The sequence below is a fragment of the Paenibacillus sp. sgz302191 genome (assembly GCF_057749925.1).
Map to the genome: position 1 here is coordinate 1 of NZ_JBYLHY010000014.1, position 57,671 is coordinate 57,671.

Sequence of the window (57,671 nt, forward strand, 5' to 3'; positions counted from 1 at the left end):
GATTCGGAAATCCCCAAGTGAAAGAAGAACTACAAAAGATGTTTGAGCAGCGATATCCCTCTTAAGCTCTGGCTGCATGGTAAAAAGTTCCGACTCCCGCGCCTTCGCTTGGGCTACACCCGCCGCCGGCCATCTGTTCTGAATATTCGCAAAATAACAGTTCATCCATTATTTCGACGAGCTACCCTACTGACTTACACAAACTTCTTGACGCTACCCCCAGAAGCGGGAAAACCTGCATTTGTGCAGGTTTTTTCGGTGAAAGCGGCTCGTTTTTGGGAAAAGCCTGCATTTGTGCAGGAATTTTCGCCCATAGCGGGGCTGGCTCTGCATTTGAGTGAAAAAAACTGCAGATTTGCAGGAATTATGCGATGAAAGAGCTTCCGGGCGCAAAAAGATGCACTTTTGCAGGCTTTCCGAGCGCTGGCGGCAGCTGCTGGCCTTGCGCGACCGCGTGCGGCATGGCTCCGACCGCAGCTACTGCACTTGCGCGCCCGCAAGCGGCATGGCTCCGACCGCTGCTGCTGCACTTGCGCGACCGCAAGCGGCGTGGCTCCGACCGCAGCAGCTGCTGCACTTGCGCGACCGCAAGCGGCGTGGCTCCGCCGTCGCCGCAGCAACGCGCCGGCTGGCGCGGGCCCCCGCAGCCGCCGGGCGCCGGCTCCCGCGCCCCGCCCCGCTCCACCGCACGCGGCCGGATCAAGCTTCCGCGCTTCGTTTGGGCTCCGCCGGCTCGTCTTGCTTCGGCTCGGCGACCAGATCTCTTGCCGAATTTTTAAATTCGTGCAGGGTGCGTCCGACAGCCCGCCCAAGCTCGGGCAATTTGGATGGACCGAACAATACCAATATGACGACCAGAATCAACATGAGTCCGGGAAACCCGATATTTTGCAGCATACGACATCACTCCGATCTTTGAATTAGATTTGGCCTTAATCTTGATTGTGCTTTTTCGGATATACCGCCACCGCTTCGATTTCGATCAGCCAGTCGGAATTGACCAGACCGGCTACGCCGACCGTGGACCGCGCCGGTTTGACGGGGTTGGTGTCATTGCCGAAAAATTGCGCGTATGCGTCAAACCATCCCTGGTAATCGAATTTATTGTCTTTGCCCGGGTCCGCCGTAACGTACACGCGCAAATAAATGACGTCGGCAAGCGTCAGCCCTTTATCTTTCAACTGTTTCTCGATCGCCTTCAAAATGCCGGTCCCCTGCGTCTTCGTGTCTCCGTAACGTTCGTACACCGTTTTGCCGTCTTTGTTCAGCAAAGGCGGGACGGTTCCGCTCGTGAACAAATAGGAGGAGCCTGCCGGCACGGACACGCCTCCGGATATGGAAGAAGCGGGGTTGCCGTAAAACTCGACTTCGTTGATCGGTTCCTCCGGGTATTTACTTGTCGTTTCCGTCCCGTCCGCATAGGCGGTAACCGTAATCAGGCCGGACAATACGGCGGCTGACAGCAGCAGCTTCATTTTGTTCGCTCTCATCGTTCATCTCTCCTCTCGGTCTACTCTTGCATGACGCGCTGGTGAATCTCCGTTACGACTTTGCGGGCCGATTCGATCGCGCCCGCCTGCCAGGCGGTGATGTAGCTCATATGCTCCCCGGCCAAATAAATCCGGCCGTCCGGCTTGCAGAGCGTCGGATAGTACGCTTTGCGGTCATCGGCCGTATAAGCCGCCCATCCCCCGAGATTGTACTTAATCCCTTTCCAGTTCACGGAAAAAGAAGCTTCAAATTCTTTGTAGTACTGGGGATGAATTTTCGCGCCCTGTGCGAGCGCATATTTTTCCCGCTCCGCAATCGGCATTTTGCCGAGCTTATCCGCATTTGCGCCGAACGTGTAGTAGCCCAGAAGGATGCCTTTTTTCGCGAAATAGTCGGTTGGCGGATAATAAATATTCGCAATATCCATATTGGTCAGCGAGCTTCCGCCGAACAGATGCTCGTCTTCCTCCCAGAACCGGCGCTTGAACTGGAGACCGATTTTGCCTGCGGACGCGTAATTGATTTTGGAGATCGCCGTCGACATCTCTGCCGAAAAATCGGCCGGTATATCTTTCAGAACAGACAGCGGAATCGTGCAAATGCAGTAATCGCCGGATATTTCCTGCGTGGACCCTGTGTTCAAATCTTTATACACAACCGTTACGCCGTCGGCGGATTGCTTGATTTGCACAACTTCGGAATGGAACTTGATGCGGTTTCCGAGCCGCTTTTCAAAAGCTTTCGTAATCTGATCCATGCCGCCGACCGGGTGAAACATCATCATCTGCTGATCGTAGCTGTACTCGTTGCTGAAAAACGGACCGAAGCCGGAATTAATGATCGCCTTTAAGCTGAACGGATCTCTCAGGACGCCGGCATCGAATTTACCGCCGGGTTCTTCGACGTATCCGCCCCTTTCCGAGCCTTTATAAAATAAATCCTCGTTCAAATCGCCCTCTTTTTTGAGATAGGCGACCAATTTTTGCTTCTCTTCCGAAGTCAGCGGCAGGTCGAGCGCATTCTGATTCACCGCCTTGGCGAGCATTTCGGAGACGTAGCCTCTTACGTCCGCTTTGGCGGCCCGCTTCGGAATTTTCCGGCCGGACAGCTCCCCTGCGTTTTCATTGTAGTAATAGCCGCTTTCGTTGACATTGTTGAAAGGCTCGATCGCCACCCCGAATTTGCGGCAGTATTCCAAAGTTACGTGGAATTGGGGAATCCGCATCGGCCCCGCGTTAAAATACATGCCATCGTCAAACCGCGCCACCTGCTTGACTCCCCCGACCTCCGCAACCGCGGTTCCTCTGCGCACGGACCAGACCCGTCCGCCCGAACGCGCCCTTGCCTCCAGCAGCGTGCAGTCGTAGCCGGCTTCCCCGAGCTCGTATGCGGCCGTCATGCCTCCGATTCCGGCGCCGAGAATAATAATTTTTTTCCCGTTGCGGTTGGTCGAATTCAAATCGCCGCTTGAAGGAGGCGTATAATCAGCCGCTTTCATCGTCTCCGGCGTAAGCAAACCTAACGTGCCCATAACACTGAAAAGTGCGGCTGATCCCCCAATTTTGCCGACAGTCGTCAAAAATTGCCTACGGGTTATTTGCTCTTCTCTGAACGATGTAGTCTCCATATCCCCATCTCCTTGTTAAAGTTTGATAATCCGCCCTTTTAACGTATCAACGGGACAATCATTCGTCCAGATTATATGTAAGATTGCATTACATAAATATTACTTATACCGCAATAAAAATAGGTTATTTGAAGATTTTTCAAGAAAATGTTAAATTCAATAACAAGAATGTCATAATTACGTTAAATATTCTAACATTACAGGAGGTATATTGATGTCAATTATGAGCAAAAAAGTGATCCAAATCGGAATCGTCAGTGAATTAACAGGATTGACCGAGAGGCAAATTCGCTATTACGAGGACCGGCAGCTTATTTTTCCGGAACGCACCAAAGGAAGAATCCGCAAGTATTCGTTCGAGGATATTCAGAAAATAATGGATATACATGCCAAATTGATGAACGGTTTTCATACGATGGAACTCAAACGGATCATTGCCAATTCTTAACATCGCAGCATCATATCGAATCGGCCGGAGGCGCTAACTGATGAATACATGGAACCGAATGACATTGACCGAACATTTGACGGAGCTGCGCACCCGGATCATCCGCGTCCTGATCGCGCTCGTCGTCTCGATGGCCGCCGGCTTTTTGATCGCCCAAAAAGTCGTCCTCTGGCTCAAAAATACGCCGCCCGCATCGGAAATGACCTGGAACGTATTCTCCCCGATGGACGGCATTCGCATCTATATGATGATCGCTTTCGCCATTTCCCTGGCGTTGACGCTGCCGTTTATTTTGTATCAGATATGGGCTTTCGTGAAACAAGGTTTGACGGCGGGAGAGCGGTCCGCGGCGCTTCGCTGCATCCCCTACACGATTTTGTGTTTTGCGGCGGGACTGGCCTTTTCATATTTCATCGTATTTCCGATGTGCATTTCCTTTACCACCGGCCTCATTGAACGCTTGGAGTTGACACAAACCTACGGGATCGCCCAATATTTCGGGTTTATGATTAACATCGTGCTCCCTTTATCCGTTGCTTTCGAGCTCCCGGTCATCGTGATGTTCCTGACCAAGCTTCGCATTCTGAACCCGAAGCGGCTGCACGCTTTCCGCAGATACGCCTATCTCGTTCTGGTCGTTACGGCAAGCCTTATTTCCCCACCGGACATCGTCTCCCATCTGATGGTTGCCGTGCCGCTGTTCGTTTTATACGAAATCAGCGTGCTGCTGTCCCGTTGGGTCCATAACGCTCAAGCAAGCGCGGACAAGCTCCCGGCCATTGACGGAGCATAAAACCGGCCCTGTATTTGACACTGAAACGGTCCGAAAGAAGGTGCGGCAGTGCGGATTGAACAACTGCTTTATATTGTAGAAATTCATCACACCGGCTCCATCTCGTTAGCGGCCGAGCGGCTGCATGTTTCGCAGCCCAACATCAGCCAAGCCATCGTCAGTCTGGAAGAAGAGCTGGGAGTTAAAATTTTCAAACGTTCCCGATTCGGAGCGATTCCGACGGAAGACGGCAAAGCGATCATCGGCAAAGCGCAGGAAATTTTGGGCAAGGTGGAGGAGCTTAAAGAGGCGGCATGTTTTCATTCCTCCGAGCTTTCAGGGTTTCTGTCCATCGCCTCCGTGCCGAGCTTGTGCTTGAGCGTGCTCCCTTCCACACTGGCCATTTTCAAAAGCAAATATCCCGCAGTCGAGCTTGAAATGATCGAGCTGGATTATCCGCAAATCAAGCAGGAAGTGCAGAACGGGAAGGTGGACATAGGTCTCGTCGCCGTTTTCAAGCCATATGAAGAACCTAACAAACAGTTGATCTGCGAAAATTTGCTGGAAAGCAGAGTGATGGCTTGCGTAGGCAAAAACTCCCCCCTGGCTGGGCGCGCGAGCATTACTTTCGCTGAACTGATCCACCATCCCGTGCTGGTCAATTCGAGCTTCCTTATTCAAACATTGCAAAAATACGGAACCCCGAATATTTTGTTTAAATTGGGCAATTCGGAAGCCGCCAAGCGCATTATCTCCGAAGGCATCGCCGTCGGATTTTACACGGAAAACGGCCTGAAGTTCGATCCGTATGTCCGCACCGGAAACATCGTTCCTCTGCCGATTACAGGCGACGACGTCGATGTGTCGTTTCGCCTGATGCGTTTGAAAACCCGCCATCTCGCGCTGCCCGGCAAACAGTTCGTCAAGGAGCTTAAATCCGTCATCGCCGCTCTGTAACGGCTCAGGCTGCTGAACCCCCTGCCGCCCTCCCCGCGTCAGGCGATAGTCCCCATCTGCCTGGCTGCACGAACAAAACCTGCAAAAGTACATGAATTTACGCCCTTGATACGCGGCTCCGAAGAATTCCTGCAATTGTGCAGGCTTTTTACCGAATTCATGGGCTCAGGTTCACTTTCAGCAAATATCCCTGCACTTTTGCATGTATTTCACCAAAATAAACGAATTTCTCGAGAAAAACCTGCATATTCGCAGGTTTTCTCTTTGTTGTGCTACCTCACGCTCAGTTGTGCAGTTCCACAACCTGCAGCGCTCTGTAGCGTTATGATTTGAAAAATTGCTTTACGGAGCCTTTGCCGTCTCCTGCTTCAATCTCGGCATACGCCCCGCTAATGAACGTTATTTGTGGCGGGACATGACCGCAATCCATATCATAACAATTTTGGCATGAAAACCGGCAATGAAAAAGAAAAAATTGGCATTCAACCCCCGGTCGGCTTGAATACCAATTTTTAGCGTCAATCTCGTTCTTCAATTTCCGGTCATTTTACGACCAAAACCGGTGCAGCCGCATGCATGACGACGTTATGGCTGACGCTGCCGAGCACGAACTCGCCGATCCCGCTCAGCCCTCTGCTGCCGATGATGATGAGGTCGGCGCCGGTTTCAACGGCATAGTCGAGAATCGTTTTGGCAATCGGACCCTGCCGCACTTCGATGTGCGTATTTGCAAAATCGGCGATTTTGTCCTTAATTTTATTAATCACTTGTTCGGAATAATCCAGGTAATTGTTTTCAATCGTAATGGACGGTATAACGACGGAAGTTCCAAGCACGTAGGTCGGAAGATTAAAAACATGGATAATTTCCAGTTTGGAAAAATGGTTCAGCTTGGCCATCTTCAAAGCGGTATCCAGCGCTTTTTCCGAAGCTTCGGAACCGTCGAAGGCGACAACAATTTTAGCGTACAGCATGCGCACTCACCTCACTGATTTATTAACCTCATTGTAGCTGTTTCAGGCTGCAATGACTGTGAGAAATGTCACTCTGTCCGTTTCAGCGTATTTTCCTGCCCTCGACTGCCAGCATATACATCGTGAGCGACCGGGCCTCCGCTGCCGCCCATTCGCGGTATTCCCGTTCGGCGTCGGCATATTCACGCCCGGTAATAAATCCGTCCCTCTCCATTTGTGGTCCGCGGCTTGAAGCCGTATCCGCCCAAATGCCAATGCGCCGCTCAAAATCGGAATCGGTCCGCACCGCGACCTCATGCTGAGGGGTGACCGCGATCTCTTCCAAACCGGCTTGCCGAAACAGATCGGGAAGCCGCTCGGCAATCGCGTTGTCGAATCCGGCATCGGAGCGCCATTTCAAATAGGCCGAATAAAAGGCAAGCATGCTGGCCGGCGGCTCGGGCTGCCACGCAATCTTTTCGTGATTGTAGTCGGTGATTACGATGCGTCCGCCGATTGCCGCCGCCGCTTTCATCATTTCGAGCGCTTTCAGCGGATCGTTCAGCCAGACGAAAACACGCGCACAGGTCACGATGTCGAATTGTTCTTGATAAGCAAGCCGATACATGTCGCCGGTTTCAAAGGTTAACCCAGGCACATCGCCATGCGTCTCGCGGGCTTTTTCGATCAGCTTCGGATTGCTGTCAATCCCCACTACGCGGCCGCCAGGCCCCACAGCTTCCGCGATTCCGCGTGTAATCGCTCCCGTTCCGCAGCCGATGTCCAGAACGCTCATGCCTTCGGCGAGCAGCTCGGCAAGCCTTCCATGGGAAGATGCCAGCGTTCGGGCATCCAGTATTCCGGTTAATTTTCCGGACAATTCGGCTCGCTTGCTTGCAATATTCGTTTCCATCGTCAGATCCCTCCGTCTTTTCCCTCGATTTTGCTCCTTTCTGCCATTTTATCGGAGGCATACTTATAGGTCTAATACATAATTCAAATAGATTTTATAGTTATTACCTATACCTCGCATCGTTCTTTGAAGTAATCGGTCGTTTTTTGAATGAACGCCTGAGCCGATTTTCCCAAAAAGCGGTCGGAGCGGCGCAAAATATCGAAGTCCCGATAAGGGGCCTCGTCGTGAAACGGGATGCACCGCAGCGTCGGATCGTTCATCGCTTCCATAAGCGGAAGCGGCTGCACCGTGCCCCCGATATTCGCTTTGACCAGACTCATAATCGATGTGGCCGAGCCGGTCTCCATAATAGTGTCCAAAACAAACCCGTGCTTCCGGCAGCAGTCGTCCACCAGCTCCCGCCCTGTGTAGCCTTGGGGGTACATAACCGTCCGGATGCCGCGCAAATCCTCGATCGAGACCGAGTCCCGGTTCGCCCATTCGTGATTTTCGGATACGACCAACACATATTCTTCCCTGCACAAAGGAACGCGGATAAGCCGGTCATTCGGCGGAGAAGCCAGCCAGATGCCCAGGTCGACTTCGTTGTCCAGCACCAGATTGAACACGTCGATGGACGAAACGACCTTCAGCTTCACGCCCGGAAACTCGGCATGAAAGTCGACCAGCAGCTTCGTCATCCGGTAGTCCAGATCGGACGGCAGGACGCCGACCGTCAACAAGCCCTGGTGTCCGCGGCGCAGCTCCGCAATGGCGTCTTTCGCATTTTGCATACTGCGGACCATCTGCGTGCCGTGCTCCAGCAGCAGGGCTCCGGCCTGGGTTAGCCTGATTTTTTTGCCGATCCGGTCGAATAAAGGCACGTCCAGCTCCTCCTCCAGCGCCCGGATTTGCTGGCTGAGCGTCGGCTGCGATATGCCGATCCGGTCGGCGGCCCGGGTCACATGCAGCTCTTCGCAGACGATCAAAAAATGTTCCAACTGGCGTATTTCCACGCGGTCCCCTCCTTTAATCATTGTTTTTTTCAATCATTATAATAAAAACAATTGTATTGATCAATTATTTTGCCGCTTATATACTTACATTTGCATCGATAGCAAACGATATCACTTTTGGAGGCGAAACAACATGCGAACCGTGTATCTCATCTTGGCGCTTTTCCTTGCTTCACTGAATTTACGTCCCCCGATCACTTCCGTTTCTCCGCTTGTAGACACGATTCGGGGCGAATTGGGCATGAACGGGGTCATTGCCGGTTTACTCACTTCCCTTCCGGTGCTGTGCATGGGTATTTTTGCTCCGTCAGCCGTCAAATTAAGCAAAAAATGGGGGCTCGAGGGGACTGTCGCCCTCGCTCTGCTGCTGATCGGCATCGCCACCGCGCTTCGTGCATGGGCGGCATCGAGCCTGTTCTTATTGCTCACCTCCTTGCTCGCAGGGGTGGGCATCGCGATCGTAGGCCCGCTGCTGTCCGGCTTTATTAAACGGCATTTCGCCCATCGCGCTTCCGGCATGGTCGGCATTTATTCCTTTGCCATGGTGCTTGGCGCAGCTTTAAGCGTCGGGCTTGCGGTTCCTTTGCAGAACTCGATGAACGGCTCATGGCGAGGCCCGCTTGCCGTGTGGGGCTTGCTCGCCGTCATCGCCCTGCCCTTCTGGTGGGGACTTGCCCGCAAGGGGGGCCATGCAAGCCCTGCCGGGCAGCTGTCGGCAGCAGCCAGCGAACGCTTGCCCCTGACCAATGCGCGGGCCTGGGTTCTGACCTTGTTTTTCGGATTGATGGCGGCTGCGTTCTATTCCTTGACCGCCTGGCTTGCGCCGTCCATCCGCAGCATGGGCTACAGCGCCGAAACGGCCGGCGGCATCCAAACGCTGTTCACCCTGATCTCCCTGCCGTCCACCCTGCTCATTCCGATGGCCGTCCATCGTTATCACAATCGGCTGCTGTGGCTGGTCGGATGCTCGCTGCTCGAACTGATCGGCATAGTGCTGCTGAATTTGCAGCTCAGCCCGTGGCTTGCCGCCGTCCCGCTTGGCATCGGCGCCGGCGGTCTGTTCCCGCTCGCGCTGATGCTGCCGATCGACGAAACACAGAGCGCGCCGGAAGCGAGCGCCTGGTCGGCCTTAACGCAATCCGGCGGCTACATATTGGGCGCGCTCGGCCCGCTGCTGTTCGGCAGCATTCACGATGCGGCAGGCAGCTATGTCCAGGCCTATTACGGTCTGGCGGTCGTTATCGCGCTGCAAATCGCCGTTGAATTCGTAATCGGGAACAAAAAAAGGCGGCCGCAGCCGGCGGACTGACCCTGCCGGGCATGGCTGAATCCCGCAACCTCCCATTGCTTGACAAGCCGCAGCGCTTTTCATATATTAAGAAAAATGAATGGAGGTTCACGGGTATGCAAGTGCTGAAAGACGAAGTCCGCCGCTCGATTTTGCGGGTTGCCGGAGAAACGTTTCTGGAGTCGGGGTTTGCCAAAACTTCCATGAAAGATATTGCGCGGGAGGCCGGCGTCGCCGTCGGGAACCTGTACCGCTACTTCCCTCATAAGGAAGCTTTGTTCGATGCCGTAGTCACGCCCGCCTATGACGGGCTGCTGAAGCTCGTCCGCGAAAACGAGCCTGAGCCGCTCACGGGTCTTGCCATGCTGGAGCAGATCGGGCATATTTTTTCCGGGCTTGTGCTTGAGCATCGGGAAGGTCTGCTGATTTTGCTGTACGGCAGTACGGGAACGCGGCACGAGGGTGCCAAAGAGGAGTTTTTTCGCACCTTGACCGAACATGTGCAGGCGCATCTGGCCGGCCTCAGCCGGGAAAAAGCGTCTCCGGCGCTGAGCCCGGACGTCGCCAGACCGCTCGCCGTCGCTTTTCTCGAAGGCTACTTTGAAATTATCCGGCTTCATACCGGCCGGGATGCGATCGGCGAAATTACCCGGCAGTACGTCGAGGTCTGGTTCACCGGATTACAGCGGTTGTTGTGAGCGAGGCGGCGAGGCGAGACCTGAATACGACATGTGTTGAGACGGTGAAAGGGATAGATGATTATAATAACAACAACTATACGTCATCATCATCAAGAAATAGTTCATTTAAAATTTTATCTTTATTGTTCAGAAAATGCTTCATTATTGTAAAATGATCTGTAGCCTCAAGTACGGTTTTTTCGATACCTTTAGACGTTAAATTATATACTATTGAATCTGGATATGCCATTAATATTGGGGAGTGCGTTGATATTATAAATTGGGCGTTTGCTTTAACTAACGAATGAATTCGTGATAGCATAGCCATTTGACGATAGGGAGACAGTGCTGCCTCAGGTTCGTCGAGAATGTACAGCCCATTACCACCGAAGCGATGTAAGAATGTAGCAAAGAAAGATTCGCCATGAGACATCTGATGCAGCGATTTACCTCCATATGAATCAATAATACGGCGTCCCGGTGATGGTTCACGATCCAGTTCATCCACACTCGTTGCAAAGTTATAATAACTTTCTGCTCTAAAAAAGAAACCGTCGCGAGGTTTTTTTACACCACGAATTACTTTAATGTAGTTATATAAATCAGAGTGCGTTGACTGCGTGGAAAATGTAAAGTTAATTGTCCCTCCTTCTGGGTTAAATCCAATGGCCACGGCTATTGCTTCCAACAATGTTGATTTTCCCATCCCGTTTTCCCCAACTATGTAAGTTACTTTTGGATGAAAATCCATTTTTTTTAATTCACTAATTACTTTTAAATGAAATGGATAGCGCTCAAATGAAGGCACTAATTCGCGAAGCAATTCGATACTTCTAATAAAACTATTCATTTCGATCATAGTATCACTCCGTTTAGGATACCGCTTCAGCATCTTTTTTCTGCGATAGACATTTTTAAGATACGTGATCCGTCTTTTAGCGTTGTAAGTGTTAAAGGTCAGGCAAAAGAGTAATGGCTTCTTCCGCCATTTCGAGTAATTGAATTGATACTCTGGCCTTCTCCGCCAGTTTCTCATCCGTATCTGCTTCTGAACATTGATCAATTATTTTTGAAATTAGCATACTGCAACGTAATCCAGCGGATGCCAAAAAACCAAAACGAGCAAGCCGATCATTACCATCCCATCCCGCATCTAATAGTCCATGATAGTAGTGATCGAATAATTCGTCCGCAAATTTCTTTATATCAACCGATGATCCTACACCAGAATGTAGAAATAAACCGTACAACCTTCCTAATTCCTCTCCTAGCCCAGCCACTCCAGCAAAGGCCCAATCAATTGCGATCATTGTTCCATCTTGCTGTAAAAAGAGATTTGGTTCCCATGCATCGTTATGTGTAAATACCTTTGGCAGACCCTCTAAAGCTTTCAGTAATTGCTGTCGCTGTTTATGAAATTTCGCATATCTTTTAAAAATTTCATCAGGGAATAACTCTCGAATGTATGAATGCTGCCATGTGTTTTCATCGAAAGCTGCCCCATTATCATATTTATCGCATTCTTGTACCCAAGACGATAACCAACTTTTACACAGAAATGATTCAGATGGCAGTTTTTCATTTACCAGGTACGAACCATTAAATTTCCCCAGTATGTATACGGCTTCTTTATAGTGATTTGGCGACCAGCTTCCATCGATGTAATTTGTTACTTCTTCCAGCCAAATCCATATTGAACCATCATCTTTATCTTCAACACCTAAGCATCGCGGCGCTTTCAGCATAGAAGGAAGCTTGTCTAACAATCCTGATTGGTAGACTAAGGCTTCCCTTCTCCAATAGTTATAATGACTTGGTTCATTAGCTGCAGCAGAAGGAATAACTACTTTTAAAATTACCGTCCAAGGAATTATGTGATCCTTCTCAATAGCAATTCCGTGAACCCGGTAGAGCCCACCTGTTACAGCATTAGAAGCCTTCCATCCCAAGCTGGAACAAGACCATTCTCCAAGTAATAATCTTTCGTTCCCAATATGCTTACGTATATACTGACAAAGAAGTGCTTGTGAAATATTTCTCTTTATGGTTATCATTGTAAGATTAAACAACCTCCACAAAACCGTATACACATATGGTTAAATTGCTCTGGCTTTCTCTGACACTCATAAATAGCCCCTTTACCTTAAATAAAACTTCTCTTTTATCAAACATATTACAAACTTCTGAATGCAAGGTCTAAAGCAAGTCGTATCTTACTCTACGAACACCTTCAATTATGTGGTTTACCTTTTCTGTTGATTGAGTAACTTCAATCATGTGTTCTGCTTCGTTAGTCATGAATTTTCATTTCACCTTGTATCAATGGATCAGACTCCATCGGACACGGCAAATTAATCCTTGGTTATGAAAACATTGTTTTTGGGATCGTATTCTAAAGAGTATTCTTTGGCATTACTATTAAAAACTAATACATGAGATTTCCCCTTCATTTCTGTGCCTGAATCATTAATATTTCCTAAATAGACGGCGAGTTTCGAGAAATCGTGATTATTTGTCTCATCTAAGGAAGTAGTCAACATTGTAGTTGTGAAGGGACTACCAGATATCAATTGACCATTTATAACAACATCTTTAGACAGAAAGTTAACTGGTAAGTTATTATCAGGTTGATTTTCGATATTAGGATTATAAACGTTTGAGGTGTACATCGAATAATTATCTTCCCAAGAAACTGTGTTTTTCTCAAATGGGTTAAACGCAATCCATGAGACAGAATGTTCATTATTAGTAGCTTGCTTGGCAATGATAATTTGTAGTCCTTCTTGTTGGATTTTGTTTAGGGTTGCCGAATCGAAATTGATATTAAGAGAGTAATTGCTCACTACCATTCCACCTTTCGCAGTTCACAAATATTGGGCGACATTAAGATTATACTTTAGAGTAATGAATTATGAATTGGTCTGTTTTAAAATCCATGTTTTATTTTATGCCATATTCAAACTCAATTTCATGGCGTACTGGAATATCTTCATATCCATTCAATGGAATCGTAGGTTTAATCTTTCTGGCTTCCATGATTGCATTGTGATGGATTGCTTTCAGATCAAGTCCTCTTTTCTGATAATACTTAATCGCCCTTATGTTATCATTTGATGTTATAAGCCATACTCTTTTGCAAAATTGTTCTTTTGCCTTTTGAACAACCTTATTGATTAAATTGCTTCCTATTCCTTGGTTCTCGATTTTACTATCCAAAGATACAATTTCACATTCATCATTTTCGATATTGTATGTGATAAGACCCATGATTTCCCCATCAATCGAATATACGAATCCTGATAGTTTTTCTAAGGTATGCACCCGTCCTCTTGACACAACTATTTGACCCCTAAAATTAACAACATGCTTTTTGAGTTCTTCGTCAATCTCCCTGATAATCACAAGTGCCTACCCCCATTAGCTGAAAAATGGTTCATAATAAAATTGCTCTTTTATTCAATCAAACTGGTGTTTATCTAAATGTTTATTAAGCCACTCCATTGACTTTTCAAGCATTCCAAGTGTAATGTGATGGTTCACATTTGGATACTCAACTAATTGTAGATCATCTGAAGGAATATTATGTGGCGACATGACATCCATAAAATATCTTTGGCTTTCGATAGGAATCGTATTATCCGCTTTGCCATGTAACAAGAGCAGTGCTCTTTTTCCATCCAAATTTATATGAGACGCTGGGTCATGCTGTTGTAGAGAAATCTTTTCGTTAAAACTCATGGGATTTCTGCCATCCTTTTCGCGAAATAATTCCTCACATTTTACCCATGCGCATGAGCCATTTATAACTATCGAGGCTTTCAGACGAGAATTTTCCGAAAAAATACCTGCGGCTATAAAACCGCCTGTTGAGTGGCCTATAATCCCAATATTACTATCCGTTTTAGATAAATCAGACACTATTGTATCTGCTTCCATAACACCTTGTAGAACCACATTCCAAAAATATTCCTGCAATACTAACGGATTAAAATAGTCAAGGTTTCCTCTTTCACCATGGTAAGGCAGTTCAGGAACAATGACCTTGTATCCCCAACTTGCTATTAACAAAGAAAAAATAATCATTAACGTTTGATACCCACCCGTGATATAAAAGAACAACACCGATTGGTTTCATTGAAGGATTTATTTGTAAACATGGAATACCGCAAATGTTTGTTTCAAAGCCCATTATGTATCCCTACCATTTTTTATATATAATCGTGCTTTCATTTATCCTTAATCATGATTTTGCCTTTGAGTTCTTTAGCTTGTTCATCCGAAATTTCAGTTAAAATCCCAACTTGACCCACATCCTCAGTATATATTCCCAGCTTCAAATTATCCATTAAATTCCTGAACGGAAACCTAAGTTTACGAATCAACTTGCCATCCCCTCACATCAGAGTTAACATTCACACACTCGAAGAAGGGAAGGGGATGAGAGGGGTTAAGGATAGCATGGGGATTTTGGAATTTTAACGAGCAAACAGCATGGAATTGATCCATGCCATCTGTCGCTAATTTTTATTAAATCCCTGTAAGAATGACATTATCGAAAGAGCTTTAGTCTTGTTCCCGTTTACTCGCCGCGACTTACACGAAAACCTTGATCGGGGCCAAACCCATTCGCCTCGAACTTGCCCCGAAAAGATAACTCGTTGTTGCTGACGTCGCCGATCCAACCGCCGCCCTTCACAACCCGGAAGGAACCGCTATTACTATCCAAGTCTCCGAACCAGTTCCAGCACCATTCCCTTACATTACCTGACATATCGTAAAGTCCTAACTCGTTGGGGCTCTTGAGGCCGATAGCTTTTGTTTTATTATTGTTGTTTTCTATGACAGGCCAATTCCATTCTCCTGATAAGAATTTGTCCCCAGCGTTTCTCCAATACCATGCTGTTTCATCTGCATTATTGCTTCCGCTGTATGTGTAACTCTTGCTCATCTGCCCCCCACTTGCAGCATATTCCCACTCCGCTTCTGTCGGTAATCGGTAACCGTTAGCTCCTGCATTGGTCGTTACTGTCCATTTTATATTATCGTTATCACTCTTATTATTCGGGTCTTTTTTATTCTTGTCTATATTGTAATACGGTTTGAGGCCCTCTTTTATACTCCTTTTATTACAGTACTCAACAACGTCATACCAGCTTACCATTTCTACCGGCAAATTGTCGCCCTTGAATCCCGAGGGATTACTTCCCATTACCTCAATCCACTCTTTTTGAGTTACCTCATATTTGCCGATATAAAAGTTCGATAATGTTACACTTTTTCCGTAGTAATTGGACTTCGTGTTTATAAAAGTCCCGCCTTTAACTAATACAAGGCTATCATTCTTTTCAGGCTTTTCTTGCGAACAAGCGCTGACAACAACTATTATTGCTATTAAAAGGAAAATTGGTAACTTTCTCATGGATATGTCTCCTCGTATAGCTGATAGGAAAAATGATAGGCCCATGGCGGCCTGCGACTCGCCTTCGGCATGTCACCATTCAAATAAGCCCAAAACCCGCTTATCCGCGCAGGCGATTCCGGCTGCGACCTTCACTCTTTCGAAAGGTTTGTTGAAATATTATAAGGCCGCCAGTTGTGAGACCGGCAGGCCTTATTCTCAATTTGCTGGAAACAGTCTGGCGCCTGTCAGTTGCCAGCTGCAGTTAACCTGTTACCATACCGTTACGTTAGAGCTCCCACTGCTTTGATATCCTTCTGTCGCTAACACCTGGTAAGACCAACTGCTCCCCAGATTCATTCCTTTGCTCGCCCATGCGTTAACGTGGTTGCTAAAAGTGATAGCGGAGTTGACCCCGGTCGCTTTCTTCGACTGTCGGACACTCCAGAACTGGGCGAACGTTTGCGTGCCGTCAATGGAAGGTGCGTTGTATCGCATAGTCGTATATATGTCATATGTGCCCCCATCACTGGTCACGGTGCCTTTATACGTTCCGGTAGGTCTATAAGTGCCCCAGCTATCAACGACGTAATATTCTATGAGTGAGTTTCTCGTCCATCCGTAGAGAGTCAAATACCCATTGCCGGACGGCGCCCAGACGCCAGCGTTATAATTTATTGTCCTAGATGGCGATCCGGTATTCCACCCTTTGCCGACAACAAAGTTCCCGCTATTTGACCATGTAACACTGTAATTGCCGCCAGATCCATTGACAGCATTTACTGTCCCGCCACCGTCGGTCCAATTTTGCCAATAGTCTGTCGCTGCATTTGAGGTTGCCGCAAACAAGCTAAAACTCATTGAAGCTGCCATACATACAGTCAAGATTTTCTTATTAAACTTAAACATAATCTACCTCCTAAAATTTTTTACTTGTTACTGCTTACCTAGTGCCATATTCCGCGACCTTCTCGACTCTCACCTCCTTCCTAAGAAAATTATAAAAGGTAAGCGCATACATTACATTTAAGAAATTAAAGATTTATCCCCATATTTTTAAGAATAAAGTCCAAATGAGCAAGAATTTAATAAAAGCTTGTGAATAGAAAATAACCCTCTCTGCAATCGGGAGGGCTGAGTGAATATGGCGGCTATTATTTTTTAATCCTCTCGATATCTCCTTACCACGCACTCCACATGTGTTGAGACGGTGAAAGGGATATAATGGTTTTGAGCAATGCTTTGTAACTTCACAGGTAGGAAAACAGGACTATAAGATGTTGGTTAACTTCTTCGACTTTCTGGTATCTTTCTCATGAATCGATTTTGGTCACGTTCGAAACCATATTGTTCATATAATCCATGTGCATCTCGTGTTCCTAAAATCCCCGTCAGCTCCTTTAGTTCTTCTGATGTTGTTAGTGATTCGATTAATTTCTTCCCAATGTTTTTTCCTCTGTACTCTTCATCAATATATACATCGCATAACCAATACATTGTTGCACCGTCTGTTACTACTCGGGCAAATCCAATTTGCTTACTTCCGTGATATACTCCATAACAAATTGAGTTTTCAATTGATTTTCTTATTCTTGTTACGGGTCTCTTGTTTGCCCAGTAACTCTTTGATAAATAATCCACTATGACATTCAGATTCAATAATGACTTATCATCACTAATCAGGTATTCCCCAAACTCTTCTCTCATAAAAACCACTCCCACATTTTAAATATATTAGGTTTAAAGGTGAATCTGCCTGATTCCGCTCCCCCTGAATGCCTCGAGCAGACCAAGGGACATAAGTCCTGCAGCGTGAATACGGTGTTATACGAGCCATTCTGCGAAAACCTCTGACCTTCAAAACGCTTGAAAACCTACATGTATCAAGGGATTCCGGCGATTTTTGAGAAACGCAAATATCCTTCAAATAACCCGGTTTTTCGTACAAAGCGTAACAGCTATAAATGGTGGTGACGAGCGGAAAAAGCAAGCGGGCCACGTGTTCTTCAGGTTCGCTTGCTTAAATTCATTTATTATAAATGACTGGTGTTTTACATTCCCAACGCTCCCAAAGCAAAGGATCTGTGGCCAGTTCCGTTATGAAACGACCCACGTTCCTTCTGCTTGTTTTTCCAGGATTAAATAATGGGCTTCTGACGGGGGAGCTAGTTAATTCATAAAGGCTTACTTCATCGTAATTGACTAACGTGTCCGGTCTTACGGCAACCCAACTGACATACTTATTTTCTTTTCCCAAAACGTCAACCAAGTAATCGGCTGCCATTACATTGTCACGATGCGGGGGCAGAAGCACGCTCAATGCAGAGAAGATCATCCTCTCCCCCCAGGAATGAGACTCTCCTATTGAGCGATTCGTATAGCCCGTTGTACTCATAAGGATTAGTTTTATTTTGCGCTCGGACGTCTTCACAGTTTCGCTTACTTTCTGAATTGCATCTGTAACCAACTTACGAGGTTTTCCGAACATCCCCCTGAGAGTAGGGGTGTGACCGAGACAAGAAATCACCACGGTACAATCGCTCAGCAGATGAGTCAGTTCGGTTCGACCAAGCTCGCTAATGTTTCCCTTCACGATCTCAACGTATGAACTTTTCTCAATGTCAGGATCAAGAATAGCTGTTTTTCGGATAAGTATCCTTGTTGGAATGCTGCAGCTAATCAATTCCCTGACCACTTGCCGACCAGTGGCTCCATTTGCTCCTAGCACAACGATTTTCATGCGTTATTCGCTCCTCTCCGCTCATTTTCGTCAACGTTCCTCCCTTTTACAATCAGAAATACAGCCAGAATCAAATCGCCAAAAGCCGTCGGCGCATTTAAGAGCATATAGGCCGGACTTGTGATCGAAATCCTGTCCAATAACAGAATCAACGTCGCGACAATTGTACAGATGGAACCTATCATCCCCCATATGGCCAACCATCTTGGAATTCGTCCAGTTGTGAAGAAGCAATAATACAGAATTAAGCTGCCGATACTCCATGGCAAAATCATGCCAATATGATTAACAAAATCCCGACCCTGCCGAAGCCATTCTGCATTCCATTCAAAGATAACTGCGTTTACAGGAGTGGCCGATGCTGCACTTTGGCTGACTTCCAATAAAAGGGGTAGAAAACCGATTCCGATGAAAAGAAAACCTGCGCCAATCAATTTGAAAGCGACAAATCCTGTTACGAATCGCTCGCTGTAAGTCTTTAGAAGGGAATAAAACAATACGGTTATACCAACATATGCTACAGCCATTGCCGCTTGAAAGAAAGTCGCTGTCAACACATGCTTTTCTAGATCAGGCAACTGTTCCAAATAATCGGAACGTTCTAATGCAGGCACAGAGCTTAAGACACCGAATATCATGCTGCTTATAAGAAGCAGTCCTAACTGGGTCGTCGTTCGTCTATTTGTTTTAATAACCGTTCACTCCCCGATATAATGAAATGTACTTATTACATCATATCGGTTCCCGGCAATAACGCGGTAGCTACTAAAGTAGGGTAGGAAAGAAGGCTGTGACATTTCCAAGCAAGATCGCTGTTTTTCTGTTTGATTTTATGATGATTCTCTCTTTTCCGCCAGAAGCTTCCCAAGGGACGCCTGATTGAATCCTTTGATGATCAGCCAAAGCGTCATGGTCATCTCCTGCACAGCCAATGGTACATATAAAATGCTCAGGTGAAGGTCGGGTCTGAATAACAGGAATAAGTCAACAGCGACGTATATAACTCCTCCCATCAAGCCCCAGCCGGACAACCAGCGAGGGATGAATCTGGTGAGATAGAAGAGGGGGTATAGCAACATAGCCCCGATGATAAAAACAATCGTCAAAACGGGGGTAACTATGTCTTTGGTCTGAAGCAAGACATTGCCGCCAGCGATGACTTGTTTGATCAACTTGCTGCACTGAGATTAAGGGCAACCCAAGGTCACGTACTTTTTAAGTATTCCGAGAAGAAGGGCTTGGTCTGCCACAGGACCGGATATCCATGTTTCTCCATTCGGATCAGGAGTGATGTCCAGCCCATCAAACCAATTTTTCCATTGCTGTTCCAGATGACCCTTTACTTTAATTTGATAGGTTTGAATTTGGCATGACAAGATTTCTTTCATGATTACTATGATGAGTATAGTATATTAGCTGCAAAGGATGACCGTGTAGATACTAAAGTATGCTTTGAAATAAAAAAAGATCTCAAGCATCGCCTTTAGGCATTGCTTGAGACCGAAACAGGTTGCAGATCAAGCTTTAAATCAGCCCGAGTTCTCTGGCACGGGCGATCGCTTCGGTTCGCCTTTTCACCTGCAATTTATCAAAAATGTTGCGATTATACCCCTTCACTGTACTTAAAGCAAGGAAAAGCCGATCACTTATTTCTTGATTGGAGTAGCCTTGGGCGATCAATTGCAGAACTTCCAGCTCACGCTCACTTAAGGCCTCGACGAAAGGCTCGAAACGGATGGGGGAGCTATGTACAGCGAAATCGTAGAGCTTTTGTTCATGATGCATGTTTGCCAGCAAAAATTCGGTATATTCGGGCTGAATGCGACGGGCAGCCGCTGCGGTTAATAAATCAAGCATGGACTTTCCTTCCTCAATAAAAAGACGGACGAAGCCTTCATTTTTCGCCCGTATCAAAGCATCATTTAATCTTTGCAGCGCCCTCTCCATATTGCCCTGGACTTGAAAAGCCAGAGCTTGGAGGATCAGTAACTTAAGCTCGTCATTCTTCCATTGCTTCGATTTCGCTTGATCATACAAGGTGCCCAGAATGGCAAGAGACGCTTTTGCATTTCCTTGGAGCATATAGATTCTTGCCTGCAGTACAGGGAATTCGTTCGTTTCCAGGAGCTTAACCGTTTCCGCAAAGTTACCGTGATGAAGAGAAATAAGAAGCTCCAAGTGTTTCATTTCGCCCCGCAGACGGTTGTAATGTTGATCTTGCACTTCATGGCGAGCTTTGGTTAGCAAAGCTTCCGCCGCTGAAATCTCTTGTCTTGCGAGCTTCAATTTTGCCGCAAATAATTCGTTTTCCACTAGCCTGTCCGTATTCTCGATCTGCTTGGCTAACCGCATACTTTGTTGTATATGCTGTTCGGCGGCATCTAGGTTGTTCCGTTCATACCCTATTCGAGCCATACCCAAGTAGGCATCACAAGCAACCAGCAAGGGTGGATCGCCAGCGAGTTGAATGACTTGTTGATAGGTTTGCGCGGCCAGGCTCAATTGATTGTCCGACTCCTGAATTTCGCCTATACCTAAAGATGCCATTAGCGTAATCATGATATGTCCAATGCGCTTGCTGATTGATAACGCTTCTGTATAAGCCCGCCTGGCGGCCGCGCGATCAGCCTTCAACTGGTAGGCAACGCCTAGCGTCCAGGTTGTTGCAGCACGTACAGGCAGATTATGTGGATGCAAATGCTCCAGAGCGATGAGGGATTGAGTCATAATGGTATCCGCATCGTGCCGAGTAACTCCGAGCGTGGCCCTGATCGATGCGATATGTCCGATTAGACCTTGATCCACCTCATGGGGATTGATATGTGACATGGCGGCTTCTGCAGCGGACAGTTTCTGTTCGATTCCGTCCAGTTGACTGATCATCAACAGTGCGGAAGCATAAATGACCCAGAGCGATGGCCGCTCGTTGAGCGTGGGCTCATCCTGGTGCTTTAACCAGTTTAATACAGTCCTGGCAGCGCCGCGAAAATGTAGAGGCATTCCTTTCCCTTCGATTAATTTTGCGGCACGATTCACATCTTGAGCCGCTGCAGCGTGCTGAAACGCTTCGATCTCCAGTGCATTCTCCTCAAACCAATGGCTCGCCCTCATGTGCAGAGCTGCCCTCTCATCGGCCTTGTCCTTGTTGACATGGTACAAACGCTGTCGCAACAAATCGGCAAAAAGATGATGATAACGGTACCAATGCCGCTCGCTATCCAACGGAATGATGAAAAGATTGGAACGCTCGAGATGCTCCAGGATGTCCTGCCCTCCCTTATCGCTCTGCAGCACCGCATCACAAAGGGAAGCGCAAAAGCGATCAAGAATGGATGTTTGAAGCAAAAAGGTGTGAACCTTATCGGACTGCTGCTTCAGCACTTCCTCCATCAAATAGTCCAGCACGAAACGGTGGCTGCCGGTGAAGGACGAAATAAATTGGGCCGTATCCGAATAGCCCTGTATAGAAATAGCCGCTAGTTGCAACCCGGCAATCCACCCTTCAGTGCGCGCTTCCAGGGAAGACACCTCTGCAGATGAAAGATGAAGTCCCATGATTTGATTGAAAAATAATGTCGTTTCACTCCGGGTGAACCGCAGGTCATTTCCACGTAGTTCCGTCAGCTCGTTTTTTGCTCGTAATCTGGCAATGGGCAGTTGCGGCTCTTCACGTGTCATGATGATCGAGTGCATATGTAATGGCTGATGATCGATCAGAAAAGAAAGCGCGTTATGCACAACTTGAGATTCAATGACATGATAGTCGTCAAGAACGAGAATGAAAGGATCTGTAGCGGATGATAGTTCATTGACTAAAGTAGTAAGGATATATGTAATCGGCAGCGGTTGCGGAGATTGCAAGGCTTTCCAAACCCCTAGGTCGCTAACGTTCACAATTCTCTTTATAGCCTCGATAAGATGAAGGAGAAAGCGCGTCGGATCGTTGTCTCCTTCATCCAGCGATAACCAAGCGGTCGGACGTTTACAATCAGCCAGCCACTCGCTTACCAGCGTTGTTTTTCCATAGCCCGCAGAAGCGGAGATTAATGTCAATTTTCTTTTCTGGCCCTCGTCCAAGCGTTTGAACAAATGTGAACGGAGAACCACTTTCGATCGCACTGGCGGTATGTGCAGCTTTGTGGTTAATATAGGTACGCTCATAAAAGTTCTGCACCACATTTCATTTCATATTTATTACGTTTAACAACTCCTACAACTATTGTCGCCAATTCATGAATTCAGATCAATCTATTTCCCCATATATTTTAACAATATCCTTCAAAAACGATGATCCCAGTCCGTTCCCTGTCATCATGGAGATGTGTCGATCTGGTATAATTTGCAAATCAGCATCGCATTGCTCACGGCAGCATCCAGAATTGACCGACTAATAACTTCTCAGTATGATCATACTATCAGCTTCATATATCACTTAAAAATCAGTGCGTATATCTTTTTCTGCATATAACCCATTAGCGCCCGGTTCGTATATCTTGGCTGAGAAAATCAAAGTTATGCGAACACAAAGCAAGCACAACCCCTTTACAATGTTCTTACCTGAGCATTTATTTATAGCACACTGTCAGTTCTATCCGATTATCTTCCCGATTATGCACAATACGCTCCACAAGTTTCTTTAAAGCCTTATTCTTCTCTTCATCCGTAGCCGCGGCGCTCCACATCTCTATAAATCAATCAATTTGTTCATGCATCTACTCCACCGTAGGAACTCTCTTCTCATCTGCAATATTGAAAAAACGAATAGCCCTCTCTGTCATCAGGAGGGCTGAGTAAATACGGCGGCTATTATTTTTTAATCCTCTCCATATATCCTTACCACGCACTCCACATGTATGGACTGCCGAGCGTTGCGCAATTGTTTGCCGGTAGATAGGCAATTGCGTCCGTACGCCACTGCGCTGAAGATTTACCGACTCAACAATAAAAATCCCTTCCCAACATCGAAAGATGTTGCTGGGAAGGGACGATCTTCAATTGCCTCTGGACATCTTCGCCTATATCAGGCCTGATTTTTGCAAAAGTCTTTGAATAATGCTCGCAACCTCAGCCCTGGTGACGGACGCCTTCGGCGCAAGCCCGGCGGCACCTCGTCCAGATACAAGGCCAGCCTGCACGCTGTCCGCAACACTGCTTTGCGCCCAGCCGGACACGTCTGCCGCATCTCCAAACGGACGAAGTGGTGCATCTTCCGCTTGAGCGGAAAGCTTTGCTTTCAGTCCGGTAATCGTCATCGCTCTGGAGAGAATCATCATTGCCTGTTCTCGAGTAATCTTGTCGTTCGGCCGGAACGTGCCGTCCTCGAACCCGCTAATCAGTTGATACGCATAAGCCGTGTTGACCGCGCTGCTGTACCAATCTGACGTCTTCACGTCAGCGAACGCCGTTGCCCCATTTTCCGGTTTCAGTCCCAATCCGCGTACAAGAATGGCTGCAAACTCGGCACGAGTGATATCTTGATCGGGACTGAATCTGCCGTCGCCCGTACCATCAATGACCATCCGTGATCCCATATCGTTGACAGCGTCTTTCGCCCAGTGGTTCGCGACATCAAGGAATTCGAGCGGATGCCAGACGACAGAGTACGTACTGTTGGTCAGGCTGTTGAGTTTGATGTAATACTTGCCATCGATCACAACGACCTTGGTCGGCACATGACGTACCGTTCCGTCCGGCTCGACGACTACTCCCGTGGTAATCTTGTTCGGGTCCACACCGTCCGGAACGGCAATCGTGCGTTCCACATAGGCGTTGAATTTCGATACTTCGATAGTCCTATATCCGTAGGTGCCTCTAACTTTAAATTCCATCGGCGGTGCGACAATCGTAAACGTTCCTTTGGCTGCCGCATTCTCCACGACTTTTACCGTATCGGCTGGCGACGCGGCAATTTCGACCTGTACCTTGATGTCCAGCAAAGCAACGGACTTCCCGAACTGATCGGAGATGGCGCTGATATTGATTTGCTGCGCCGGCAGAGTATACGTTGCCTGATCCGTTTTGATCTCTAAAACTGCCTGTTTATCCTCCATGTTTTTAACCATTTGACCATTCAATTCGCCAACAACTACATCGGACTTCGTGTTGACCAGAATCGTCACCACCGCATGCTGACCTTCCACTGCGAGCTTGTCATCCAGCTTCTTTTGGTCGACGGCTACGGTAGTTACGGTTTGGTCATTCCGCTTGGTTTTCGTTGCCGTTCCTGCATTCTCCGCCTTGCCGTTGACCAGAACATCTACCCCTGTATTGGTTGTCGCCGGTGTAGTCGATGGCGCATCACTGCCACTACTGCTGCCGCTGGGTGGCGGGCTCGGGATGACCGCGGTCGATTCGGCAGAGGATGTACTGCTACCGACGCCATTGATCGTCTTTACGGTGAACGTATAGCTCGTTCCGTTGGTCAAGCCAGTAATGGTAATCGGGCTTGCCGTTCCAGTTGCTTTGATGTTTCCTGGTGACGCCGTTACCTCATACTCCGTAATCGCGCTTCCCCCGTCATCAGTCGGGGCCGTAAAGCTGACGGTTGCTTGACCGTTTCCGGCAACCGCCGTCACATTCTCCGGCGCTGCCGGAACGGTTGCCGGAGTTGCACTTACCGTAAGGGAAGCCGCGCTGTCCGCCCCGGAGTTGGTCGCCTTCACGACAAAATAGTACGTTGTACCGTTGGTCAAGCCCGTTACATTATAGCTATATACTGAACCGCTTACTGTAGCTACTGCCGCTCCATAGGTGCCGGAAGTCACGCTTTGGTAAACCTTATATCCTGTTGAACCAGATACCGGATTCCACGCAAGGCTGACTTGCGCATTTCCTGCAATCGCGGGCAGCAATACCGGTACTCCGAGTGATGGAACTTGCGGAGTCGCGCTCATTTCATTGGAGTTCGCACTTTCACTGCTTCCGTTAACTGCTCTGACAACAATGTAATAGATGGTTCCATTTGTAAGTCCCGTTAGATCCGTACTATATACGGAACCTCCGACCGTAACAGCCGCCATTCCGTAGGAAGCGGAGGCAGTAGATGTGTATACATTGTATCCGGTCGCTCCGGATACGGGATTCCAACTGATGGTAATCTGTCCGTTCCCCGCTGCTGCCGATACGATCATAGGCGCACCAGGTACATACATCGTGTAGCTTTCGCTCATCTCGGCACTATTGGTCATGCCCGATTTTACCGCAATCGCCTTGATCGTCATCGCGCTCGTCACGCTGATCGGCGTGCTGTAAACCGTACTGCTGGCGGTCGGCGTGCTGCCGTCGGTCGTGTAGTAGATCGTCGCTCCAGAAGTTGCTGTGGACAACGCTACGGTCGTGTCCGACGCTACCGCGCCGCCGGACGGATTCGCTGTCGGCGTCGCCGCCTGCGACATGATCGTGTAGCTTTCGCTCATCTCGGCACTATTGGTCATGCCCGATTTTACCGCAATCGCCTTGATCGTCATCGCGCTCGTCACGCTGATCGGCGTGCTGTAAGCCGTACTGCTGGCGGTTGGCGTCGTTCCGTCGGTCGTATAGTAGATCGTCGCTCCAGAAGTTGCCGTGGACAACGCTACGGTCGTGCCTGACGCTACCGCGCCGCCGGACGGACTCGCTGCCGGCATCGCCGCTTGCGGCATGATCGTGTAGCTCTCGCTCATCTCGGCACTATTGGTCATGCCCGATTTTACCGCAATCGCCTTGATCGTCATCGCGCTCGTCACGCTGATCGGCGTGCTGTAAGCCGTACTGCTGGCGGTTGGCGTGCTGCCGTCGGTCGTATAGTAGATCGTCGCTCCCGTCGTGGACGTTGACAACGCTACGGTCGTGCCCGACGCTACCGCGCCGCCGGACGGACTCGCTGCCGGCATCGCCGCTTGCGGCATTGCGGTGACTGGGCCGGACTTCACTATCCTTCCACCTAATCCCACCGCCACATACGTGCCGTTTCCACAGATGACGCCATATAGATGATACATAATGCCGCTCGTTCGGCTCGTCCAGTTCGCCCCGTCGCTGGAGGTCACAATCGTTCCACTGTTCCCCACCGCCACATACGTGCCATTTTCGTAGGTGACGCCATTTAGCTGATTCGGAGTGCCGCTCGTTCGGATCGTCCAGCTCGCTCCGTCGCTGGAGGTTACAATCGTTCCACCTAATCCCACCGCCACATACGCCTCGTTTCCGTAGGTGACGCCATATAGATAATTCATAGTGCCGCTCGTTCGGCGCGTCCAGCTCGCTCCGTCGCCAGAGGTTACCATCGTTCCACCTGCGCCCACCACCACATACATGCCGTTTCCGTAGGTGACACCATTTAGATTACTCATAGCGCCGCTCGTTTGGCTCGTCCAGCTCGCTCCGTCGCTGGAGGTTACAATCGTTCCACCTAATCCCACCGCCACATACGTGCCGTTTCCGTAGGTGACGCCAGATAGTTGATTCGTAGTGCCGCTCGTTCGGCTCGTCCAGCTCGCTCCGTCGCTGGAGGTTACAATCGTTCCGCCTGCACCCACCGCCACATACGACCCGTTTCCGTAGGTGACGCCATATAGATTATTCGTAGTGCCGCTCATTCGGCCCGTCCAGCTCGCTCCGTCGCTAGAGGTTACAATCGTTCCGCCTGCACCCACCGCCACATACGTACCGTTTCCGTAGGTGACGCCTTGTAGATTATTCGTAGTGCCGTTCATTCGGCTCGTCCAGCTCGCTCCGTCGCTGGAGGTTACAATCGTTCCACCTGCTCCCACCGCCACATACGTACCGTTTAAGTAGGCCACACCTTGAAGATTATTCGTAGTGCCGCTCGTTCGGCTCGTCCAGCTCGCTCCGTCGCTGGAGGTTATAATCGTTCCACCTACTCCCACCGCCACATACGTGCCGTTTCCGTAGGTGACGCCAGATAGTTGATTCGTAGTGCCGCTCGTTCGGCTCGTCCAGCTCGCTCCGTCGCTGGAGGTTACCATCGTTCCACCTAATCCCACCGCCACATACGTGCCGTTTCCGTAGGTGACGCCAAATAGTTGATTCGTAGCGCCGCTCGTTCGGCTCGTCCAGCTCGCTCCGTCGCTGGAGGTTGCAATCGTTCCTCTTGCACCCACTGCTACATACGACCCGTTTCCGTAGGTGACGCCAAATAGATGATTCGTGCCGTTCGTGCCGCTCGTCCAGCTCACTCCGTCGCTGGAGGTTACAATCGTTCCACTGTTCCCCACCGCTACAAACGTCCCGTTTCCGTAGGTGACGCCATTTAGATTACTCGTAGCGCCGCTCGTTCGGCTCGTCCAGCTTGCTCCGTCGCTGGAGGTTACCATCGTTCCACCTAATCCCACCGCCACATACGTGCCGTTTCCGTAGGCGACGCCATATAGAGCATTTGTAGTGCCGCTCGTTCGGCTCGTCCAGCTCGCTCCGTCGCTGGAGGTTATAATCGTTCCACCTACTCCCACCGCCACATACGTGCCGTTTCCGTAGGTGACGCCAGCTAGATTATTAGCTGTTGGCAACGGACTCCGGATATTCCACTCGTCAAGAGAATCTGCAAAAGCATACTGAGGAATATTGGCTGCAATTAAAAATAATACCATGACTATCGAAATCCAACGTTTGATCATTGTTTTCTTCCACTCGCCTTTCCCTGCATTCCTTTGATCGTATTCTCAAACTTTTCAACATAAATCATGTTATACTCGGGAAATACATCCTTGCCTGTCAACGTCGCCTTCTGCAGCATCTTTGTCGTCGTTTTCGTTTCGCTTTTGCTGTTTTCCACCTCGTCATCCAAATATTTAAAGCGTTGTTGAATACAGCTATTTGAGGCTTGACTGCCGGGTTTTAAAGCATCCGCGTTCAACCCGTTCGTACCGCCGCCGTCTACTAGCGACCCGAATACATTCGTTTCATTCGGTGGATCACTCCCATGCTGATTTCACTACCAAGGCATTATAACGGGAGCGATGTTGCAAAATTGTTGCAAAACAAAAAGGAACCCGCTCCGGTCGGATTACAGGTTCCTTCATGCGATATGGGTCAATCCGTTAAGGCGCGAAGCAACGCGGTAAGCGTATCGCCCGGCAAGGCCCCCAGCTCGGTCTTGATCAGCTCGGCTACGCTTCATAGTAGGCGGCCGCGCGTTGGGAACCGCCGATGCGATGGTGCAGCTTCAGCGCCGCTTCCCGCAGTAATTCGTCGTAAGGGTCGTGTTCGACTAGCAGATCGGCCAGCCGCAGCGCCTTAAACGGCTCCGTCTCGGCTTTCTCGTAATACTGGAGCAGCTTTTTCCCAAGATGCAGGAAATAATGGCGATACTGCTTGCGGTAAGGCTCACACCAGGCACTGTCGAACTCTTGCAGGAACGGTCGGCTACAGCGGTGGACGAGCTACTCGACATGGGCCAGATTATCCGGGTCCGGCTCGACGGCGTCCAGCTCGAAAAGCTCCAATTCCACCGCGTCCACAGCCGGCGCTTCATCGGACAAGACCAGCCTGTAGCCATTCCTGACAGAAGTCAGCGCCATCCCCGAACGGCAATCCCGTAACGTCTTGTTGATTTTGCTAACCGTGCTTCGCAGGTTGATGCCTGCTTTCTCCGTATTCTGGGCCGGCCAGAGCGCCTCGAACAGTTCCCACTTGCTGACCTCCTTCTCCCAGGGCTGCAGCAGCATATAAGCGAGCAGCTCCGCGCACTTGGATGTTACCCAGCGAACCGGCTCCAGACCAACATACAAATAATGTGCGAACTTGCCGAACAGCGCGGCGACAGCCGTCCGTTGTCCGCCGCTGCCGACACGACCGTTGCCGTCTTGAAAAGGTTGAGTGCTCTCAATTTCATGATGTAATCGAAAAAAGCAATCCCTCCCCCATGCGGAATGTGTCCACCAGGGAAGGGAATATGGGATCTCTTTGGGTTGACTACTGATTTCTAATTAAATCAGACCCGATTTTTGCAACAGTTTCTGAATAATCATTGCCACTTCGGCTCTGGTCATGTTGGCTTTCGGCGCAAGTGCAGCACCGTTTCTTCCCTCTACAATCCCTGCTTGCACACTATCCGCAACGCTGCTTAGCGCCCACTTGGGTACGGCTGTCGCATCTCCAAACGGACGAAGTGCCGTATCTGCCGATTGAACGGAAAGCTTGTCTTTCAATCCGGTGACCTTCATCGCTTTGGAGAGCACTACCATCGCCTGTTCGCGCGTAATTTTGTCATTCGGTCGGAATGTTCCATCCTCGAAGCCCGTGATCAGATTGTACGTATAAGCAGTGTTGACCGCGCCGCTGTACCAATCCGTTGCCTTCACATCCGAGAATGGCGTCGCTCCATTATCCGGTTTGAGCCCCAAACCTCGAACGACGATAGCCGCGAACTCGGCGCGCGTAATATCCCGGTCAGGACTGAACTGGCCGCCCCCAGTGCCCTGAATGACCATCCGAGTTCCCATATCATTGATGGCGTCTTTCGCCCAATGTTTCGCAACATCGCTGAATTCAAGCGGATGCCAGACGACGGAGTAGGTGCTGTTGGTCAAGCTGTTGATTGTTGCGTAATACTTGCCATCGATCACATCAATCTTAGTCGGAACGTGGCGGACCGTTCCATCAGATTCGACCACAACGCCCGTCGTAATCTTGCTCGGGTCAACGCCATCCGGGATCGCAATCGTTCTACGCACATAGGCGTTGAATGTGGATACTTCGATGGTCTTCTCTCCGTATGAGGCTCTAACCGTAAATTCTACCGGCGGAACGACAAGCGTGAACGCGCCCTTCTCTGCCGCATCTTCTACTACTTTCACCTTATCCGCTGTTGGCGCCGCAACCTCGATTTGTACCTTAATATCCTGCAAGGCAACTGACTTGCCGATCTTGTCGGATACAGCGTCGATATTGATCTGCTGAGCAGGAAGTGTGTATGTCGCTTTGTCCGTTTTAATCGCTACAACCGCCTGCTTGTCTTCCAGGTTCTTCACCATTAGGCCATTCAGTTCGCCGATGAAGACATCGGACTTGGCGGCAATCGGAATGGTGATAACAGCGCCTTTTTCTTCCGCCGCGAGCTTGTCCTCCAGTTTCTTCTGATCGACGACAATCGTAGTCACGGTCTGGTCGTTTCGCTTACTTGCGGAGGCTGTTCCCGCAGTTTCTACTTTCCCGTTAACAAATATCTCTACACCGTTATTGGTTGTCGCCGGTGTCGTGGAAACGCCGGAACCAGATGAGATACGATCCTGCGCGAATGTCGCCGTTACGCTCAAGTTTGCCGTAATGTTCGTGTCCGTTCGCGTCGCTTGCGTGTTGCCATCGCTCCAACTGGCGAAGTGATAGCCGGGATTCGCCACTGCCGTCACGGCTGTGCCGGAACCACCGCTGCTCACCGTCTGCGTCACATTCCCTGTGATCGTGCCGTTCGTACCAGCCGTGTAGGTCAGGGTGTAGGCTGCATCCTGCGCGAATGTCGCCGTTACGCTCAAGTTTGCCGTAATGTTCGTGTCCGTTCGCGTCGCTTGCGTGTTGCCATCGCTCCAACTGGCGAAGTGATAGCCGGGATTCGCCACTGCCGTCACGGCTGTGCCGGAACCGCCACTGCTCACCGTCTGCGTCACATTGCCTGTGATCGTGCCGTTCGCACCAGCCGTGTAGGTCAGGGTGTAGGCGGGATTGCCCAGCTTAACCAAGCCGTCCGCGGTAAAGGGAATCATCCAAACGCTATCGCCGTCGAATACCCCGCCCCGGAAAGGCATGGGGCCTCTATTGATCCCATCGGGCCAATTACTGTATCCGGTCATCTCACCCGTAACTGTATTAATCTTGACGACAGAAGAATTTGCCGAGGCAGAGACCATCCAGATATTTTGCCCATCGAATGAACCGCCAAAAAAATATTTTTCCGTTAATCCATCCGGCCAAGCATTGTAACTCGTCATGGTACCGTCGGTTGTATTCATTTTGATAACCCGATCTGCATTAGAAGGGATCATCCACACATTTTGGCCGTCGAAAATTCCTCCCGTGAACCTTGCTGTATTTTTCGAAAAATCGGCGGGCCAGTTACTATAAGCTGTCATAGTTCCGGTTTCTGGATTGATTTTGATCACTTGATTGGCTTCAGAGGGAATTAACCAGACATTCTGTCCGTCGAAAAGACCGCCGCCAAATGCATAAGTGCCATGATTGAATCCGGCGGGCCAGTCCTCGTACCCTGTCATTACCCCGGTAACGGTGTCAAGCTTAATTACTTTGTTCACTTTATAAGGGACGAACCAAATATTCCGCCCGTCAAAAACCCCTCCCATAAAAGCGGTCGCGCCAATGGAAGTCGTCCCTTCGGGCCAGTCACTGTAACCCGTCATTTCCCCAGTGTTTTTATCTACCTTTATAACCCTGTCAGCGCTATAGGGAATGAGCCAAATGGAATTCCCATCGTATACTCCCCCCTGGAAAGCCTGAATAGACTGAAAAGGATCGCTCGGGGTTTTGGTAAATCCGCTAGGCCAATTGTTGTAAGCGGTCATCGCACCCGTATCTTTGTCCACCTTAAGCAGGCTATCGGCGGAATATGGAATCATCCAGATGTGTTGTCCATCGAATACCCCGCCGGAAAAAGCAAAGCTTCCTCTTGAGAGATTGCTAGGCCAATTATTGTACACGGACATCCTCACAGTGGATCCAATTGGCGCGGGTGCAATTGTGCCGCTATAACCAATGCCATCTTGATTAAAAATGGTTGAACCTGCCGCAGTAACGGTAATCGTCGCTGTCCCTTTTTTGCTGCCATCCACTGTTGACGTTGCCGTGATCGTATAATTCCCCGGAAAGGCATTCGCCGCGACCGTCACGTTCCCCGTGCCGTCCACCGCCACTTTGTTGCTTGCGTCGCTGCTCGTCCATGTGACCGTCTCTGCCGCGCCTCCCACCGCATCTACCACGGCCGTGAGCTTTTTGCTTCCTCCTTGCACCACGCTTGCGCTGCTCGGGCTGACGCTCACGCTGTTGACTGCCGGCGCTGGGGCGGATTGTATAATCTTTCCAGTCATACCCACCGCCATATACGTTCCGTAGCCGTAGGTGACGCCCCTCAGAGGATTCGTGGTGCCGCTCATTCGGCTCGTCCAACTCGCACCGTCGCTGGAGGTCACAATCGTTCCACTTTCCCCCACCGCCACGTACATGCCGTTTGAGTAGGTGACGCCCCTCAGAGGATTCGTAGTGCCGCTCGTTCCGCCCGTCCAACTCGCTCCATTGCTGGAGGTTACAATCGTTCCATCGGCACCCACCGCCACATATATGCCGTTTTCGTAGGTGACGCCATATAGAGCTTTAGGAGTACCGCTTGTTTGGCTCATCCAGTTCGTTCCATCGCTGGAGGTCACAATCGTTCCAGCATCCCCCACTGCCACATATGTGCCGTTTGAGTAGGTGACGCTAAATAGATAATTCGTAGTGCTGCTCGTTTGGCTCGTCCAATTCGCTCCATCGCTGGAGGCCACAATCGTTCCATTGGCCCCCACTGCCATATACTTGCCGTTTCCGTAGGTGACGCCATATAGAGCTTTAGGAGTGCCGCTTGTTCGGTTCATCCAGTTCGCTCCATCGCCGGAGGTCACAATCGTTCCACTGTACCCCACCGCCACATAAGTCCCGTTTCCGTAGGTGACACCATATACATTATTCAGGTTGCCGCTCGTTCGGCTCGTCCAGCTCGCTCCGTCGCTTGAAGTTACAATCGTTCCATTGGCCCCCACCGCCACATATGTGTCGTTTCCGTAGGTAATACCATTTAGATCATTCGTAGTGCCTCTCGTTCGGCTCGTCCAGCTCACTCCGTCGCTGGAGGTTACGATCGTTCCATTGTACCCCACCGCCACATACGTTCCGTTTCCGTAGGTAACGCCAAATAGTTCATTCGTAGTGCCGCTCGTTCGGCTCGACCAGCTCGCTCCGTCGCCGGAGGTCACAATCGTTCCATTGCCCCCCACCGCCAAATGCATGCCGTTTCCGTAAGTGACGCCCTTCAGACTATCCGTAGTGCCGCTCGGTAGTCTCGTCCAGCTCGCTTCGTCGATGGAGGTCTTAATCATTCCATTGTTCCCCACCGCCACATACGTCCCATTTGAGTAAGTGACGCCAAATAGATAATCCGTAGTGTCGCCCGATTGGCTCGTCCAGCTCGCTTCGTCGCTGGAGGTTACAGTCACTCCAAGTGCACCCACCGCCACATACGTTCCGTTTCCGTAGGTAACGCCAAATAGATTATCCCGATGGTCGTTCGTTAGGCTCGTCCAGCTCACTCCGTCAATGGAAATTACAATCGTTCCACTTTCCCCCACTGCCACATACTTGCCGTTTACGAAGGTAACGCCATTTAGAGCATAAGTAGTGCCGCTTGTTCGGCTCGTCCAGTTCGCTCCATCGCCGGAGGTCACAATCGTTCCACTGGTCCCCACCGCCACATACGTCCCGTTTCCGTAGGTGACGCCCAATAGATGACTCGAAGTGCCGCTCGTTCGGCTCGTCCAGTCCGCTCCGTCGCTGGAGGCTACAATCGTTCCATCGGCCCCTACCGCCACATACGTACCGTTTCCGTAGGTGACGCCATATAGAACATTACCCGTGGGCAACGGATTCCGGATATTCCACTCGTCAAGAGAATCTGCATAAGCATTCTGAGGAAGATTGGCCGCAATTAATAATAATACCATGACAATAGCTATCCAACGTTTCATCGTTCTTTGAATCATTTTCGAGATCCACCCTTCTTTGAATTCTTCGACAAAATATTATCGCATACGACATCATAGCTCGTGCGATGTTGCAAAATTGTTGCAAAAAGAAAAGGAACCCGATCCGTATGGACCACAGGTTCCTTTTAGCGCGTCTATTCCATTTATGTATTTCAATCGGTCAATTTACAAAACAAAGCGGCAAGCGCATCGCCCGGCTTCGCACCCAACTCCGTCTTCAAAAGCTTGGCATACGCTTCATAATAAGCAGCCGCCCGCTTCTGACCTCCTAGTTGATAATGGAGTTTCATCGCCGCTGCCCTAAGCGAATCGTTATAAGGATCATGGCCAACCAACAACTCCGCCAGGCGCAACGTTTTGAGAGGTTCCGTCTCCACGCTCTCATAATAAGAGAGCAACTTTACTCCAAGATGAAGGAAATACTGACGATATCGGTTCCGGTAAGACTCGCACCAATCGCCGCTGAACTCTTGCAGAACCGGAGGATTGCAGCGATAGACGAGCTGCTCGACGCGATTCAGGTTTTCCGGGCCGATCTCGACGGAATCGAGCACGAAGCGCTCCAATGAATCGGCATCGACAATGAGCGCATCATCGGACATTGTCAGCCGATACCCGTTTCTGACGGAGACGAGCGCCATGCCTGCATGGAGCTCCCTCAGCGTCTTGTTGACCCTGCTGACGGTACTTCGCAGATTAATGTCCGCCTTTTCCATGTTTTTCTCGTTCCAGAGCGCCTCGAACAACTGCCATTTGCTTACTTCCTTATCACCTTGCTGCAGGAGCATGTAAGCGAATAGCTCCGCGCATTTGGACGTCACCCAGCGAACCGGTTCCGGATTATCGCCGAGATAGACGGAAAACTTGCCAAAAAGAGAGACTGCCACTTGCGGGCTACCGGTCTTTCCCTGAGTCTCCACGCGCACTTTTCGTCTCTTCCTGATCCGCTCCAGCGAGCGGTTCAAATCTTCCTCCATAACCGGCTTCAGCAAATAATCGAGCGCGTTCACCCGAAAAGCATCGATGGCATATTGGTTGTAGGCGGTAATAAAGACGACTTCCGAATCAAGGTTGTCCGAATATACTTTCTCCGCGATATCCAGTCCGCTCATCTCCGGCATTTCGATATCTAGGAACAGCACATCAGGCCGCAACGCCTTCGTCATCTCCAACGCTTCATAAGGATTCGTGAAGCAGCCCAAAACTTCGATCCCCGCGTCAGTAAGAAGCCTGTCAATATGCTCTGCAATTAATCGTTCGTCGTCTACGACGATAGCTCTCATTTCCCCATTCACCCGCTTGGTCGGTCTGGTTGCTTACGAGAAGGAATCGAGATCGTCACTTTCGTGCCTTTCCCTTGAACACTCTCGAATTGCAGGCCTTGTCCGTATTCGTTCATGAGCCGTTTATGCACGTTGATAAGACCAATGCCTCCGCCGCCCGATCGATCCGGCGACAGGATCGTTTCCCGTTGTTCCGCGGACATGCCGACTCCATCGTCTTGAACCACAATTCGCAATCCCTGCTGCTCCGCAATCGTTTGAATGAGGACCGTACCTCCCGATATGCGCTTCATCAAACCGTGGCGGATCGCGTTTTCGACGAGCGGCTGAATGATCAGCGCGGGAATCAGCGTCTCCCTAGAAGCGTCCGTGTCCCATTCCACCTTCAACCGTTCGCCGAAACGCGCCTGTTCCAGTTCGACATAAGATTTCACCAGGGAAAGCTCTCGATTCAGGCTGACTTTGGCATGATGAGGGTCAAGATCGAAGCTGAGCCGCAAATAATTGCTGAATTCGCCCAACAGCTTGCCCGCCCGCGCTCCGTCGCTGTAACACAATGATATAATGCCGCTTAAAGCATTATAAATAAAATGCGGTTTGATCTGCGATTGCAAGAAGAGGGTTTCCACTTGAACGGCATGCTGAACCGCTTCCTTGAGCTGAAGCAACATCTTCACCCGCGTCATTAACTCTCTGCCGTCGAACGGCTTCACCAGAAAGTCATTGGCTCCCGCTTCAAAGCCCGCGGCAATATCGGCAGGCGAATTGCGCACCGTCAAGAGAAGAACCGGCAGCTTGTAGATCGGATGCTCGTCCCGAATGCGTCTGCACACTTCATACCCTGACATCTCAGGCATCATCACGTCGAGAAGGACAAGCGACAAATCGCCTTGGCGCTGCTCAATCAGCCTGAGCGCGTCCGCTCCGTTGTAGGCCGCGAGAACTTCATAACGGCTTGGTGCAAGCAGCTCCCGCAGCACCTTAATGTTGGAGGCATCGTCATCGACGAGCAGAATCTTCACCTCGCCGGACCGCTCCGCCGCACGCAGCGAGGGGTCTTCCACCGTCGGCGTGCCCGCTCCGGGTAGCGGTTGCAGCTCCAGATCGGCCGCGGCCTCTCCCTGGCCGGGCTCCCGTTCCTTCTGCGCAGCCGTTGCCTCCGGCAGCCGCAGCTCGAACACCGAACCCCGCTCCGGCTCCGACCATTGCAGCTCCAGATCGCCACCCATTTGCACCGCAAGCGCCTTTGATATTTTCAAACCCAGACCGGAAGAGTGATACGCCGAAGCCGTTGGTTCCCCACCGCCGCCCATCAGATCGTCTGTAAAAAGCCGCTGCCGCCGCTCCGCGTTCATCCCGGCACCGGTATCCGCAAAAGTCAGACGAAGCCAGCCTTCTCGCGATTCTGCGGCCACCGCCACGCTTCCCCGTTCCGTAAATTTCAGCGCATTGCCGACCAGATTCACGAGTATTTGGTTCAGGCGGTTTTCGTCTGTAAACAGATAATAGGTTCCCGGCTGCACCTGATTGACCAGCCTCACCTGTTCGTTCCTGCGCAAATAGTTCAACGCTTCCAGAGTAGCCTGAACTGTGCCGCTGACATCGAAAATCCGGTTATGGAATGTCAGGCTTCGGCGCTGCAAACTCTGAAAATCGATAATATCGTTGACCAGCGTAGACAAGCCGGTCGCCTGGGCAATGATGAAATCCAGATTCTCACGCTGCCGCTGCGCTAATTCTACGCCACTCTGGTCGATGACCACCTGCGCCAGATTGATAATGCCGTGCAGCGGCGTCTTGAACTCGTGGGACGTATGGAGGAGAAATTCATCTTTTTGGCGATCGTACACGATCAGTTGCTCGGCCAATCGCTCGTTCCGCATAAACGCCTCACGAACCCGGTCCGACATGAGGAACGATTGCGATAGAACGAGAAGCAACGGCGTTACGATCATATAATACGGGTTGTCCAACGCCAACTGATAGCGTGTTTGGGCATAAATCCAACTAATGATGAGGAAAAATACGCCCAACAAAATATAGTAAACTTGAACCCCGCGATCCCGATAGCGGAAAATCCAGAAAAGAATGAAAGCGAAAGCGGTGATTTGCAGGACGATCCCCGACCAAAGAATATCGACCAAATATTCGTTAGGAATCGCGACCAATATGGCCAAATATCCATAAGAAATCCGGCACAGCCACTTAAATCCCAATCGTTCTATATGGTCCAGGTACAGGTAGACATAGAGGGCAAATGTGAAGATCGAAAAGTAGGGCAGGATAAACAGCATTTTCTGCAAAAATAGAAAGGAAATCGTTGGGAACAAGGTCGCCATGACGATTTCGTTGTCGATGCTGAAAAATAACCCTAACGACAAGCAGAACAAACTGAAAAATGCGAGATAGGGCTCCTCCCGCCATTGCTTGAACATACCTGCGAAATAAATCCCGAATACAAGCATCGTAGTGATGACAATCATGTCCGCCAGACGGGCATTGTCGCGTCTGCCCATTACGTCCGCTGTTAAACCAAATTCCGGCGCCTGCACCAGTCCGCCTTCCAGATAGCGGAAGCTAACCACTTGGATGATGATGTCAATAGTAGCGGTATCCGCTTTGATCGTACCGAAAAACGGCAGATTGCTAGGTACAAATCGATCTGCTGACAAATCCGGTATTCCGGTGCCGCCGAGGTCCGATCCCCCCATATATACGTGGCTGGACATGCGAATCTTTTTGGCTCTAAGGCTATAAAAATCCGGATCGCCAACCTTAATGTGCAGACGATATGTACCCGCGCCGTACCCGCTACCGGAGGAAACTAGACCCTTCCAGCCTCCGGGAACGCGAACGATTCGGCGCTCCGCTTGCAGCGTTTCTCCATGGGCATGAAAATCTTGGGGAGTTAGCAGCTTGTTCTCATAAAACTCCCATTCTCCCCGCAACGGTATAATCCCTTGCTTTGCAAAATTCCATTGTCTTGCGTCCAACTCCCCTCCTCGCGCTTCCGGATACTGAAAAGCAGGATTTAGCCATTCATGGATGAATAGCAATGTAACAACGGTAAACACACCGATCATGCAGATCAATACCGTCAATTGTTTTCTCATCGTTCCCGTTTCCTGTCCCATTTTCATATTCGCACCAATTATCTACCGTTAATAATTGAACGTCACATCGTTAAATTCTCCTCGATTCGACATATTCCTTCATTTTATGCGAAAAGAGCCGGATGAAAGCTCAGACTCCTTTCACTTCAAGCCACTAGAGCCGGACCGGTTGGCCACCTGCTTTAGCCGTCAGCCGTAGAAAACGGCCAGAATCCGGACCGGCGGCCTGCGGAGCAAAGCTAGTCGCATTGCCCAATCGACATCGGCAGGCTGTCCAAATACTCCCGCAAAATGCGCTCGGCGATATTTGGCCGGCATAATAATTGAAAAAACTCAAGCGGCAATACACTTGAGTTTATCATAATAGGTAAATGTGGCTCTAAATCACTGCGTTCTCACAAGCGACACACAGCACTCCACATGTGTCGAGACGGTGAAAGGGATATATTGAGCTTTCAATCTATTTTGTTGAACTCTCTATGTTTTCCCGCAATTCATATAAATTCTTGGAATTATCCTAGGAAATGATTCCTAGGAGTTTTCTCCAACATTCGGGTCGGACTACAAAATATTTATTAAAGACTTCTTATTTATCATTAATATTCCATTCCTTTGAATCTGATTTGATTCAATACTTGGTTGCAACTTATCTTTAAAATTACTATACATATGATTCTCTACAATGCTTATGGGGCGTATCGAGGGAAGTTCACCACTTTGCATTTCCTTTGTACTTATTGAACCATAATCTAATTCTAAGCAAGATTGTATATGCATAACTGGACTTCTCGCCCAAATAAAAGAGCATAAATCTTTCATAGGCTCCAACTGCTCTTCCCTAAACTTTGATGAGCAATCTTCATTGTCTAACATGTCATATTCAGGAATAATTATTGAAAGTTTAATTTCCTCATAGCCGTATGTCCAATATGACCTAATTTCACTAAAACGGTCATCATACATTAATATTTGTTTATAGTTATTACTAACATGGTCTTCGTATCCTAAAATAAATTTCTCACCAAGTAATTTTTGATTCCATTCAGTAATCTCAATTAAACTATTATCCTGACTATTCCAGTACCCAGACAGATAAGGAAATTTTGTAAATAATATCGAATAGATATCCTTGACGAAACTGTCGTTAAATGATTTGAATGGAAATACTGCCTCAATTGAGAAATACGCTGGCATTAAAATCTCCTTTCCAATGAAGGACTAGTAACAAGCTGTTTACAATAATAGCATTATTTCATCGATTTTGTTTATGTAAGCTATTTCAGATATTATTCCATGCATAATCTTTGTTTCGATATCTCCATCATTTTCACAACTTTCCACAAACAATTTTTCGTATTCTTCTTTTGCTTCAGCTTCTGTCTCAAATAAGTAGACTCTACTATCAAAAATTCGCTGAACTCCTACAAACCAGATAATAAACCACCGCAGCTTTCCAAATGAAATATTTGATTTATTGTCTAACATGTCACATACTTCGTTTAACTCTTCTAAAAATGCATGGTTAACCAATTAGCTGGAATATAGTTTTAAAAGTTGTTGTATTTGTAAGCTATTCTTATTATCTACAGCTACAAAATAGGGTAGTTGCCATTTTTGGGTCGCAATTGCTTCCTTGCTAGTGGGAGTTTCCCAACTAGGGTAAACTCTAATTGCCATTTTTCCTTTTACAGTAGCCGTTTTAAGGATTTTTCGTTTTACAATTACTTCTTTTGGAAAAACGAATTGTCCAAAATTATTATTCGCAAAGGAATTAATAACCAACAAATCAGTAGCAGTTTCGTATGAAAATGCTTGGTTTTTATTATCTAAATCTTTTTCCCAAAAAGCAACAAACTGTCCTATCTTGGTAGGTGTTATTTTTGCAACTCTAAATCTAACCGATTTAGAATTTAGCTGAAATACCCCAGCTCCATAATCTGAATTTTGGGTTTCTTCTCGAATGGAATTTATCGTTATGCCATTAGGTGCGTAAAAAGTTTCATTTACATATGTTAATGCCTTATAAAAGTCATTCATAGTCGTACTCCTCATTTTGATTCTAGCTCAAAATACTTATCAATTACATGATTTTTATCTTCAAATGATTTCCGATTATTTCTGTTGAAATTGTTGTTTTATTAATAGAACCTACTATTTATAATTTCTGAGTCTAAAGAGTATTCATTAATATTCTTAATTTTTGCATTAAAATCCTTTTCAAACTGGAGCTTTATTCTTCTTCTAGCTGACTGAATTTCACTTTCGTTCGATAAATACATATAGTATGAGCCATCAGATTTTTCATATGAAATTTGATTTAAACTTGATTTATCTATTTTAGTACCGCGTGCTACATATGACTGCGAGCTCTCTTCTGCGTCACTAAGTATTGTCAAAGATTCAGAGTATTCATATCCTCTAAAACTACCACTAACGACATAAAGTTTCATTCTTTTAATCTTTCCTTAAATCAGTTGAAATTATCTTTTCATACCATTTCGATATGTAAATACATCACATCACATGAAGGACGAATTTTATCAACTTCGGTCAACTTCAGTCGATATTAAATCTCATTTTGAATTCCTAACGTCATCATCAACAATAGCAGATATAACAAGAAAAAAAGTACACTATGAGAAGAACGCCAATTACAATAATCATATTAGATGTGGCCTTTGTCATATCTTTGAATTTATAGTGAATCAAGATTCTCATCACACAATAAAAAACGATTAAAATACCGATTAAAGGAAACCATATATTTAACCACTCCAATATATTTCCCCCTCATCTAAACCGATTATTTAAATCATTTTTCGTTGTCTTTTTGAAGTTCATTCTTAACCACACATGCTGCTATATATTAATGGACACAAAAATCTCCGATTTTCCATTCAAAACAAATCACATAAAACTTCTCTTTTATTGAACTGTAGTGTTCGTTTGTTTAATCTGATCCATCATTCATATGAATTGGGCAATTCATACTTGGTTTATTTTTTAATACTCACCATTGTATTCTACGTAGCTCGTTTGTTTGATGCGTGCAACGTGATTTGGTATATATCTATTCTTTGCATGTGGCGACAAACCTTCTATGAAATTAATTGCCGCTTCTACCATCTCATCAGTGAAGAAAACACTTTCATCTAAAAAACCGCTCAGTAATGCTGCTTCGCCCTTAATTTTTAAACAAAGATACCCATAACCTGGATCAACAATAACAAGATTAATAATTTCATCTTCATTTTGTTCTTTTGATTTATCATAAAATCTTACTACAATATCTTCATTTTTATTAAATATCTCAGCATCACATGAAAAACTTTTAAATATGAACTTCATTAGACCGTCTCCCCTATTCATTGTATCTATATATGGCTCTAATTAAGTCAGAGGTCTTGTCTTAGTTGTTTATTAAGCTCTCGTATCCGTCATTTAAAGAACAGGCAGTGATTCAATATGTGCTTTGACTTCAAAAATAAATCCCTCAAGGTTTTCGCAGTCAAACCAACCGCTCTTTTTATTTATCTCATATAAGACCTGATAACCATGATGATTAATCAATAATTCCCAACCTTCTCTTGAAATCATAGCCTCTAATATCTGGCAGTAATCAAATAACTCTTCAACTATAGCTCTATTCAATAAATCGGTATATTGATATTCGGTTCCAAATGGCTCAGGATAGATTCGATATGCTAACCATTTCTTTTCCATTTTTACACCTCTTAGTGTTTCAAACCATTATTTATTCTCTCAAAATGGCATTCAATAATTTACAAATATTTCCTTTCACAATCCTGCCCGTTAATAAATTCCATGTTTTATCCCTAAACCCAATACATTGACCATGAAATGCTAACTCCAATAACCGCAAAACTAATACTATAGACAACTAAGAATAGTAGTCTTCCTTCGGAAGGTGAAGCATTTTCCTTAGTATCTTTAGTATGTATTCTTATTAGATAATACATATTGAACAAAAGGCAAATCGATAATGCTCCTAATGCAATCTTTGAAAGATAACTATATATTACAGAAACAAAAATAGTGCTAATTGCATAATCAAATTCCTTTTGGTTTGAACCAATAAATATTTCCCCAACCACCTCTAAAACAAACGAATATACCACAAATACAATCGCCCTAACTATTACCTGATTGAAAATGTTCTTAATTACTAATGAAATTCCTACGCCTGTATTCCCTCGTACTAATTTCAATATCAATACAATTAGTCCATAAAGCATTGTTTCAAGTAAAGAAAACAATATTATCCAAAATAGACCTATCAGACTTATTACTATTGTCCATCCTTCCATCATCATTTTCATCCTTCAAAATTAATGAAATTGCTCTTTTGTTTGAATGGCCTGATAAATTTGCTTTATTTTTCTTCCTTCCATTCTTTAAATCCATTCGCGAGAAGTATTTTTTCTATATCTTCTAAATCTTTAGTTGATGGTTTTATCATTGATATTACTTTGTAAATATCGTTCAGAATAATCCCAGGACTTTTGGGAGTAAAGTTGGAAAATAAATCAGCCAAATTTCTATCCGACATATGATCATATAGAAAAGCTAATAAAAAGACATATTGTTTCTCATCAACCCCATTCGGAAATGAATTTGAAATCATTGTAAGACAACTTTGCAGGTGCGCAGGTATTTCTTTATTTGACATTTAAATTTCCCTTTCAATAAAGTCGTGCTTTTAATTACATTTTTCAAGCATAATTCTTAATTTTGCAATTCCTTTTGAAAGATCATCACGATTTTTTCCATTCTTAATCCAATCGGGAAGGCTGCTTGCTAGACTCTGATTCTTATTAGGGATTCTTTCTCGTAAAGTAGAACTGATATATTCATCCAAAAAATCTAAGTGTGCTTTGTTATAAGCCCAAAGTAAATTACCACAACAATTAGTCCTTAACCATAGTTTCAACCCCATAGAAGTTCCTTTTCCCCATGTACCGACTAAAGGACTAGTCAAAACGCCACAGCGCTTGCAAAGCATTATATAACCAAATGTCCCATCATTTCTTCTAATCCCGCTAGCACATTTCATGCAATGGGGACACTCCATGAGAATGTTATGTTTGAATAAAAAGTCATAAATTCTTTCCCCAGTATCTCTAAATCTTGAATTGGTCATAAAAGAAATTCCTTTGCATAAAATCATTTTTTCGTTTGGAATCACCATTACTCATGAATTATAAACGTAACCACATAAAACGACACTCACACAAGTAGTAAAATTATACCATATGTCTGAAGAATGAATGAGGAATTGTTTATTAAAATGAACTTGCCATCCCTTCCCATCAGAGTTAACATACACACACTCGAAGAAGGGAAGGGGGAGGCACTTTGGAGGATTGGCCGGGATGGATTGTTAAAGGTTTGCGTTAGAGGTTTGATGACGTGTCGCTCATTGTAGAGCAGCAGGAGCACATAGCTCCATTAATCGAAAAGTCATCAAAATTGCTTTCGGATTTGAAAAGCCAAGTAGATAAATCTGCTGTAGTGATAGTGCTGGAATGGCAGGAGGCTGTTCAATATCAGCAATCGGCTGAAAAGGAATGGCTTACCACGCACTCCACATTCCCCGCTTGCCGCCGTGGCCGCAAAAAAAACAACTGCAACCTCTCACAGTCTTAACAGACGTTTCGTATATTCATGTCGATCCGGAGCAAATAGGCCGTCCCTGCCGCACTCATCGATCACCCGTCCGTTTTGCATGACCATAATCCGGCTGGACATGAAATGAACGGCGGCCAAATCGTGCGAGATGAACAAACAGGAAAAGCCGAGCTGTTCCTGCAGCCCCTTTAACAGCTTGAGAATCTGCGCTTGAGCGAGCGTATCCAGGCTAGATGTCGGCTCATCGAGAATAATGAAAGAGGGCTCGATGCTGATTGCTCTGGCGATGGAAACCCGCTGCTTCTGGCCGCCGCTCAGCTCATGAGGATACCGGTGCAGCGCATCGGCCGGAAGCCCCACCAGTTCCAGCAGCAATTTTGCCGCTTGGCTGCGGTTGTTTCTTGAATCCCCAAGAAACGCGGGCATTTTGTCCTTGAATACATCCAGCGGCTCCATAAGCGAATCCAGCACGGTCAGCCGCGGGTTTAAAGCGGAGGAAGGATTTTGAAACACGGCTTGAACACGGCCGCCGATAGCTTTATGCCCGCCGCCGCTCCGCTTGTCAAGCCGCATATGCTGAAACCATATTTCCCCGGCATCCGGTTTTTCCATCAGCAATAAACACCGGGCTAACGTAGTTTTGCCGCTGCCGCTTTCCCCCACAAGCCCCAAGCACTCGCCGGGTCTGACCGTAAGCGACACTCCCTGCAGCGCCCTAACTCCTTTGGGATACGTTTTGGTAATGTCGCGCACGGCAAGAAGATCGCCGGTGTCCGCAACAGCAACAGCGCCGCTTTCCCGCTCCACAGCCGAACAGGCCGTTTGCTGCAAGACGGGTGCAGCGGCAAAAAGCTGTTTCGTGTATGGATGCGAAGGTTCCTGCAGCACAGCCGCGGCATCGCCCGACTCCACCATGCAGCCGCTTTTCACCACGACTATTTTATCCGCATAACGCCTAACATGCCTCAGATCATGGGTAATGAACAGAATGGAGCAGCCTGTCCTCTCTTTTAATCCGGCCATCAAGCCGAGTATTTCCTCTCCGGTGACTCTATCCAGCGCAGTGGTCGGTTCATCGGCTATAAGCAGTTTGGGCTGAAGCATCATCGCCGCCGAAATAGATACCCGCTGCAGTTGGCCGCCGCTTAATTGGAACGGATAGCTGTCGTATACTTGCTTTGCAGGCAAATGAACTTCGTCCAGGATGCGTAAAATTTGTTCCCTGCGCTCCTTGCGCCCCAGCGAAAAGTGTGTTTGCAGCGTTTCATCCAGCTGTTTGCCTAATGGGATAAAAGGGCTGAACATGCCCGTATAGTCCTGAAAAATATAAGCGATTTCCTTCCCGTGCAGCCGGCTTGCCTGCTTCTCCGAAAGCTCCGCCAAAGCTTGTCCGCCGATCCAAATGCTGCCGGATTCCACCGTGACGGCGTCCGGAAGCAGGCCCCCCGCGCATAAACCGGTCAACGTTTTACCGCTGCCGCTTTCACCGATCAAAGCAACCCATTCCCCTGCTCCGACAGACAGGTCCAGATCGCGGACAATTGGCCGCCGCCCCGCGCGCAAATTCAAGCCGCTTATCTTCAAAACCGTCATGCGCCTTCATTCCCCTCTGCGTTTGATATCGAACCTGCCGCGAATCCAGTCACCGCCTGCATTGGAGAGCAGAACAAACAGCATGATAGCCAGCCCCGGCACGAGCATCAAGTGCGGAGCGTTATGAAAATACGCGCGTCCTTCGTTCAGCATCGCCCCCCATTCCGGTGCAGGCGGCTGAACGCCGAGCCCGATATAGGAAAGCGATGCGATCATGAGAATGATTTTGCCGATGTCGAGCGATGCAATGACAATGACATGGATGACCGCATGAGGAAGCAAATGCTTCATTGCAATGCGAAACGGGCTCAAGCCGTTCAATCGGGCGGCGGCGACATAATCCTTATGCTTTTCGGAAATAACGCTGTTCCGAACGATTCGGGCGTAGGCAATCCATTTGACTGCGGCGATGGCGAACATAAGCTTCAGAATACCCGGACCCAGCAGTCCGCTTAAGACAATGGCGATCATATAATCGGGAAACGCTAGAAACGAATCGGACACGCGCATAAATAAACGGTCCGTCAGGCCGCCCGCATACCCGGACACCAATCCGGCAGGAATGCCGACGGCAAGCGCCGCAGCGAGAACGATCAGGCTTGTGCCGACCGTATTCCGCCCTCCGACGAGCAGTCGCGAGAATACGTCCCTGCCAAGACCGTCCGTTCCGAGCCAATGCTCCGAACTCGGCGGCAGCAGCCGTGCGGGAAGATTGACCGAGTACGGATCGTGCGGAATGAAGAAATACGAGCAGAACAGAACCGCTGCAGCCGCGAATAAAGCGGCAAAGCCGAGCTTGCCCGCCCGCGTAGGGGGATGTTCGCCTAATTTTCTCATCGTCTCTCCCCTTTCAAGCGAATTTCCGGGTTCAGACAATGGTTGGCCAAATCGACGAGGATGTGCATGAACGTCACGACCACGCCCATACAGACCATATATCCCTGTATAACCGGGTAATCTCTGCTCCGGATCGCATCCACGATGAATTTGCCCATGCCCGGATAAGCGAACAGCGTTTCAATGACAACCGTACCGCCAAGCAAGCTGCTCACACTCACCCCGAACATCGTGACAACGGGCGCAAGGGCGTGCCGAAAAGCGTGATAAAGCAAAATTTTGCCCTTGGCAATTCCTCTGGCCCGCGCTCCCCGGATAAAGTCTTGGCCCAGACTTTCGATAAGGCTCGAACGAATGAGCCGAACGTAGACCGCCGCCATGGTCAAACCCAGCGTCAGCGAAGGCAAAACCAGATGTGCCGCGCTCCCGGCTCCCATGGAAGGAAGCAGCTTGGCCCGCACCGACAGCCCCTCTATAAAAAGAAGCCCTAGCCAAAAGCTAGGGATGGAGGTGCCGATCACGGCGATAAAACGGCTTGCGCGATCTATAAACCGGCCGGGATATAAGGCCGACAAAGTTCCGAGCGGCAATGCAATGATCAACAGGATGGCCAAAGAGGTGCAGGTCAACAGCAATGTTGCGGGCATTTTGCTCAGCAGCTCTTCACTTACAGGCCGGTTCGTCATATACGAGACGCCCAAATCCAATCGGACAAAATGGGAGAGCCAGCTGCCGTATTGAACAAGAACAGAACGGTCCAAGCCCATCATCTCTTTTTGCCGTTCAATTTCCACAGCCGTCAGTGCTACGTCGTCCGATCTGAGCATTTCCCTGACCGCATCTCCGGGCGCCAGCTTGATAAAGGCGAAGCTGATTAACGAGAGCAGAAAAATAAACAGGACAAGTTCTATGCTTCTTTTCCATACAACTTTCATTTCGTTTCCACATCCAGCTGATTCGTCAGCATGTAGTACTCGCTTTTGCTCGTCACCCAATTGCTCACCTTATCGTTATAAACAACGATCGTATTCGGATGAACGAGGTAAGAATAGTACGTTTCCTTATCGATTCTCGCCAGCGCCTGTCTGATCAGCTCGTTGCGCTTCGCGGCATCTACCGTTTGATCCAGCTCTTCGATCGTGGCGTTCAGCTCTTTATCGTTGATTTTACCGAAGTTCAGCGAGCCTCCGGGCTTAAAAGCTACATTTAAAAAGTAACTGGCATCGCCGCGCGGGGCAATCAATGGGCTATACGTGCCCAAATCCCAGTTGTTGCCGGTCAGCAAATAGTTCTCGTATTTATCGACCTGATCGATAGTTATCGTGATGCCAAGCTCTTTGGCTTGCGATTGGAGCACTTGGGCAAGCAGCGGAAATTCCGCCCGGGAGGCGTAGGTTACAAGCTTCAAGGTCAAAGGCTTGCCGTCCTTGCCGCTGACTTTGCCTTGTTCGACCTGATAACCGGCATCCTTGAACCATTTTCTGGCTGCATCCAGGCCCGTATTCTTCGACTCATACGAAGGGACGAACGGGAATTGCGGCAAAAAAGGCCCCTGCGCAACGGTCGCTTGCCCGCCCATAATGACGTTCTTCAACTCCTCCCGATTAACTAGCGCATCGAACGCCTTCCGGACGCTGCTGTTTTGAAAATCAGTGCGGTTCGTATTGAAAATAAGCTCATGCGTTCGCAAGCTTTCGACGGAATCCATATGGAGCGCCGGGTTCTGCTTCATCTTGTCCATGCTTTCTGCCGGCGGACGATATACAATATCGGCATCCCCGGTCATCAACGCAGACAATCGGGCGTTCGCGTCTTCATTAAAATTAAAACTGGCGCGGTCGAGCTTGGCCGCCCCATCCCAGTATCCGTCGTATCGCTCCAATTGGAGCGAGCTTCCGGCAACGAACGAAGCCACTTGAAAAGGCCCCGTACCTATAGGCTTTTTATCCGGCTCTTGCGCGGATACGTCAACAATCGCCGTGTTGGGATGAACGAGCTCGGACGGAAATTGCGGAAACGGCTTTTCGGTAATGACTTGCAAAGTTTGCCCTTTGGCTTCCATGGATTGGATTTTCAAAACTTGTTTGACTCCGGGATTAAGCTCCATCGCCCGTTGAATCGATTTTTTGACTGCTTCGGCATCCAATTTGCTGCCGTTTTGGAACGTAACGCCGTCCCTGATCGCGAATGTCCAATGCTGCCCGTCAGGACTGCTCCACTCTTTGGCCAGCCAAGGCTGAATGTTCAAGTCTTCGCCCAGCTTGACGAGCGTTTCGGCGACTCCTGCCCGCAGCGGCGTGTAATCGAGGTGCGGATCGATGGTCTGGCTTGAAAAGTTGAAGAGGAATGTCAACTGCTTCACTTGCGAACCGGTTTGTTTGCCTGCGGAGTTTGAAGTGTCCGAACAGGCGGCAATTAGGATCAACATGCATAAAAATAGTGAAAATTTGAGTACTCTGCCTGTGTACAATATTAAAATAACCCCCATAAATATCCGGATGTGAACATTTTCTCCAGACTTCATGTTACCTCACGGTCCTTCGAACGGACATGACTCTATCGGGCTATTCCCGCGTACAAATTGTTACAAAAAATGAACAGTTGCGCCTCATGCTCAAAGTCCCGTCTGTGCCGGATGAAAAATTTCATTTCGGATCGGCATTATTGAACGGTAATTGTTCCATAATACATATACATGCCGCAGTTGAATTTGTACGTTCCCGGCTTTAAATCCTCCAGGGTTACGAAATTGTTTCCCTTGTTTAAATAAATGTCGAAGTCCAGGTCCTTGGACTGAACGCTTTTTATGCAGGTGAAGCCCGTTTCCTTTTTAAAATTGATCTTCGCCGGAACTCCGGCTTTGAGCTCAATATGATTCGTATCGAAACCGTCGTCGGTTACATCGATAGAAGCGACCTGATATCCTTGCGCTTCCAGCGAAGCTATGTCCTGCGGCGAGCTATTCGAAGACGCGTTACCGGGAAGTTCGACAAATATGACGACAACCGCTGCAACGATGCAAAGTGCGATCGCCGCCAGTGTGACAGGTTTTTTCATTCGGGTTCAATCCTTTCGAAGTTTATGTTCAAGCCTTGATGAAATCTTGCTAACACAAGCATAGGAAATCAGATTGAAATATGTAATGGCTCAGTCGAGCTATTTGAGTTCAATATTATGTCCAAACTTTAAAACTTTGTACTCAAGCCTGCCGGGGAGTACGGTTCCTTGAAGCCTTAATGAATTGGCAACGACGGATACCGAACTAAGAGCCATAGCAGTCCCCGCAAGCCACGGTGCCATCCAGCCCATAAACGCCAAAGGAATCGCCAGGACGTTATACAGCAAAGCAAAGGCGAGGTTTTGACGAATGGTGCGCATCGTTTTGCGGCTGATCATGATCGCATCCGCAACGCCTCCCAGATCGCTATGCAGCAAATTTACGTCCGCCGCTTCCTTCGCAACCTCCGTTCCCGTCCCGACGGCAATACCGATATCCGCCACCGCTAATGCCGGAGCATCATTGATGCCATCGCCTACCATCGCCACCCTTTTCCCTTTCCGCTGGAGCGTTTTTACCAATTGCACCTTGTCCTGCGGCAGCATTTCCGCATATATGGCAGTGATGCCTGCTTGAGCAGCAATCACATTGGCTGTCCTGCGCTGATCGCCCGTGACCATCACAACCTCTGTGCGCAGCTTCTTCAACCGCCGTATCGCCTGAGGCGAGGAAGGCTTCATCGTATCCTGCAGAGCAATGAGTCCCGCATGTGTGCCGTCGACGGCTGCGTGCAAAACCGTTTTGCCCTCCCTCTCCAGGCGATCGCATATTTCCGCATATCTCGCTAATGAAATCCCGTGCTCGTTCATGAAGGCTTTGGAACCGACAAGAATGTCGCGCTGCTCCGCTTTGGCCATAACGCCAAAACCCGCAACGGATTGAAATGCTTCCGGCTCCTTCACGTTCAGACTTCTTCGGACAGATTCCCGCACGACCGCTTTGGCAAAAGGGTGTTCCGAACGTTTCTCGGCAGCCGCGATCAACCGAAGAAGACGATGCTCCTGACCGCTATCCGTAATGAAATCCGTAACCCTGGGAGATCCGTAAGTGACGGTCCCCGTTTTATCGAGCAATACGATATTTATTTGCTGGAGCAGTTCGACGTACTTGCCCTCCTTAAACAATACCCCGGCCTGAATGGCTCGGCCCGTACCGGCTACGATGGCCGTCGGCGTCGCAAGCCCGAGCGAGCAAGGACAAGCGATGACGAGCACCGCTATCGCTTTAAACAAGCTGCTCCCGAACTCGCCGGGTGTAAGCCACAACGCCCAAATACAAAACGTGAACAGCGCAAGGGCCAGCACCGCGGGGACAAAAACCGATGCGATACGGTCCGCATAGCGCTGAATGTCCGCTTTTGAAGCTTGGGCGTCCTCCATCAAGCGGATCAATTTGGCCAATGCCGTTTCGGTTCCGACAGCCGTCGCCTTCATAGTTATCGCGCCGTCAAGATTGCGCGAACCGCCGACTAAACGGTCCTGCCGCCGTTTCTCCGCCGGCACGGACTCCCCTGTGATAAAAGATTCGTCCACCGCAGTTCGTCCTTCCAGCACTTCCCCGTCGACGGGAATCGTTTCTCCGGGAAAAATTATCAGCGTTTCTCCGGCTTCTATGCTGTCCAAAGAGACGGCCTCCTTGTTCCCGCTGCGGATTACGGTCGCTGTCTCCGGCTGCAGCCGGCGCAGCTCGCGAATCGCTTTCAAACTCTTTTTTTTGGCGGAGTTCTCCAGCCATTTGCCTAGAAGCACCGCCGTAATAATCATCGCGCTCGTCTCGAAATACACCACATGAGGGCTCGACTCTCCAAAACGTATCATACGCATCGTCATGTAATGACTGTATAAATATGCGCTGGTCGTACTGAGAACCACTAGCACATCCATATTTGCGCTTTTGCTTTTCAAAGCTTTAAAGGCATTGAAATAAAAGGGAGCGCCGATAACAAATTGGACGGGCGTAACCAAAGCCCACTGAAACCACGGTTGGAGGAACAGTTCGGGGATCCAAATTCCGGAAGTAAACGTATAATGGCGGACCATGGCCCACAGAAGCGGAAGCGTCAGCAGAACGGACACAATGAGCCTTATTCCGAGACCGGATAAGTCTTCCTCGCGTTTACTCCTCTCCTCAAGCTTTTTGGCTGTATAACCCAACTGCCCGATTCGCTCGAGAATTCGGGCGTTCAGCGCCGCATCGGATTCAACGACCACTGCGGCTCGTCCCAGCGGCAAGTTGACCGCTATCTCCCGCACGCCCTCTATTTTGCCCACTGCCTTCTCGATGCGCGCCGAACAGGCTGCACAGGTCATTCCTTGAATCTCCAAATGAATCTTCTGCAGAGTCGAATCCAGATTCATTCTTGTCCCCTCCATGCCGGACTTTTTGCTTGCGGCCGAAGTTTGTCCGATATACTCCGTCGAAGGATATGTATGCGAAATGACGGATTTTATGCAGTTGTGCAGACATCTGGGAGTCTGATCGATGAACCACGTAGAAGAGGGAAACACTTGGCAGCTTGGTAGGGGGCTAAACAGGGAATGCCTGCAAAAGTGCAGTCTTTTTCTAAAAAAATGGTTCGTTTGAGCGAAAAGCCTGCGATTGTGCAGGAATTTTCGGCTAAAACGAATCAGAGCCCATGTTCGCGGCGAAAAGCCTGCACATTTGCAGGAATATGCCGTAGCCAGCGTTTCCACCGGGCAAAAACTGTACTTTTGCAGGTTTTCTTCATGACTAGAAAGAGTCAATTTGCAGCGCGGAAAAAACTGTTCACAAAGGCTACACGCATTGTTCAATATTTGGCCGAGCAAATAACTCCTTAGAGTCATGCCGAACCGAGGGCTTCGGGATACAATGGATCAACACGAGGTGATAGCGATGAATCAAGCGTACAAATTACTGATTGCAGACGACGAGAAGCGCATGCGCAACCTGATCCGCATGTATCTGGAACGCGACGGAGCGCTGATCGAAGAGGCTGACGACGGGGAACAGGCCGTCATGAAAGCGACGAGTACCCATTACGATATTATTATCATGGATTGGATGATGCCTGCCCTGAGCGGACTGGACGCCTGCCGCATCATTAAAGAGATCAATAAAACGCCTGTCATTCTTCTGACAGGCAAACATGAGGAAACCGACCGTTTGCTCGGCTTCGAGGCGGGTATTGACGATTACATGACCAAGCCCTTCAGCCCCCGCGAGCTATCCCTGCGCATTCGGGCCATTCTCAAACGCTCCAATCCCGGCATCTTCTGGTCCGGGGGGTCGGGCATCAGCGATCAAATCGTGTTCAAGCACCTGGTTATCGATCACAAATCCCGTCGCGTACTCTCCAAAGACCGGCAAATCCCGCTTACTTTGAAGGAATACGAGCTGCTGCGCCACTTCTCGCTGCATATCGGAAAAACGTTTACGCGCGAGGCTTTGTTCAAAGAGGTCTGGAACTATGAAGCCGGCGGCGACCGCCGGACGGTCGATACGCATATCAAGCGGATACGCGAGAAGCTGCAAACCGCTTCGCCGGAAGCCGCTTCCATGATTCGAACGGTCTGGGGGATCGGCTACCGGATGGATGATATTCAGTAACCGGCCGGCGCTTCCGCCAGCCCGGGACCGAGGCCGAGAGCCGCAGGCGGACTATTTCTTGTCGGCCAACCAGCCCGCCAACGCCTGAACGTCCTCATCCTTGAGCTTGGACTTGAAAGTCGGCATGCCTCCTCCGCCGTCTTGAATTTTGGCGGCGATCTGCTCCTTGCTCAGCTTGTCCCCGACCTTTTGCAATCCGGGGCCGATCTTGCCTTCCAGATTGCCGCCATGACAGGACATGCAGTTGCTTTTGTAAACAGCTTCCGCATTCGCCGTGCCTGAGGCGGGAGTCGCGGAAGATGCGCCCGCCGGCTCCCGGTTCCCGTGGTTCTCGTGACCGGCGTTTGAACCGCACCCTGACAAAGCAATCAGCGCTCCGACTGCGATGATTCCCGCTGCCGTTGATATGGTTTTTTTGCTCATGCTCATCGCCCTCCGCTCTTATTTATTCGCCATCCAGCCCTGCTCGAACACATAACGGGTCAACTGTACCCTGTTGTCCATCTGGAGCTTTTGCATAATGTTTTTCAAATGGTTTTTCACCGTATGCTCCGAGATGCCGAGCGCTTCGGAAATTTCCCGGTTGGAGCGGCCGCTGGCCACCCATTCGAGAATTTCTTGCTCTCTTGCCGTAAGCGAATGGTTCTGCGGCCCCGGCTTCTCTTTCGGAGAAAACTCCCTCAGCAAACGCAGCGCCAGCTCCCTTGACATCGGCGCCTCGTCCACAGCCACCGCTTTCAAATATTCGTGCCAAGCGTTCGGGCTGAGATTTTTCAGCAAATAGCCTTGCGCCCCTTTTTTCAGCGCCTCGAACAGATGCGTAATGTCGTCGGATACCGTCACCATCACGATTTTGACATAAGGAAACTTGCCTTTGATCAGCTTGGCCGCATCAAGCCCGTCCATCTGCGGCATGTTGATGTCCATGAGCAGCAAATCCGGCATCCATTCCTCCGTTAGGCGGATCGCTTCCAACCCATTTCGCCCTTCGGCGACAATTTCAAAAGAAGGGTCCATTTCCAAGATGTCCCTCATACCCTCTCTGGCATGATGATGATCGTCGACAATGACGACCCGAAACGGCTGTATCATTTAAGAAACCTCCTTCCTGATTTCCACTCGCGTTGTCCCTTGCCCGCTCTGAATCGCCAACTTCCAGCCCATTTCAAAAGCCCGCTCTTTCATAATTTTCAAGCCGTACCGGTCGCGATGCTGAAACGGATCTTCGGCCAGCCCAAGACCGTCGTCCGACACATAGCATACCCAGCCTCCCCCGTTCTCCACTTTACTGACGATCGCGACATGGCGCGCTTGGGCATGCTTGCGCACATTCAGCAGCGCTTCCCGGATAGAAGCGTACAGCTCGACCTTTTCCTTCACCGACAGCCGGTCCTCGGCAAGCTCCCATTCCCATGTGGCGGCAATTCCCGATTCCTGCACAAAATCCTTGACCATATTTTCCAAATACTGCTGCCAAGGCAAGGCGTCCGGATCTGTCGGGTGACGCAAATTCGCGATTGCCTGGCGGACGTATTCATTGACCTGGTGGGCGGTTTTGCGCAGGCTCTTCGCTTTGTCCGTCAATCCTCCGTCCTGGCGATCCAGTTGATCCATCTTCACCGACATTAAAAACAGCGACTGGGCGATGCCGTCATGAAGCTCTCTGGCGATTTTTTCCCGTTCTTTTGCAGCCGCTTGGCGGGACCGTTCCCGGTTCAGCTCCTCCTGAGTCTTCTCAAGCATGGAAAACAGCTTCAACAGAAAAGTGATGCTCACTCCGAACTCGATAAGGGGCGCAAGCCAATTTCCAAGCTCCATCGAGATGTATTCAAGAAACCAATGGTGTCTGGTGTACTCCCACACTGCCAGCGTCACTGTCGGAATGATCAGGATCAGCCATTTGATTTGTTTATACGACATTCTGCTTGTCCTTTCTTAAGCCTCGGAAGGCCGAAATTGGACGTCATCGTCCGGTTCTTCCCTCTTCTCCTTGCGGTACCAGCCAAAAAAGACGAGAGCGAGCGTAACTCCGTAAATGATTTCCTGCATGATTTTCATAATAACCCCGCCAAGCTGCTGATCCTCGTACGGTGAAAGAAATCCCGCAAGACGCGGCACATCCACCTCGGAAAAGTAAAAAGGCGTACACAAAATGTGCGGTCCTTCCGTATAGACCTTATAAAGCGTGGAAGATGCGAAAATGATGCAGGCGCAGGCCGGCGTAAGCAAAATTCCGTTCATGAAAATGAAGCCTATTTTCTTCAAGCCCAATAATTCGCCGCCCTCTTCCAGCGGACTGAGAATCGGCGTCCACATGCAGAAGGCAGTGACCAGCAATATCAAATGTGCTGCGTTATGAACCGCGAAATTGGACATCGCCAAATCGAAAATCGGGGGCCAGTGATAGACGGAGAAAAAGAAATTGAACAAAAGAAGCGCTGGAACCGGCTTTGTCAATAGGGCATACACCCGGCCTAAGACGGGAATCTTTCTCGCATATTGAAAAAAGCTTCTCGGCAAGCCCGCCAAAATCAAAGGCGGCATAAGCAAATATAAAATGGACTGCTGCAGCATATGGGCGCTGAACAGCAAATGGCCGAGAACGTTAAGCGGCCCGCCAAAACCGATGTAAAAGCACAGGCAGCCCGCCACAAACATCAGCTTTCTTCCGGCGGTTACGGATTGAACCAGGCCTGCCTCTCCTCCTGCGGCAGCCGGTACCGTCATCACGTAGTACAATGCCGCCAAACCGCCGATCAGGAAAATTTCAGGAGTGAACATGGCGTGGGCTCCGAACAAATTCAGAAGTATCGAGAATTCCAACCAATCGCCTCCTTGTTTCCCCTTTCTTATTACTATACTCAAATCCACTTTTTTCAAAATGACTCAAAAGAGCTATTAATCGGGCGTTCGTTCCACTTTCTGTCATTAAATATTCACAAATCGATGTCCGCATAGCACTTTCTGGTCATGGCAGCTTGTTTGCAAACGGGTATACTAGCTAAGAATATTTTGTACAGAGGAGTGGTTGCCTTCATGAGAAGAGCGTATACGGCGCTTATTGCGCTCGCCCTCGTTCTGGCCGGATGCAAAAGCGGTTCGGACATGGGCGATATGGATATGTCCTCCATGAACCAGGCCGGCATGCAGCCGATTGCAGCGGACATTCAAGTAAGTCCCGATCAGCCGAAAAGCGGGGAAACCGTCCGTTTTCAGGCCAAAATTACACAGGACGGCAAATATGTCGCTTCCGTCAAAGAGGTCAAATTCGAATTTTGGAAAGAAGGGCAAACCGCAGAACACGAAATACTGAAGGGAACTAAACAGGAGACAGGCATTTTCGGCATCGATAAAGCGTTTAAAGATGAAGGCACTTATCATATCAAAGCGCATGTAACCGCTGCCGGCATGCATACGATGCCCCAGCAGGAATTCGTGATCGCTCCTAAATGAGGTGAATTGTACAGATGATGGTTAGCGCTTCCAAAAAAACAGGGCTTCGAATCGCGACCGCCGCCTTGCTCGCTGCAATCGCGGTTTGCGCTGTGCTGTGGTTTCGCCAAGGGACAGCTCCGCTTCCAGTCGTGAAAAAAGCGCCCGAGTTTACTTTGCAAAACTTGCAAGGAGAAGACGTTGCGTTCGCCGGTACGAACGGCAAGGTGCGTTTGGTCGAATTTTTCTTTGCCAACTGCACCGACATTTGTCCCGCGACGACCTCCAACATGGTACTGATGCAAAACAATTTAAAGAAAAAGGGGCTCTTCGGCAGCAAAGTGGAATTTATCAGCATCACCTTCGATCCCGAACGCGATACCCCGGAAGCGCTGGGCGAGTACATCAGGATGATGGGCATCGATCAAGCGGCCGGCTGGCACATGCTGCGCGGCACGGAGGACGGCGTCCGCCGGATCGCCAACGATTACGGGCTTATGGTCGTCAAGCAGAAGGACGGACAGTTCGCCCACTCCATCCGCTCTCTGTTTCTCGTCGATCAGGAAGGCTCGATCCGCAAAGTTTTCGATATGGGAGAAACGATGGACAACACGGAGATTGAAAAGGCGATCGGCCAATTAGTCAAAGCGGGCGCGGTTTGATGTTGGAAAGCGAGGATTCCGCCGTCCAGCGCGACGGCGGGCGGTGAGGTCCGGAGGCGCGTGGGACGTGCCCCCGAGGCGTTGCGTCAGCGGCGCATGTCGGCGGGCGGCCGCCGCGCGGGGCTCGACAATACACGGGGCGGGTGCCGCCGATGCGTGGCGGTGGGCAACCACAGCTCGGGTGGACCGGAGGCGCGCGGGCGCGACAATCCACGGGGCGGGTACCGCCGATGCGTGGTGGTGGGCAACCCCCGCTCGGGGGAACCGGAGGCGCGTGGCCGCGACAATCCGCGGGGCGGGTGCCGCCGATGCGTGGTGGCGGGCGGGCAAAAGCTCGCCCGCTTTGACGGCGCGGGGGCGCCCTCCAATGCCGGGTTGCCGGGCATGCACAGAAAGCCTGCGAAAGCGCAGGCTTTTTGGGCCACCCGACGTCGACACCCGGCGATAGCCC

The 57,671-nt window shown here is 49.0% G+C and carries 55 protein-coding genes and 1 pseudogene; 10 read left to right on the forward strand and 46 right to left on the reverse strand.

The window, feature by feature from the left end; all coding sequences use genetic code 11:
- Positions 1-699: 699 nt before the first annotated feature.
- From AC3G2T_RS20365 to AC3G2T_RS20375, 3 genes are read right to left on the reverse strand one after another with little or no spacing between them, the layout of a single operon-like run.
- Positions 700-897, reverse strand: coding sequence for a twin-arginine translocase TatA/TatE family subunit (locus AC3G2T_RS20365; protein WP_474684734.1), 198 nt, complete (start codon positions 895-897; stop codon positions 700-702).
- 35 nt (positions 898-932) lie between these two features.
- The gene (locus tag AC3G2T_RS20370) at positions 933-1,490 is read right to left on the reverse strand and encodes a RidA family protein (protein WP_488436676.1); all 558 of its coding nucleotides are present in this window, start codon (positions 1,488-1,490) and stop codon (positions 933-935) included.
- 20 nt (positions 1,491-1,510) lie between these two features.
- The gene (locus tag AC3G2T_RS20375) at positions 1,511-3,118 is read right to left on the reverse strand and encodes a flavin monoamine oxidase family protein (RefSeq protein WP_474684732.1); all 1,608 of its coding nucleotides are present in this window, start codon (positions 3,116-3,118) and stop codon (positions 1,511-1,513) included.
- 214 nt (positions 3,119-3,332) lie between these two features.
- On the opposite strand from AC3G2T_RS20375, the gene AC3G2T_RS20380 reads away from it, so the two are divergent.
- Genes AC3G2T_RS20380 through AC3G2T_RS20390 form a run of 3 tightly spaced genes read left to right on the forward strand, consistent with a single transcriptional unit; the run spans position 3,333 to position 5,295 of the window.
- Complete coding sequence (locus tag AC3G2T_RS20380; protein WP_474684731.1) at positions 3,333-3,566, forward strand: MerR family transcriptional regulator; 234 nt, start codon at positions 3,333-3,335, stop codon at positions 3,564-3,566.
- Between the two features lie 40 nt (positions 3,567-3,606).
- Positions 3,607-4,359: a twin-arginine translocase subunit TatC gene (gene tatC, locus AC3G2T_RS20385; RefSeq protein WP_488436677.1), complete on the forward strand. Its 753-nt coding sequence runs from the start codon at positions 3,607-3,609 to the stop codon at positions 4,357-4,359.
- Between the two features lie 48 nt (positions 4,360-4,407).
- A complete protein-coding gene (locus tag AC3G2T_RS20390; RefSeq protein ID WP_488436678.1) occupies positions 4,408-5,295 on the forward strand; it encodes a LysR family transcriptional regulator in 888 nt (295 codons plus the stop codon).
- Between the two features lie 322 nt (positions 5,296-5,617).
- Here the strand turns inward: AC3G2T_RS20390 and AC3G2T_RS20395 are convergent.
- From AC3G2T_RS20395 to AC3G2T_RS20410, 4 genes and pseudogenes are all read right to left on the reverse strand, one after another.
- Positions 5,618-5,731: pseudogene (locus AC3G2T_RS20395) on the reverse strand (LD-carboxypeptidase); the annotation flags it as partial.
- 106 nt (positions 5,732-5,837) lie between these two features.
- A complete protein-coding gene (locus tag AC3G2T_RS20400) occupies positions 5,838-6,269 on the reverse strand; it encodes a universal stress protein (RefSeq protein WP_488436679.1) in 432 nt (143 codons plus the stop codon).
- A gap of 82 nt (positions 6,270-6,351) precedes the next feature.
- On the reverse strand, positions 6,352-7,161 hold the full coding sequence (locus tag AC3G2T_RS20405; protein WP_488436680.1) for a class I SAM-dependent methyltransferase: 810 nt from the start codon (positions 7,159-7,161) through the stop codon (positions 6,352-6,354).
- A 107-nt stretch (positions 7,162-7,268) separates the two neighbouring features.
- The gene (locus tag AC3G2T_RS20410; RefSeq protein WP_488436681.1) at positions 7,269-8,159 is read right to left on the reverse strand and encodes a LysR family transcriptional regulator; all 891 of its coding nucleotides are present in this window, start codon (positions 8,157-8,159) and stop codon (positions 7,269-7,271) included.
- A 133-nt stretch (positions 8,160-8,292) separates the two neighbouring features.
- Between AC3G2T_RS20410 and AC3G2T_RS20415 the strand changes: the two genes are divergently transcribed.
- Both AC3G2T_RS20415 and AC3G2T_RS20420 read left to right on the forward strand, forming a co-directional pair.
- Positions 8,293-9,468 (forward strand): MFS transporter, encoded by a 1,176-nt coding sequence (locus tag AC3G2T_RS20415; RefSeq protein WP_488436682.1) that lies wholly within the window; start codon positions 8,293-8,295, stop codon positions 9,466-9,468.
- 95 nt (positions 9,469-9,563) lie between these two features.
- A complete protein-coding gene (locus AC3G2T_RS20420) occupies positions 9,564-10,145 on the forward strand; it encodes a TetR/AcrR family transcriptional regulator (RefSeq protein WP_488436683.1) in 582 nt (193 codons plus the stop codon).
- A gap of 76 nt (positions 10,146-10,221) precedes the next feature.
- Here the strand turns inward: AC3G2T_RS20420 and AC3G2T_RS20425 are convergent, their stop codons facing one another.
- The 29 genes from AC3G2T_RS20425 to AC3G2T_RS20565 all read right to left on the reverse strand — a co-directional run bounded on the left by AC3G2T_RS20425 (position 10,222) and on the right by AC3G2T_RS20565 (position 43,562).
- On the reverse strand, positions 10,222-10,986 hold the full coding sequence (locus tag AC3G2T_RS20425) for an AAA family ATPase (RefSeq protein WP_474684723.1): 765 nt from the start codon (positions 10,984-10,986) through the stop codon (positions 10,222-10,224).
- A gap of 91 nt (positions 10,987-11,077) precedes the next feature.
- Entirely contained in the window at positions 11,078-12,181 is a 1,104-nt protein-coding gene (locus AC3G2T_RS20430; protein WP_488436684.1) for a phosphotransferase, read from the reverse strand.
- 297 nt (positions 12,182-12,478) lie between these two features.
- On the reverse strand, positions 12,479-12,970 hold the full coding sequence (locus tag AC3G2T_RS20435; RefSeq protein ID WP_474684721.1) for a hypothetical protein: 492 nt from the start codon (positions 12,968-12,970) through the stop codon (positions 12,479-12,481).
- Positions 12,971-13,067: 97 nt separating this feature from the next.
- Complete coding sequence (locus tag AC3G2T_RS20440; protein ID WP_474684720.1) at positions 13,068-13,529, reverse strand: GNAT family N-acetyltransferase; 462 nt, start codon at positions 13,527-13,529, stop codon at positions 13,068-13,070.
- Between the two features lie 54 nt (positions 13,530-13,583).
- A complete protein-coding gene (locus AC3G2T_RS20445) occupies positions 13,584-14,210 on the reverse strand; it encodes an alpha/beta hydrolase family protein (RefSeq protein WP_474684719.1) in 627 nt (208 codons plus the stop codon).
- Positions 14,211-14,353: 143 nt separating this feature from the next.
- A complete protein-coding gene (locus AC3G2T_RS20450; RefSeq protein WP_474684718.1) occupies positions 14,354-14,509 on the reverse strand; it encodes a hypothetical protein in 156 nt (51 codons plus the stop codon).
- A 197-nt stretch (positions 14,510-14,706) separates the two neighbouring features.
- Complete coding sequence (locus tag AC3G2T_RS20455) at positions 14,707-15,546, reverse strand: formylglycine-generating enzyme family protein (RefSeq protein WP_488436685.1); 840 nt, start codon at positions 15,544-15,546, stop codon at positions 14,707-14,709.
- 252 nt (positions 15,547-15,798) lie between these two features.
- Positions 15,799-16,434: a glycoside hydrolase family 11 protein gene (locus AC3G2T_RS20460; RefSeq protein WP_488436686.1), complete on the reverse strand. Its 636-nt coding sequence runs from the start codon at positions 16,432-16,434 to the stop codon at positions 15,799-15,801.
- A 375-nt stretch (positions 16,435-16,809) separates the two neighbouring features.
- Positions 16,810-17,232: a GNAT family N-acetyltransferase gene (locus tag AC3G2T_RS20465; protein ID WP_474684715.1), complete on the reverse strand. Its 423-nt coding sequence runs from the start codon at positions 17,230-17,232 to the stop codon at positions 16,810-16,812.
- Positions 17,233-17,551: 319 nt separating this feature from the next.
- Complete coding sequence (locus AC3G2T_RS20470; RefSeq protein WP_474684714.1) at positions 17,552-18,265, reverse strand: SDR family oxidoreductase; 714 nt, start codon at positions 18,263-18,265, stop codon at positions 17,552-17,554.
- Complete coding sequence (locus AC3G2T_RS20475; RefSeq protein ID WP_488436799.1) at positions 18,262-18,957, reverse strand: DUF4386 domain-containing protein; 696 nt, start codon at positions 18,955-18,957, stop codon at positions 18,262-18,264. The genes AC3G2T_RS20470 and AC3G2T_RS20475 overlap by 4 nt, the downstream gene beginning before the upstream one ends.
- A gap of 138 nt (positions 18,958-19,095) precedes the next feature.
- On the reverse strand, positions 19,096-19,437 hold the full coding sequence (locus AC3G2T_RS20480; RefSeq protein WP_488436687.1) for a DUF4386 domain-containing protein: 342 nt from the start codon (positions 19,435-19,437) through the stop codon (positions 19,096-19,098).
- A 15-nt stretch (positions 19,438-19,452) separates the two neighbouring features.
- Positions 19,453-19,653 (reverse strand): hypothetical protein, encoded by a 201-nt coding sequence (locus AC3G2T_RS20485; RefSeq protein WP_488199539.1) that lies wholly within the window; start codon positions 19,651-19,653, stop codon positions 19,453-19,455.
- A 136-nt stretch (positions 19,654-19,789) separates the two neighbouring features.
- Complete coding sequence (locus tag AC3G2T_RS20490) at positions 19,790-22,426, reverse strand: winged helix-turn-helix domain-containing protein (RefSeq protein ID WP_488436688.1); 2,637 nt, start codon at positions 22,424-22,426, stop codon at positions 19,790-19,792.
- Between the two features lie 854 nt (positions 22,427-23,280).
- A complete protein-coding gene (locus tag AC3G2T_RS20495; RefSeq protein WP_488436689.1) occupies positions 23,281-27,879 on the reverse strand; it encodes a chitobiase/beta-hexosaminidase C-terminal domain-containing protein in 4,599 nt (1,532 codons plus the stop codon).
- On the reverse strand, positions 27,876-28,037 hold the full coding sequence (locus tag AC3G2T_RS20500; protein ID WP_474684710.1) for a hypothetical protein: 162 nt from the start codon (positions 28,035-28,037) through the stop codon (positions 27,876-27,878). Before AC3G2T_RS20500 ends, AC3G2T_RS20495 begins: the two co-directional genes overlap by 4 nt.
- 607 nt (positions 28,038-28,644) lie before the next feature.
- Entirely contained in the window at positions 28,645-28,992 is a 348-nt protein-coding gene (locus AC3G2T_RS20505) for an AfsR/SARP family transcriptional regulator (protein ID WP_488436690.1), read from the reverse strand.
- Between the two features lie 198 nt (positions 28,993-29,190).
- Positions 29,191-34,002 (reverse strand): S-layer homology domain-containing protein, encoded by a 4,812-nt coding sequence (locus tag AC3G2T_RS20510; RefSeq protein WP_488436691.1) that lies wholly within the window; start codon positions 34,000-34,002, stop codon positions 29,191-29,193.
- 155 nt (positions 34,003-34,157) lie between these two features.
- On the reverse strand, positions 34,158-35,288 hold the full coding sequence (locus AC3G2T_RS20515) for a response regulator (RefSeq protein ID WP_488436692.1): 1,131 nt from the start codon (positions 35,286-35,288) through the stop codon (positions 34,158-34,160).
- A gap of 8 nt (positions 35,289-35,296) precedes the next feature.
- Positions 35,297-38,401, reverse strand: a complete 3,105-nt coding sequence (locus AC3G2T_RS20520) for a hybrid sensor histidine kinase/response regulator (protein WP_488436693.1) — start codon at positions 38,399-38,401, stop codon at positions 35,297-35,299.
- 561 nt (positions 38,402-38,962) lie between these two features.
- On the reverse strand, positions 38,963-39,595 hold the full coding sequence (locus tag AC3G2T_RS20525) for a hypothetical protein (protein ID WP_474684705.1): 633 nt from the start codon (positions 39,593-39,595) through the stop codon (positions 38,963-38,965).
- Positions 39,596-39,634: 39 nt separating this feature from the next.
- Complete coding sequence (locus tag AC3G2T_RS20530; protein ID WP_474684704.1) at positions 39,635-39,886, reverse strand: hypothetical protein; 252 nt, start codon at positions 39,884-39,886, stop codon at positions 39,635-39,637.
- A gap of 45 nt (positions 39,887-39,931) precedes the next feature.
- The gene (locus tag AC3G2T_RS20535; RefSeq protein WP_474684703.1) at positions 39,932-40,438 is read right to left on the reverse strand and encodes a MepB family protein; all 507 of its coding nucleotides are present in this window, start codon (positions 40,436-40,438) and stop codon (positions 39,932-39,934) included.
- Between the two features lie 101 nt (positions 40,439-40,539).
- Complete coding sequence (locus AC3G2T_RS20540; protein WP_474684702.1) at positions 40,540-40,851, reverse strand: hypothetical protein; 312 nt, start codon at positions 40,849-40,851, stop codon at positions 40,540-40,542.
- Between the two features lie 553 nt (positions 40,852-41,404).
- Positions 41,405-41,749, reverse strand: coding sequence for a hypothetical protein (locus AC3G2T_RS20545; protein ID WP_488436694.1), 345 nt, complete (start codon positions 41,747-41,749; stop codon positions 41,405-41,407).
- A 93-nt stretch (positions 41,750-41,842) separates the two neighbouring features.
- Positions 41,843-42,124: a hypothetical protein gene (locus AC3G2T_RS20550; RefSeq protein WP_488436695.1), complete on the reverse strand. Its 282-nt coding sequence runs from the start codon at positions 42,122-42,124 to the stop codon at positions 41,843-41,845.
- Positions 42,125-42,237: 113 nt separating this feature from the next.
- Complete coding sequence (locus AC3G2T_RS20555) at positions 42,238-42,735, reverse strand: hypothetical protein (protein ID WP_488436696.1); 498 nt, start codon at positions 42,733-42,735, stop codon at positions 42,238-42,240.
- Positions 42,736-42,794: 59 nt separating this feature from the next.
- On the reverse strand, positions 42,795-43,091 hold the full coding sequence (locus AC3G2T_RS20560) for a hypothetical protein (RefSeq protein ID WP_488436697.1): 297 nt from the start codon (positions 43,089-43,091) through the stop codon (positions 42,795-42,797).
- 30 nt (positions 43,092-43,121) lie between these two features.
- Positions 43,122-43,562: a hypothetical protein gene (locus AC3G2T_RS20565; RefSeq protein WP_488436698.1), complete on the reverse strand. Its 441-nt coding sequence runs from the start codon at positions 43,560-43,562 to the stop codon at positions 43,122-43,124.
- Positions 43,563-43,831: 269 nt separating this feature from the next.
- Between AC3G2T_RS20565 and AC3G2T_RS20570 the strand changes: the two genes are divergently transcribed.
- On the forward strand, positions 43,832-44,068 hold the full coding sequence (locus tag AC3G2T_RS20570) for a hypothetical protein (protein WP_488436699.1): 237 nt from the start codon (positions 43,832-43,834) through the stop codon (positions 44,066-44,068).
- On the opposite strand, the gene nikE is transcribed toward AC3G2T_RS20570, so the two are convergent.
- The 6 genes from nikE to AC3G2T_RS20600 form a co-directional block, all read right to left on the reverse strand.
- Positions 44,057-45,643, reverse strand: coding sequence for a nickel ABC transporter ATP-binding protein NikE (gene nikE, locus AC3G2T_RS20575; protein WP_488436700.1), 1,587 nt, complete (start codon positions 45,641-45,643; stop codon positions 44,057-44,059). The genes AC3G2T_RS20570 and nikE overlap by 12 nt on opposite strands.
- Positions 45,644-45,649: 6 nt before the next feature.
- The gene (gene nikC, locus AC3G2T_RS20580; protein WP_488436701.1) at positions 45,650-46,480 is read right to left on the reverse strand and encodes a nickel transporter permease; all 831 of its coding nucleotides are present in this window, start codon (positions 46,478-46,480) and stop codon (positions 45,650-45,652) included.
- A complete protein-coding gene (gene nikB, locus AC3G2T_RS20585; RefSeq protein WP_488436702.1) occupies positions 46,477-47,415 on the reverse strand; it encodes a nickel ABC transporter permease in 939 nt (312 codons plus the stop codon). The genes nikC and nikB overlap by 4 nt, the downstream gene beginning before the upstream one ends.
- Entirely contained in the window at positions 47,412-48,968 is a 1,557-nt protein-coding gene (nikA, locus tag AC3G2T_RS20590; protein WP_488436800.1) for a nickel ABC transporter substrate-binding protein, read from the reverse strand. Before nikA ends, nikB begins: the two co-directional genes overlap by 4 nt.
- 173 nt (positions 48,969-49,141) lie before the next feature.
- Positions 49,142-49,537, reverse strand: coding sequence for a cupredoxin domain-containing protein (locus AC3G2T_RS20595; protein ID WP_488436703.1), 396 nt, complete (start codon positions 49,535-49,537; stop codon positions 49,142-49,144).
- A gap of 99 nt (positions 49,538-49,636) precedes the next feature.
- Positions 49,637-51,895 (reverse strand): heavy metal translocating P-type ATPase, encoded by a 2,259-nt coding sequence (locus AC3G2T_RS20600; RefSeq protein WP_488436704.1) that lies wholly within the window; start codon positions 51,893-51,895, stop codon positions 49,637-49,639.
- Positions 51,896-52,075: 180 nt separating this feature from the next.
- Between AC3G2T_RS20600 and AC3G2T_RS20605 the strand changes: the two genes are divergently transcribed.
- Both AC3G2T_RS20605 and AC3G2T_RS20610 read left to right on the forward strand, forming a co-directional pair.
- Positions 52,076-52,357, forward strand: a complete 282-nt coding sequence (locus AC3G2T_RS20605) for a hypothetical protein (RefSeq protein WP_488436705.1) — start codon at positions 52,076-52,078, stop codon at positions 52,355-52,357.
- Between the two features lie 55 nt (positions 52,358-52,412).
- Positions 52,413-53,126 carry a response regulator transcription factor gene (locus AC3G2T_RS20610; RefSeq protein ID WP_488436706.1) on the forward strand — a complete coding sequence of 238 codons (714 nt, stop codon included), beginning with the start codon at positions 52,413-52,415 and terminating at the stop codon, positions 53,124-53,126.
- A 51-nt stretch (positions 53,127-53,177) separates the two neighbouring features.
- On the opposite strand, the gene AC3G2T_RS20615 is transcribed toward AC3G2T_RS20610, so the two are convergent.
- The 4 genes from AC3G2T_RS20615 to AC3G2T_RS20630 are packed head-to-tail and all read right to left on the reverse strand — an operon-like array spanning position 53,178 to position 55,949.
- A complete protein-coding gene (locus AC3G2T_RS20615; RefSeq protein WP_488436707.1) occupies positions 53,178-53,549 on the reverse strand; it encodes a c-type cytochrome in 372 nt (123 codons plus the stop codon).
- Positions 53,550-53,567: 18 nt separating this feature from the next.
- Positions 53,568-54,218: a response regulator gene (locus AC3G2T_RS20620; RefSeq protein ID WP_488436708.1), complete on the reverse strand. Its 651-nt coding sequence runs from the start codon at positions 54,216-54,218 to the stop codon at positions 53,568-53,570.
- Positions 54,219-55,046 carry a sensor histidine kinase gene (locus AC3G2T_RS20625; RefSeq protein ID WP_488436709.1) on the reverse strand — a complete coding sequence of 276 codons (828 nt, stop codon included), beginning with the start codon at positions 55,044-55,046 and terminating at the stop codon, positions 54,219-54,221. It abuts the gene before it with no gap.
- Positions 55,047-55,061: 15 nt separating this feature from the next.
- On the reverse strand, positions 55,062-55,949 hold the full coding sequence (locus tag AC3G2T_RS20630; RefSeq protein ID WP_488436710.1) for a cytochrome c oxidase assembly protein: 888 nt from the start codon (positions 55,947-55,949) through the stop codon (positions 55,062-55,064).
- Positions 55,950-56,162: 213 nt separating this feature from the next.
- Here AC3G2T_RS20630 and AC3G2T_RS20635 point away from each other — a divergent pair, with 213 nt between their 5' ends.
- Positions 56,163-56,579 (forward strand): FixH family protein, encoded by a 417-nt coding sequence (locus AC3G2T_RS20635; protein ID WP_488436711.1) that lies wholly within the window; start codon positions 56,163-56,165, stop codon positions 56,577-56,579.
- A gap of 14 nt (positions 56,580-56,593) precedes the next feature.
- Positions 56,594-57,220, forward strand: a complete 627-nt coding sequence (locus AC3G2T_RS20640) for an SCO family protein (RefSeq protein ID WP_488436712.1) — start codon at positions 56,594-56,596, stop codon at positions 57,218-57,220.
- Positions 57,221-57,671: the final 451 nt, after the last annotated feature.

Bases quoted from the DNA above. Each gene is read 5' to 3' on its own strand.
- AC3G2T_RS20375 (WP_474684732.1), bottom strand. From the start codon at position 3,118: ATGGAGACTACATCGTTCAGAGAAGAGCAAATAACCCGTAGGCAATTT.
- tatC (WP_488436677.1), top strand. From the start codon at position 3,607: ATGAATACATGGAACCGAATGACATTGACCGAACATTTGACGGAGCTG.
- AC3G2T_RS20495 (WP_488436689.1), bottom strand. From the start codon at position 27,879: ATGATCAAACGTTGGATTTCGATAGTCATGGTATTATTTTTAATTGCA.
- AC3G2T_RS20445 (WP_474684719.1), bottom strand. From the start codon at position 14,210: ATGATTATTTTTTCTTTGTTAATAGCAAGTTGGGGATACAAGGTCATT.
- AC3G2T_RS20525 (WP_474684705.1), bottom strand. From the start codon at position 39,595: ATGCCAGCGTATTTCTCAATTGAGGCAGTATTTCCATTCAAATCATTT.
- AC3G2T_RS20405 (WP_488436680.1), bottom strand. From the start codon at position 7,161: ATGGAAACGAATATTGCAAGCAAGCGAGCCGAATTGTCCGGAAAATTA.
- AC3G2T_RS20540 (WP_474684702.1), bottom strand. From the start codon at position 40,851: ATGAAACTTTATGTCGTTAGTGGTAGTTTTAGAGGATATGAATACTCT.
- AC3G2T_RS20640 (WP_488436712.1), top strand. From the start codon at position 56,594: ATGATGGTTAGCGCTTCCAAAAAAACAGGGCTTCGAATCGCGACCGCC.
- AC3G2T_RS20560 (WP_488436697.1), bottom strand. From the start codon at position 43,091: ATGTCAAATAAAGAAATACCTGCGCACCTGCAAAGTTGTCTTACAATG.
- nikA (WP_488436800.1), bottom strand. From the start codon at position 48,968: ATGGGGGTTATTTTAATATTGTACACAGGCAGAGTACTCAAATTTTCA.
- AC3G2T_RS20595 (WP_488436703.1), bottom strand. From the start codon at position 49,537: ATGAAAAAACCTGTCACACTGGCGGCGATCGCACTTTGCATCGTTGCA.
- AC3G2T_RS20455 (WP_488436685.1), bottom strand. From the start codon at position 15,546: ATGAGAAAGTTACCAATTTTCCTTTTAATAGCAATAATAGTTGTTGTC.
- AC3G2T_RS20605 (WP_488436705.1), top strand. From the start codon at position 52,076: ATGCCTGCAAAAGTGCAGTCTTTTTCTAAAAAAATGGTTCGTTTGAGC.
- AC3G2T_RS20425 (WP_474684723.1), bottom strand. From the start codon at position 10,986: ATGATCGAAATGAATAGTTTTATTAGAAGTATCGAATTGCTTCGCGAA.
- AC3G2T_RS20470 (WP_474684714.1), bottom strand. From the start codon at position 18,265: ATGAAAATCGTTGTGCTAGGAGCAAATGGAGCCACTGGTCGGCAAGTG.
- AC3G2T_RS20635 (WP_488436711.1), top strand. From the start codon at position 56,163: ATGAGAAGAGCGTATACGGCGCTTATTGCGCTCGCCCTCGTTCTGGCC.
- AC3G2T_RS20430 (WP_488436684.1), bottom strand. From the start codon at position 12,181: ATGATAACCATAAAGAGAAATATTTCACAAGCACTTCTTTGTCAGTAT.
- AC3G2T_RS20610 (WP_488436706.1), top strand. From the start codon at position 52,413: ATGAATCAAGCGTACAAATTACTGATTGCAGACGACGAGAAGCGCATG.
- AC3G2T_RS20535 (WP_474684703.1), bottom strand. From the start codon at position 40,438: ATGAATGACTTTTATAAGGCATTAACATATGTAAATGAAACTTTTTAC.
- AC3G2T_RS20415 (WP_488436682.1), top strand. From the start codon at position 8,293: ATGCGAACCGTGTATCTCATCTTGGCGCTTTTCCTTGCTTCACTGAAT.
- AC3G2T_RS20625 (WP_488436709.1), bottom strand. From the start codon at position 55,046: ATGTCGTATAAACAAATCAAATGGCTGATCCTGATCATTCCGACAGTG.
- AC3G2T_RS20370 (WP_488436676.1), bottom strand. From the start codon at position 1,490: ATGAGAGCGAACAAAATGAAGCTGCTGCTGTCAGCCGCCGTATTGTCC.
- AC3G2T_RS20515 (WP_488436692.1), bottom strand. From the start codon at position 35,288: ATGAGAGCTATCGTCGTAGACGACGAACGATTAATTGCAGAGCATATT.
- AC3G2T_RS20485 (WP_488199539.1), bottom strand. From the start codon at position 19,653: ATGAAAGAAATCTTGTCATGCCAAATTCAAACCTATCAAATTAAAGTA.
- AC3G2T_RS20365 (WP_474684734.1), bottom strand. From the start codon at position 897: ATGCTGCAAAATATCGGGTTTCCCGGACTCATGTTGATTCTGGTCGTC.
- AC3G2T_RS20620 (WP_488436708.1), bottom strand. From the start codon at position 54,218: ATGATACAGCCGTTTCGGGTCGTCATTGTCGACGATCATCATCATGCC.
- nikC (WP_488436701.1), bottom strand. From the start codon at position 46,480: ATGAGAAAATTAGGCGAACATCCCCCTACGCGGGCGGGCAAGCTCGGC.
- AC3G2T_RS20615 (WP_488436707.1), bottom strand. From the start codon at position 53,549: ATGAGCAAAAAAACCATATCAACGGCAGCGGGAATCATCGCAGTCGGA.
- AC3G2T_RS20545 (WP_488436694.1), bottom strand. From the start codon at position 41,749: ATGAAGTTCATATTTAAAAGTTTTTCATGTGATGCTGAGATATTTAAT.
- AC3G2T_RS20460 (WP_488436686.1), bottom strand. From the start codon at position 16,434: ATGTTTAAGTTTAATAAGAAAATCTTGACTGTATGTATGGCAGCTTCA.
- AC3G2T_RS20420 (WP_488436683.1), top strand. From the start codon at position 9,564: ATGCAAGTGCTGAAAGACGAAGTCCGCCGCTCGATTTTGCGGGTTGCC.
- AC3G2T_RS20600 (WP_488436704.1), bottom strand. From the start codon at position 51,895: ATGAATCTGGATTCGACTCTGCAGAAGATTCATTTGGAGATTCAAGGA.
- AC3G2T_RS20520 (WP_488436693.1), bottom strand. From the start codon at position 38,401: ATGAGAAAACAATTGACGGTATTGATCTGCATGATCGGTGTGTTTACC.
- AC3G2T_RS20555 (WP_488436696.1), bottom strand. From the start codon at position 42,735: ATGATGATGGAAGGATGGACAATAGTAATAAGTCTGATAGGTCTATTT.
- AC3G2T_RS20530 (WP_474684704.1), bottom strand. From the start codon at position 39,886: ATGTTAGACAATAAATCAAATATTTCATTTGGAAAGCTGCGGTGGTTT.
- AC3G2T_RS20565 (WP_488436698.1), bottom strand. From the start codon at position 43,562: ATGACCAATTCAAGATTTAGAGATACTGGGGAAAGAATTTATGACTTT.
- AC3G2T_RS20550 (WP_488436695.1), bottom strand. From the start codon at position 42,124: ATGGAAAAGAAATGGTTAGCATATCGAATCTATCCTGAGCCATTTGGA.
- AC3G2T_RS20510 (WP_488436691.1), bottom strand. From the start codon at position 34,002: ATGATTCAAAGAACGATGAAACGTTGGATAGCTATTGTCATGGTATTA.
- AC3G2T_RS20400 (WP_488436679.1), bottom strand. From the start codon at position 6,269: ATGCTGTACGCTAAAATTGTTGTCGCCTTCGACGGTTCCGAAGCTTCG.
- AC3G2T_RS20380 (WP_474684731.1), top strand. From the start codon at position 3,333: ATGTCAATTATGAGCAAAAAAGTGATCCAAATCGGAATCGTCAGTGAA.
- nikE (WP_488436700.1), bottom strand. From the start codon at position 45,643: ATGACGGTTTTGAAGATAAGCGGCTTGAATTTGCGCGCGGGGCGGCGG.
- AC3G2T_RS20465 (WP_474684715.1), bottom strand. From the start codon at position 17,232: ATGAGAGAAGAGTTTGGGGAATACCTGATTAGTGATGATAAGTCATTA.
- AC3G2T_RS20490 (WP_488436688.1), bottom strand. From the start codon at position 22,426: ATGAGCGTACCTATATTAACCACAAAGCTGCACATACCGCCAGTGCGA.
- nikB (WP_488436702.1), bottom strand. From the start codon at position 47,415: ATGAAAGTTGTATGGAAAAGAAGCATAGAACTTGTCCTGTTTATTTTT.